Source organism: Pseudomonas sp. Leaf59, assembly GCF_920984685.1.
Lineage (GTDB): Bacteria > Pseudomonadota > Gammaproteobacteria > Pseudomonadales > Pseudomonadaceae > Aquipseudomonas.
The window spans coordinates 56,403-111,403 of sequence record NZ_CAKLBR010000012.1; the positions used below are offsets into that span (position 1 = coordinate 56,403).

A 55,001-nucleotide genomic window follows, 5' to 3' on the forward strand; every position below is an offset into this window, starting at 1 on the left:
GGCTAGTCGGTCATTAATGGGCCGGTTCTGCAAAGTTTATTCGCAGCGCGCCGGCCTGCGCAGGGTCAGGGCCTGGTCGAGCCAGTGCAGTACATCCGCGGTCACTTCATCGCGGTTGGTTTCGTTGAACACTTCATGCCGCGCCTGCGGGTAGACGGTCAATTGCAGGTGCTGGCAGCCGGCCTCACGCAGGGCTTGGGCCAGGCTGTTGAGACGCTTGCCGTCACTCACCGGATCACATTCGCCGCCCACGACCAGAATCGGCAGGCCCGGATCGATCTGCGCGAGGTTGGACGCTTTGCTGATGTGCTGCAAGCCGCCCAGCAGGTCGATCCACAGCTGGTTGGTGCAACGAAAACCACAGAGCGGGTCGTTGATGTAACGGTCGACTTCGACGGGGTCGCGGCTGAGCCAGTCAAATGCTGTACGCGTCGGTTTGAACGCCTTGTTGAATGAGCCGAACGACAGCCAGTCAATCAGCGCACTGCGCCCGCGCAAGCCCTGTCGAGCGTATTCGACACGCGCTATCACCCGTGCGGCGCGATACAGGGCCACCGGCTGGAAATTCGAACCGCTGAGAATTGCCCCATGCAGGCTGGCGCTGTGGTGCAGCAGGTAGGCCTGGGCGATGTAGCTGCCCATGCTGTGACCCAGCAGAACGATCGGCAACCCCGGCTGCTGCTGGCCGATGTGCTGGTGCAGGCTGGCGAGGTCGCCGACCACCGTGTTCCAGCCGTCCTGCTCGGCGTACAGGCCCAGGGTGCCTGACTCGGCGGTACGGCCGTGGCCACGCTGGTCCAGCGCATACACACCGTAGCCGCCGGCGCACAATGCTGCGGCCAGGCGCCCATAGCGCCCGCTGTGTTCGGCCATGCCATGGGACACCATCACCACGGCCCTGGCGGGACCCTCCGGCAGCCATTGATTGACGTACAGACGGCTTTGGTCAGTCGCGGTCAGCCAGAAGGTGCTGTGGTTCATGGCGCTTTCCTTTGCTCGGGATGGGTGCAGTGTATCGCGCACCAGGTATCTGCCCATGCCTCAGCGGCAAGATTCATACAATCAATGACACGATTTAGCGTATTTGCCTGTTTGGTTATAGCTGCTACCGTCCCCAAAGCTCCGCTTTTTATAGCAGCGGCCGGACACACTCAGGTAAGAGGACAAGAATAATGCAACCTGATTTCTGGAATGACAAACGCGCGCCCGGTGTTCCCAATACCATCGACCTCACCGCCTACACCTCGGTGATCGAAGTGTTCGAGCGCTCCTGCAAGACCTTCGCCGACCGTCCGGCATTCAGCAACATGGGGATTACCCTGACCTACGCCGAACTTGAGCGCCAGAGTGCGGCGTTCGCCGGTTACCTGCAGCAGCACACCGACCTCAAACCCGGCGAGCGCATCGCGGTGCAGATGCCCAACGTGCTGCATTACCCGATTGCCGTGTTCGGTGCCTTGCGCGCCGGGCTGATCGTGGTCAACACCAACCCGCTGTACACCCCGCGCGAGATGCGCCACCAGTTCAAGGATGCCGGCGTGCGTGCGCTGGTCTACCTCAACCTGTTCGGTTCGCGCGTGCAGGAGGTGTGCGCCGACACAGCCATCGACCACTTGATCGAAGCCCGAATGGGCGACTTCATGCCGGCCGCCAAGGGTTGGCTGGTCAACACCCTGGTCGACAAGGTGAAGAAAATGGTACCGGCCTACCACCTGCCGCGCGCAGTGCCGTTCAAGCGCGCCCTGCGTCTGGGGGCAAGCCTGGACGTGACGCGGCATCCGGTGAGCCTGGACGATATCGCCGTGCTGCAATACACCGGCGGCACCACCGGCCTGGCCAAGGGCGCGATGCTCACCCACCGCAACCTGGTGGCGAACATGCAGCAGGTGCGCGCTTGTATGTCGCAGACCGGCGACGACGGCCTGCCGCTGGTCAAGGAGGGGCAGGAGGTGATGATCGCGCCGCTGCCGCTGTACCACATCTATGCCTTCACCGCGAACTGCATGTGCATGATGGTCTCGGGCAACCACAACGTGCTGATCACCAACCCACGGGACATCGGCGGGTTTATCAAGGAGCTGAAAAAGTGGCGCTTCACCGGGCTGCTGGGGCTCAACACGCTGTTTGTCGCGCTGATGGATCATCCGGAGTTCAAGCAGCTGGATTTCTCTCACCTCAAAACCACCAACTCCGGCGGCACCGCGCTGATCAAGGCCACCGCGGAACGCTGGCAGCAGCTCACCGGCTGCGCGATCGGCGAGGGTTACGGCCTGACCGAAACCTCCCCGGTGGCCAGCGCCAACCCGTACGGCGATAAGTCGCGACTGGGCACCGTGGGCATTCCCGTGCCGGCCACTGCAATGAAGGTGATCAACGACGAAGGTGTCGAGCTGCCGTTGGGCGAGCGTGGCGAGCTGTGCATCAAGGGCCCGCAGGTGATGAAGGGCTATTGGCAGCAACCGGCGGCCACCGCCGAGGCGCTGGACGCCGAAGGCTGGTTCAAGACCGGCGATATTGCCGTGATCGATGAGGACGGCTTCATACGCATTGTCGATCGCAAGAAAGACCTGATCATCGTCTCGGGTTTCAACGTGTACCCCAACGAGATCGAAGACGTGGTGATGGCGCATCCGGCCGTGGCCAATTGCGCAGTGATCGGCGTGCCGGACGAGCGCACGGGGGAGGCGGTGAAGCTGTTCGTGGTGGCGCGTGCCCAGGGCGTGAGCGTTGAAGAGCTGAAGGCGTACTGCAAGGCCAACTTCACCGGCTACAAGGTGCCCAAGCAGATCGTGTTGCGCGACTCGTTGCCGATGACGCCGGTAGGGAAAATCCTGCGACGGGAGCTGCGCGACATCGCCTGAACCTGTAACTGAAATGGTCTAAAAGTGTGGGAGGGGGCTTGCTCCCGATAGCGGTGGGTCAGTCAACATATTCGGTGACTGATATGCCGCTATCGGCAGCAAGCCCCCTCCCGCATTTGCTTTGGAGTGCGCTGGAGGGCTTGTTCCAGAGCGGTTTGTCGGGATATTCAACGCGCGTTTAAAGTGTGACCAAATATTGTAGGACAGTCGTGATTATGACTGCGGGGCCCTCGTTTGGCTCTAGGCGGCCCTTGGCAAAGCTGCTACTCTCGGCGCGCTTTGTGACGTCTGGGCCTGCTTGAAGCGCCGGATTCACCGTACAAAAAACATACACCAATAATAATCGCATCAAATGCGATGATGAATTCGCGTCGCTGAGGAGTGGGCTTCCATGAATGAAGACTTTTGGAAGGATAAGTACCCCGCCGGGATTGCTGCACAGATCAATCCAGACGAGTATCCGAATATTCAGGCGGTATTGAAGCAGTCCTGCCAGCGCTTCGCCAACAAGCCGGCTTTCAGCAACCTGGGCAAGACCCTCACCTACGGTGAGCTGTACGAATTGTCCGGCGCTTTTGCCGCCTATCTGCAACAGCACACCGACCTGCAGCCCGGCGACCGCATCGCGGTGCAACTGCCCAACGTCCTGCAATACCCGGTCGCCGTGTTCGGTGCCATCCGTGCCGGGCTGATCGTGGTCAACACCAACCCGCTGTACACCGCGCGGGAGATGGAACACCAATTCAACGACTCCGGGGCCAAGGCCCTGGTGTGCCTGGCCAACATGGCCCATCTGGCGGAAAAGGTCTTGCCCAAAACCGCCGTCAAGCACGTGATCGTCACCGAAGTGGCCGACCTGCTGCCGCCGCTCAAGCGCCTGCTGATCAACAGTGTCATCAAGTACGTGAAGAAAATGGTCCCGGCCTACCACTTGCCGAAGGCGATCAAGTTCAATGATGTGCTCGCCAGGGGCCATGGCCAGACCGTCAACGAAGTGAGCCCGGCCAGCGATGATGTGGCGGTGCTGCAATACACCGGCGGCACCACCGGCGTGGCCAAGGGCGCGATGCTCACCCACCGCAACCTCGTCGCCAACATGCTGCAGTGCAAGGCGCTGATGGGCTCCAACCTCAATGAGGGTTGCGAGATCCTCATCACGCCGCTGCCGCTTTATCACATCTACGCGTTCACCTTTCATTGCATGGCGATGATGCTGATCGGCAACCACAACATCCTGATCAGCAACCCGCGCGACCTGCCGGCGATGGTCAAGGAATTGTCGAAGTGGAAGTTCAGCGGCTTTGTCGGTCTCAATACCCTGTTTGTGGCGCTGTGCAATAACGAAGGCTTCCGCAAGCTGGACTTCTCGGCGCTCAAGGTCACCCTGTCCGGTGGCATGGCCCTGCAACTGGCGGCTGCCGAGCGCTGGAAGGCCGTGACCGGCTGTGGCATCTGTGAAGGTTATGGCATGACCGAGACCAGCCCGGTGGCCACGGTCAACCCGATCCAGCATATCCAGATCGGCACCATCGGTATTCCGGTGCCGTCCACGGCGTGCAAGGTCATCGCCGACGACGGCACCGAACTGGCGCTGGGCGAGACCGGCGAGCTGTGCGTCAAAGGCCCGCAAGTGATGAAGGGCTACTGGCAGCGCGAAGACGCCACCGCCGAGATGCTCGACAGCGAAGGCTGGTTGAAGACCGGTGACATCGCGATCATCCAGCCCGACGGCTACCTGCGCATTGTCGACCGCAAGAAGGACATGATTCTGGTGTCCGGCTTCAACGTTTACCCCAACGAGCTGGAAGACGTGCTGGCCGGCCTGCCGGGCGTATTGCAGTGCGCCGCCATCGGCGTGCCGGACGAAAAATCCGGGGAGATCATCAAGCTGTTCATCGTGGTCAAGCCCGGTGCAACCCTGACCAAGGACCAGGTGATGGAACACATGCGCGCCAACGTCACCGCCTACAAGGTGCCCAAGGCGGTGGAGTTCCGCGATGTGTTGCCGACCACCAATGTGGGCAAGATTCTACGGCGCGAGTTGCGCGATGAAGAACTGAAGAAGCTGGGCCTGAAAAAGTAACCCAATAAAAAACCCCGCCAATGCGGGGTTTTTTATGGCCTGCACATTTTTTACAGGGCGAACTGCGCAAAGCTGATTCCTGCACCCGCCGGGCGCACATCCTTGAGGTATGAATCCTTGTCCGCGCTCAACTCCAGGGTGATCTCGGGCTTGCGCTTGCCTGCATTGCGCACCACCAGCCCTTCCAGGTTCTCGCGCAGGAACAGCGTGGGCACCTTCAGGTGCAGCAACTGGTCGGTCTCGGCGTTATGCATCAACAGGTGGATCCACTCGTACTGGCCCACGCCAATGCGCACCAGCGGCAGGTCGAACCACCAGATGTTGCGTTTGCGGTCCAGGTCGGTGAAGTGGCAGTTGTTGACGCCGAGTACGGCGCCGCCCAATGCCTGGTTTCTGCGGGCGATGGCCTGTGTCTTATCGAGTTTCATAACCTTCCTACGGGATCTGTTATTCAGCGTTTCAGCCTGAATCTGCCGGGCATTCTCGTGGGTTGGCTGCAAAACATAAAGCCAAACCTTTATGGAGCGATCAAATGCCGCCTGAAAATAATTGAAACTCTACAGAACGGCCCCGGGTCAATCTTTAGGTAGTCATTAAAAACCATTTGATTGTTATCAGGAGTAATACCATGGGCAGCACTTCCGATAAGGTAAAAGGCATGGCTAACGAAGCCGTCGGCAACGTCAAGCAAGGCGTCGGCAAAGCCACCGATAACGACAAACTGCGTGCTGAAGGCAAGGCTCAGGAACTGAAGGGCGAAGCCCAGCAAGCCGTTGGCAAGACCAAGGATGCGGTCAAGAATACCGTCGACAAAGCCTGACCCGGCACTGCGTTTGCGCAGACCTGCGGCCATCCACGGATGGCCGTTTTTGTGTCAGCTGCTGCAACTAAACTTTGGAAATTGTTTCAAAGTCGCCAAATGGGCTACTTTGATGTAGAAAACGGCCCCTGAGTCGCCCACGAATCTGACCTTTTTGCGGCGAAAGGAGACGCTATGATCTTTCCGGTACTACAAGGCCTCAAGCTGCATAAGGTGCTGATGCGCACCGTCACCGAATTCATCGATGATGAGATGCCCACCTACGCCTCGGCACTGGCCTACCAGATGCTGTTTTCGCTGTTTCCCTTCCTGCTGTTCCTCATTGCCCTGATCGGTTTCCTTCACCTGCCGGACTTCTTCAGCTGGTTGCGCCTGCAATCGGAGCTGGTGTTGCCGCCCCAGGCGCTGGAACAGGTCAACCCGGTGATCGACCAGTTGCAGCAATCCAAGGGCGGCCTGCTCTCGGTGGGTATCGTGATCGCGCTGTGGACCGCTTCGGCCGGCGTGCGCCTGATGATGAGCGCGATGAACGCCGCCTACGACGTGGTGGAAGGCCGGCCGATCTGGAAGCGTTTCCCGCTGTCGATTTTCTACACCATCGGCATCGCAGGCATGTTGTTGGCCGCCGCCGCACTGATGGTGCTGGGCCCGCAAGTGATGGAGTGGCTGGCGGGGCAGATCGGCATGCAGGAATTCGTCGTTACCCTGTGGACCATTGTGCGCTGGCCGTTGATCGTGATTCTGCTGATGTTTGCCGTGGCCCTCATGTATTACGTGATGCCGGACGTGGAGCAGAAATTTCGCTTCATCACCCCAGGCTCCGTGCTGGCCGTGGTGGTCTGGATCGTCGCGTCCCTGGGCTTTGGTTACTACGTTAAAACCTTCGCCGACTACAACGCCATGTATGGCAGTATCGGTGCGATCATCGTGCTGCTTCTGTATTTCTATATTTCCGCCGCCGTGCTGTTGCTCGGCGCGGAGATGAACGCCGTGATCGAACACATGTCGGCCGAGGGCAAGGACGCGGGCGAAAAGGAATTTGATGAGCCCGGCCACACCGATGAGAAACAGCATGTCTCAGGCTTAGGCCGAGACCACTCCAAGCCCACTCCCGTAGAGCCTGATTGATGATCCGTGACATCCTGAAAATGGGCGACGAGCGCCTGCTGCGTATCGCCGCGCCTGTACCGCCGGAAATGTTCGACAGCCCCGAGCTGTGGCAATTGATCGATGACATGTTCCAGACCATGGAACATGTCGGCGGTGTTGGCCTGGCCGCGCCGCAGATAGGCGTCGACCTGCAACTGGTGATCTTCGGTTTCGAGGCCAGCGAACGCTACCCGGACGCGCCGCCGGTGCCGCAGACTATCCTGATCAACCCGCTGATCACGCCGCTCAGCCCGGTGCTGGAAGAGGACTACGAAGGCTGCCTGTCGGTGCCCGGCCTGCGCGGGGCGGTCAACCGCTACCAGCAGATTCGCTACGAAGGTTTCGACCCCAAGGGCGAACCGATTGTGCGTTTTGCCGACGGCTTCCATGCGCGGGTGGTGCAGCACGAGTGCGACCACCTGATCGGCCGGCTGTACCCGTCGCGGATTACCGACTTCAGCAAATTCGGGTTTACCGACGTGCTGTTCCCTGAGCTGGAGCCGGCGGTAGAAGAGTAACCCTCTGACGCCACACCGCTTGAACATGTGGGAGGGTCTGCATTTCAGATTTTTAAGCCCATCGCGATCAGCGGCTTGTTGCGTTTATAGCGCACCAGCCGCTCGCTGAGCGATTGCGGCAACAGCGTTTCCTGCGTGAAGCCCATCCGGTCATACACACCCTGCAGGTCCGGGTGACAGAACAGCCACACCGTGCCCTCCACCGGTTGCACTGCGCGCAGAACCAGCCGCGCCGCCAGCCCTTGCCCGCGATACGCCGGGTCGACGAACAGCCCCGTCAGCCAGTGCCCGCCCACCACCGGCGTCAGGCATAGCCCGGCGACGATCTCGGCGTCACGCGCCACCCATAATCGACCGCCCTTGAGCGCTTTCATCGATGAACCGTGGGCGCGGTAAAACTTGTTCAGCAGCGGCCAGAGCGGTTCGCTCAGCAATTGGATGGACACTTCGGACATGGTGTTCAGGCGCGCGTGATCAGGGGGCGAGGATTATAAGCGCGTTCGGTTATGGGTTAATCCATCAAGGTTTATATTCTTTTTAATCATATATTGGTGAGTTTTAAATATTATTAAAGAATAAGCCTGCTTGTTAGGATCGCCCCAATGGATCATCAAGAGGCTACCCATGAAACCACTAAAATACCTGCTGGCGGGCTCGTTGCTGGCGCTTACGTTGCTGGCCCAAACGGCACTGGCTGACGACACTGAAACCTTGCGTGTCGGCTATCAGAAAGGCTCGGTGAGCATGGTGCTGGCCCGTGAGCACAAGCTTTTCGAAGCGGCGCTGCCGGGCACCCAGGTGCAATGGGTCGAATTTCTCGGCGGCCCGCCGCTGATGGAAGCGCTCAATGCCGGTAGCCTGGACATTGGCAATATCGGCGACATCCCGCCGATCTTCGCCCAGGCCGCCGGCATCGACCTGCAGTACATCGCCGTCGAGCCCAATGACGGCAAGACCGAAGCGATTCTGGTGCCCAAGGCCAGCACGCTGCACAGCGTGGCCGAGCTCAAGGGCAAACGTGTTGCATTGCTCAAGGGCTCCAGTGCTCACAACCTGTTCCTCAAGAGCCTGCTGCGTGCCGGGTTGCAGTGGCAGGACGTGAACGTGGTGTACCTGTCGCCGTCCGATGGCCGTGCCGCGTTTGAACAGGGCAAGGTGGACGCCTGGGTGGTGTGGGACCCTTACTACTCGGCCGCCGTGGTCGACGGTTCTGCCCGAGTGCTGGGCGACGGGCAGGGGCTCAACCCGGCGGGCAGTTTCTTTGTGGTCAGCAGCCGGTTCGCCAAACAGCACCCCCATGCCATCGCCACGATCATTCAAACCTTGGGCAAGGCGCAGCGCTTGTCCCTGGACCAGCCGCAGGAAAGTATCGCGCTGATGGCCAAGACCCTGGGCCTGCCGCCGGCCGTGGTAAAGAGTTACTTCGAGCACCGCTCACCCACGCCGATCCGCCCGCTGACAGCCGCCGACATCGCTACCCAGCAAGGTACCGCCGAGCTGTTTTTCGCCAACCGCCTGATTCCGAAAAAGGTCGATGTTCAGCAGGCAGTCTTCAAAGCGCCCTGAGCGATCGTCCCGGCACTGTCGCCTTGCATAGCGCCTGGTCGTGGCTATGCTCATTCGAATGGAATGCGCCCCTCAGCGCCGGGAATCAGGGAGATCCGCCCATGTTCAACCTCCACCACAAATCCGACCTGCTCGAGATTCAGCGTTTCTCCTGCGCCCTCACCGAGTCCAACGCCAAACTCGCCGCCATCGGCCGCTCCATGGCCATGATCGAATTCGATCCCGCGGGGGTGATCCTCGATGCCAACGACAACTTCTGCAAAGCCATGGGCTACAGCGTGGAAGACATTCGCGGCAAACATCACCGGCTGTTCTGCGAAGAGGCCTACACCCACACCGAGGCCTACGCCACGCTCTGGCGCGACCTGGCGCGGGGAGAAGCCATCAGCGGCACCTTCATGCGTCTGAATAAACGCGGCGAGGAGGTCTGGCTCGAAGCCAGCTACATGCCGGTGCTGGACGACGAGCAGCGGGTGCTCAGCGTGATCAAAGTGGCGTCGGATATTTCCGCGCGGGTCCACCGCGAACACGAAAACCAAAGCCTGATCGATGCGATCGGTCGCTCCATGGCGATGATCGAGTTCACGCCCCAGGGGCAGATCCTCAACGCCAACGATAACTTCCTGAGCACGGTGCAGTACTCGCTGGGTGAAATCGTCGGCCAGCACCACAGCTTGTTTTGTCACCGTGAGGAGGTTGAGTCACCGGCCTACAAGGCGTTCTGGGCCTCGCTCAACCGGGGCGAGTATCACTCGCACCGTTTTGAGCGCAAGAACAAATACGGCAAGACGCTGTTTCTGGAGGCTTCCTACAACCCGATCTTCGACGCCAGCGGTCGGTTGTACAAAGTGGTGAAATTCGCCAGCGACATCACCGACCAGGTCACCAGCCTGCGCACCGCTGCCGATTCGGCCCACGCCACCTCGGTGCAAAACGACGTCTGCGCGCGCAAGGGTTCGCAGGTGGTGCAGCAGACGGTGCAGATTATCGAAGACATTTCCCACGACCTGAACCAGGCCGCCGTGAGCATCGACGCGGTGAACAAGCAATCGGAGATCATCGGCACCATCGTGCAGACCATCCGCAGCATCGCCGAGCAGACCAACATGCTGGCGCTCAACGCCGCCATCGAAGCCGCCCGCGCCGGTGAGCATGGACGCGGTTTTGCGGTGGTGGCCGACGAAGTGCGCAGCCTTGCCGCGCGCACCAGCCAGGCGACGCTGGAGATTGTCGAGGTGGTGCGCAAGAACCACGACCTGTCGGCGAGCGCGGTATCGAGTATGCAGTCGAGCTTGAACCGTACGGGGCTCGGCGTGGAATTGGCCAACGAGGCCGGGCAGGTGATCCTGGAAATCCAGGAAGGCTCACGGCACGTGGTGGACGCGATCGGTCAATTCAACTCGACGTTGCAATTGCAGTAACTCACCCACACATGAAAACCCATGTGAAAGGGGATCCCATGTGAAAGGCGATACTCTGTGAAAGAGAATCCAATGTGGGAGGGGGCTTGCCCCCTCCCACATTTGAATGCTTGATTAGAGGGCCGCCAGCGCCTGTTTTACCGGCTCAGCCGGCGCGGTGGTCGACGCCACCTGCTGCTGTTCCTTCAACCGTGCAGCCACTTCCCTGGAAATCGCGTCCTGTTTTTCCTGCGGCAGCGCCTGCGCCTGCTCTTCGGTCAACCCCTGTTCCTTGAGCAACTGCTCACGAATGCGTTCGCCCGGGGATTTGCTCATGTACTCGGTGAGTTCCGCGCGCGTGCCGGAGGCGGGCGCCGAGGCCTGGAGCTGCACACGGGTCTTGGCAAACGCCTCGTCAATACGCCCGCTCGCCTTGTCCAGATCCTTCTGCGCGGCCGGCAGGGTCAAGGCAGGCTGCGTTGCTGCCAGCACGCCGCTGTACAGGGTGCTGGCGGCCGCATTGGCCGGGTCCATGTCGGGCCGATTGACCTGTTGGACGTTCGATACGGCCTGGGTGTTGTTGTTAACCAGCATGATCGGTCACCTGCGCAAGTGTTCAGTACGAACTCTGGAGCAAATAGCGTGCCGCGTGCGCCGTGCCCGTTTTATTGGGCCTCGGGCCGCCGTCGCGGCAACCGATGGCCCGTCGACGGCCAACCCTTGCCGTCAATGGGCGATGTTTTCCAGTGTCAGGTTGCGCGTACGCGGCCCGAACCAACTGATGGTGATCATTACGATGAGCATGCTGCTGGCGATAAACGCCAACACCCCCGGTGTGCCCAGGTGTTCGAGGATAAAACCGATCAACAGGCTGCTGAACACTGTCGACAAGCGGCTGAACGAGTAGCAGAAGCCGACCGCCCGCGCGCGAATATTGGTCGGGAACAGTTCGGCCTGATACGAGTGGTAGCTGTAGCTCAGCCAGGCGTTGCAGAAGGTGATCATCACGCCGCAGAAGATCAGCCCCACCGCGCTGGTCTGCAAGGCGAACAGGCTGCCGAAGATCATCGCGCCCATGGCCGAGCCGACAATCTGCCACTTGTTTTCAAAGCGGTTGGCCACCTTCACGAACAGCAGCGGCCCCAGCGGGTAGGCGAGGGTGATGATGAACGCATACAACAGACTGTGGGTCACGCTGACGCCCTGGCCCGACAGCAGCGCTGGCAGCCAATTGCCAAAGCCGAAAAAACCGATGGCCTGGAATACGTGGAACACGATCAGCATCAGCGCACGGCGGCGGTAGGGCGGTTGCCAGATATCGGCGAACCGGCCATTGCCCTGCACATTGACCGCCTCGGGTTCCGGTTCATCCAGGGGGTTACCGTGATCTTTGCGGCAGCGCGCTTCAAGGTTGTCCATGATGGCGCCGGCTTCGTCGAACCGACCTTGCTGCGCCAGCCAGCGCGGCGACTCCGGCAGGCGCTTGCGCAGTTGCCAGATAAACAGCGCAAACACCGCACTGCTCAGCACCACCCAGCGCCACCCGGCAATGCCAAACGGCGCCTGGGGCACAAGCCACCACGACATCAACGCCACGGTCGGCACCGACAGAAACTGAATGAAAAACGCAAAGGCAAACGCCGAACTGCGCATGCGCTTGGGCACCAGCTCCGAGAGGTAGGCGTCGATGGTCACCAGCTCGATCCCCAAGCCAATGCCCACCAGAAAGCGCATACAAATGATGCCCAGGGCGGAGGTCTGCAGGCCCATCAACACCGTGGCGACGGTGTACCAGACCAGCGCGAAGGTAAAGATCGCGCGGCGCCCGTAACGGTCGGCGATGGGGCTGAGCAGGCTGGCGCCGAAGAACAGGCCGAGAAACGTCGCCGCTGCGAAGGCGGCCTGGTCGGAGAAGCCGAACACGCCTTCGCTGCCGATGTGGAACAAGCCGGCGCTGATCAGGCCTGGGCTGATGTAGGCGGTCTGGAACAGGTCATACAGCTCGAAAAAACCGCCAATCGACAGCAACGCCACCAGGCGCCAAATAGTCGCAACGGGAGGAAGGCGGTCGATGCGCGCACTGATATGGGCGGCCCGGACCGGATCGATGCCGTCCGTGGAAGAGGCGGTGAGTGTCGACATGAGGGACCCTTTAGTGAGCGGTAAGGAATGGCATTCAGCGTCAAGCTAGACACGTTTACTTACAACTTAACGCGTGTCGCCCCTGTTTTTTCAGTTGTGACCGTCCAGGGCGAAGGTGTGAAAGCCCGCGTGCCGGGCCAGGCGCTGGTAGTACGCCGCGACGGCGGGATAGTGCGGGCGCTGCATTGGCGTCATCTGCCAGCGATGGACTGACAGGCCGATCAGGATGTCGGCGAGGGTGAACTCATTGCCGGCCACGTAGGCACCGGTGTTCGCCAACTGTTGTTCGAGAATGCCCATCCTGTCGTTCCACACCTGCACGGCGGCGGCGATTTGTGTCGCATCCAGACCCTCCGGGTTGTTGCGCACCAGCGCGGTAAAGGCAGCGCCCCAGGCGCGGTTGAGTTCGACGGCTTGCCAGTCGATCCATTGCTCCACCCGGGCGCGCGGCGCCGGCTCGATGGGCAACAGGTCATGGCGCTGGTAAAGGCCCACGAGATAGCGGCAGATGGTGTTGGACTCCCACAGCACGCCGTGGTCGTCGATCATCACCGGTATCTGCGCATTGGGATTGAGGGCAAGGAATTCAGCGGATTGGGTGGGCTTGAAGCCGATGCCCCAGTCCTCACGCACGTAGTCGATGCCCAGTTCCTGGCACGTCCAGAGTACTTTTCGCACATTGATGGAAGACGTGCGGCCCAAGATTTTCAGCGAATGCCCCATGGTGCGCCCCTGGCAATTGAGAATGGCCAATCTAGCAGGGGATGCGAGGCGAGCACAGTCCGTAATATGTGGCGAGCGGGCAAGCCCTAATGCCGTTCAGTTAAGCGCAGATTCCCTGTGGCGAGCAGGCTTGTCCTGCGTTGGGCTGCGCAGCAGCCCCAAAGCCAGGCGCTGAGCCGTATCAGGTGTACCGCGTTTTGCTCGATTGGGGGCGCTTCGCAGCCCAACGCGGGGCAAGCCCTAATGCCGTTTCAGTTAAGCGCAGATTCCCTGTGGCGAGCAGGCTTGTCCTGCGTTGGGCTGCGCAGCAGCCCCAAAACCAGGCGCTGAGCCGTATCAGGTACACGGCGTTTTGCTTGATTGGGGGCGCTTCGCACCCCAACGCGGGGCAAGCCCTAATGCTGTTCAGTTAAGCGCAGATTCCCTGTGGCGAGCAGGCTTGTCCTGCGTTGGGCTGCGCAGCAGGCCCAAAACCAGACGCTGAGCCGTATCAGGTACACCGCGTTTTGCTCGATTGGGGGCGCTTCGCACCCCAGCGCGGGGCAAGCCCGCTCGCCACAACAAGCCCGCTCGCCATAACAAGTCTGCTTGGCACAACACGCTCGCTTGGCGCAGCGCTGCACCGTTTATTGGGGCCGGCTTTCAAGTGCGTGGCATGTGTTGATCCATCGCTTTGCCCACCAGCAATACGCTCAGCTCACTCAGTTGATGAATGGCGAGCGCAACATCGCGGTGTTTGCCCGTGAGGTCATCGGACAGGTCGAGCAGCAGGGTGCTGACGGAGCATACGGTTTCGTAGCTGTTGGTCAGCAGGGATTCGGTGGAAATATCGGGGACGAGGGTGAAGAGCGTATGCGGGGGATTGACACTTTGCATGGCTAAGTACCTGATTTTTGCCGGCGCCCGCATCGCTACTAAACGAGAGGTGGCAGCTGTACGCAGGTTAGTAGACCGGTAATCCCGCACAAAACCCGGCGCGCCCGAGGGCGCCCTACGCACAGCCGCCATAATGGGCCTGTGCATATTGTGCAAAGGAATTCGGGCTACTAAACCCGACCACCGAGAAATTCGGCGACGGACAAACCTTAGACAGACCGACCCTGGCGCACAAGCCGGCGGATTCTGACGTAAGCGTAGGCAACGGAGCAAGGTGCTTACCGCAATGTCAGCCCATTCCTACAGGCCTCCTACGTACTCTCCCTCACCTGCAACTCAAACCCCATATCCACCACCGGTTTGGCAATCCGGTTACCCGCCATGATCGTCAACAAATGCTCCGCTGCTCGCCGGCCGATCGCTTCGCGTGGCGTGCTGATGCTGCTAAGGCGCGGCACCATGAACGAAGACGCTGGCAAGTCGTTGAACCCCAGCACCGCCACTCGCCCTGGCACCTGAATGCCGTGGCGCATGGCTTCGAGCAGCGCGCCATGGGCCAGGTCGTCGTTGCCGAAGAACACCGCATCCACGTCGGGGTGCGCCGCCAGCAACTGCAGGAACAGTTCGCCGCCCAGGCCCACGGAAGACGGGCGCGGTGTCAGTATTTCCAGCGCCGGGTCGTACAGGCCGGCCTGTTGCAGCGCCCGGCGAAAACCTTCGCCGCGCAGCAGGGTGCGCTGGTCCAGCTGCGCGCCGATATAGGCCAGGCGTTTGCGCCCCCGGGACAGCAAATGCGCGGCGGCCGTTTCGCCCGCCGCCAGTTGCGAGAACCCCACGCAATTCACCCCGGCATTGGGGTCCAGGTCCATCATGTACACGCAGGGCACGTTGCTGGATTCGACCATTCGTCGCGCGCTTTCGGTGCGATCAAAACCCGTCAGCAGCAGGCCGCGTGGCTGGTAGGCCATGTAGTTGCGCAGCAGGTTTTCTTCTTCGTCGCGCGAATAGTGGGAGTTGCCGATCAGCACTTCGAAGCCCTTGGGCCTAAGCACCTGATGGATGGCTTCGAGGGTTTCGATAAACAAAAGGTTGGACAACGACGGCACCAGCACCACCACCGAATGGCTCTGGGCCGAGGCGAGGGCGCGGGCGGCGGGGTTGACCACATAGTTGAGCTCGGCGGCGGCCTGCCGCACTTTTTCGGCCAGTTCCGTGGCCACGCTGCTGATGCCACGCAGGGCGCGCGAGGCGGTGATCGGGCTGACGCCGGCCAGACGGGCGACTTCGTTGAGGGTCGGGCGCCCCGTGGTGCGCGTATTCTTATCGTTCTTGGAGGTCATCAGGCGGCTTGCCAAACAAAAATCGAGGCACTAAGGTAGCGCTGTCTCCGAAGGGCTGCAAATGATTGAACCCTGGGTTGCCTGATCCGGTTCACTGCTAGAAGCAAGTCAGTTGGAACGGATGCACGCGTCACTCCATAAAAAAAGACAAGACGGCGCGGGAAAAGCCTGTTTTTGCACTAGCCTTACAGCGTGCAAAGGTAGCGCTATCTGCGTCCTGAGGTGTTTCATGAGTCAACCTGTTACCGCCCTGGTCATCATGGGTGTTTCCGGCTGTGGCAAGTCCAGCGTCAGCGAGGCCCTGTGCCGCCTGAACGGCGCCACCGCCATCGAAGGCGACAGCTTTCACCCTGCCGCGAACATCGAAAAGATGAGCGCCGGCCACCCCCTCAACGACGACGACCGCGCCGGCTGGCTCGACATCCTCTGCGATGAGCTGCGCCGTTCGCTCAAGGCCGGCGAGCATCCCGTGCTCACCTGTTCGGCCCTCAAGAAAAAATACCGCGACCACCTGCGCGAAGCCGCGCCGGGCCTGGGTTTCGTGTTTCTGGAGCTGACCCGTGCGGTGGCCGCCGACCGCGTGTCCCATCGCCCCGGTCATTTCATGCCGGCCAGCTTGATCGACAGCCAGTTCGCTACCCTTGAATCGCCCAAAGGCGAGCCGCTGACCCTGGCCCTCAACGCCAGCGAAGACAGCGTCGAAGCGCTGGCCGAGCAAACCAATGCCTGGTGGCTCAAGCACGGTTTTGAACCTACTCATTGATTTTTTGCCGGAAGAGATAGCGCTATCCCCGGCAGGAAATTCAACACCCGCTTTAATAACAACAACAAACAGGAGAGACCCCCCATGTTTGGCATGTCCCACGAGTCCTACCTGCTGCTTGATGCAGTGGTCACTATCATCGGGTTGATCGTACTGATCACCCAATTCAAGGTGCACCCGTTCATTGCACTGATCATCGCGGCCGGCTTTCTCGGCCTGACCTCGGGCATGCCCGTGGACAAGATCATCAAGGCCTTCCAGGACGGTTTCGGCGGAGTGCTCGGCTTTGTCGGCATCATCCTTGCGCTGGGCACCATGCTCGGCAAGATGATGGCCGAATCCGGCGGCGCCGATCAGATCGCGCAGACCCTGATCCGCGCCTTCGGCAAGGAAAAGGTGCAGTGGGCGATGATGTTCGCCGCGTTCCTGGTGGGCATCCCGCTGTTCTTCGAGATCGGCTTCGTGCTGCTGATTCCGCTGGTATTCATCGTCGCGCGGCGCACCGGCGTGTCGCTGATCAAGATCGGTATCCCGTTGCTCGCCGGCCTGTCGGCGGTGCACGGTCTGGTGCCGCCGCACCCGGGGCCCCTGCTGGCCATCGGCGTGTTCGGTGCGGACATCGGCAAGACCATCCTGTACGGCCTGATCGTTGCGCTACCGACGGCCATCATCGCCGGGCCGATCTTCGGTACGTTCATTTCCAAGTACATTCCGGGCAACCCGTCCCAGGAACTGGTGGACCAACTGGCCCGCGAGCCGGAAGCGAAAACCCTGCCGAGCTTCGGCATCACGCTGGTCACCGTGCTGCTGCCGGTGTTCCTGATGCTGCTCAAGACCTTCGCCGACATCGGCCTGCCGGACGGCCATGTGGTGCGCAACTGGATGGACATGATCGGTCACCCGATCACTGCGCTGTTGCTGGCGCTGCTGCTGTCGCTGTACACCTTTGGCCATCGCCAGGGCATCCACGCCAAACAGATCCTCAAGCTGCTCGACGCCAGCCTTGCACCGACCGCCGCGATCATCCTGATCATCGGCGCCGGCGGTGGCTTCAAACAGATGCTGGTGACCAGCGGCGTGGGCGACGTGATCGGCCATATGGCGGTGAGCGCGCAGATCAACCCGATCCTGCTGGCCTGGCTGGTGGCGGCGGTGATTCGTGTGGCCACCGGTTCTGCGACCGTGGCGACCATTACCGGCGCGGGCATTGTGGTGCCGGTGGTGGGCATGATCCCGGGGGTCAACCGTGAGCTGCTGGTGCTGGCGACGGGAGCAGGTTCGTTGATCCTGTCTCACGTCAACGATGCGGGGTTCTGGCTGGTCAAGCAGTACTTCAACATGACCGTGGTGGAGACTTTCAAGACCTGGACGGCGATGGAGACCATCCTGTCGGTGGTGGCGCTGATCTTCATCATGTTGTTGTCGCTGGTGGTGTAAGCCACACCGCAAAACAACGGTGTGAGCCCAATCCAATGTGGGAGGGGGCTTGCTCCCGATGGCAGAGTGGCAGTCACTGCATCTGGTGACTGACCCATCGCCATCGGGAGCAAGCCCCCTCCCACCGTTGTTACAGCATTGAATTCAGGCTCTGGTAACCAACCCATCCGCCCTGAACATCCCGCGAATCCCGCGCACGGCCTGGCGAATCCGGTCCTGGTTCTCGATCAGCGCAAAGCGCACATGGTCATCGCCATACTCGCCAAAGCCGATGCCCGGCGACACACACACCTTGGCCTCCAGCAGCAATTTCTTGGCAAACTCCAGCGAGCCCATGGCGGCATACGCCTCGGGGATCTTCGCCCATACGTACATCGACGCCTTGGGATTCTCGACCATCCAGCCCAGCTCATGCAGGCCCTTGACCAGCACATTGCGGCGCTGGCGGTACTGCTCGGCGATGTCCTTCACACACTGCTGGTCGCCTTCGAGCGCGGCAATCGCCGCCACTTGCAGCGGGGTGAAGGTGCCGTAGTCGTGGTAACTCTTGATCCGCGCCAGGGCGTTGACCAGTTCCGGGTTGCCCACCATGAAACCGATGCGCCAGCCGGCCATGTTGTAGCTCTTGGACAGGGTGAAAAACTCCACCGCAATGTCCTTGGCGCCGGGCACCTGCATGATCGACGGCGCTTTCCAGCCGTCGTAGACGATATCGGCGTAGGCCAGGTCATGCACCACCAGCACGTCGTACTGCTTGGCCAGGGCGATTACCCGTTCGAAGAAATCCAGCTCCACGCACTGCGCGGTCGGGTTGGACGGAAAGCCGAGGATCATCATCTTCGGCTTGGGGATCGAGCCACGGATGGCCTGCTCCAGCTCGGCGAAAAAGTCCACGCCCGGAATCAGCGGCACTGAACGCACCTGGGCGCCGGCAATCACCGCACCGTAGATGTGAATCGGGTAGCTCGGGTTGGGCACCAGCACGGTGTCGCCCTGATCCAGGGTGGCCAGCATCAGGTGCGCCAGGCCTTCCTTGGAACCGATGGTGACGATGGCCTCCGACTCGGGGTCGATGTCCACGTCATAACGGTCCTTGTACCAGCGCGAAATGGCCCGGCGCAGGCGCGGAATGCCTTTAGAGGTGGAGTAGCCGTGGGTGTCTTCACGCTGGGCGACGGTGACCATCTTTTCCACGATGTGCGGGGGGGTGGGGCCGTCAGGGTTACCCATGCTCAAGTCGATGATGTCTTCGCCGCGCCGACGCGCAGCCATCTTCAGCTCGGCAGTGATATTGAAAACATAGGGAGGGAGTCGATCTATGCGCGCAAAGCGGCGCGGCGAACCTTGGTCGGCCATTGTTGCCTCGAAGTACGTAAGCGCCCGGAACCGTCCGAGCGACGTTGGCCACTGCGGTGGCCTGCGGCAGACAATACGGTCGATGATGGCCAGTTGTCCATATGCGTGGGAAAAATTTCCGCATGGAGCAGGGCGCCGATATACCCCTATACTCGACGCGGGTTTGTTCCCTCATAAGAAGGAGACTGTTCGTATGGATCAGCAGACAAAACAACCGTTGGAGCCGCGCATGGAAGCGGGCAGGGCCATGGTGATTGCGGGCGTAAAAGGGCGTTATTCCAAGGCCACCGTCGGTGACATCCCGCGCCTGTGGGAGCTGTTCGACACCTGCATCAAGGACATCGGCAAGCGCGTCGGCGGGGTGACCTATGGCGTGTGTCATAACGCGCACCATGGCGAATTCGACTACATGGCCGGTGTTGAAGTACCCACCAAAGGCGATGTGCCCGGCAACTTCGAATCCATCGAGATCGCGCCGCTCAACTACGCCGTGTTCGCCCATCACGGGCCGGTGCAGGCACTGGCACAGACGTACGAGCGCATCATGTTCGAATGGCTGCCGCAGTCGGGCTACAAGGTCGTGGGGGCGGATTTCGAGCGCTACAGCGCGGACTTTGACGGGCGCAAGGGCACCGGCACGGTAGAGGTCTGGTTGCCGGTTGGGCAGAAGGCCTGATAACCCGAATCGGGGGCTGCTCAGCCCCCGAAGCTGTTTTGATAGGCCTGCGCAGATTGTCGTATCGCTTGTGCGACAGCTGGCACCAAGCGGCAGTACTCGTCTTCGCGCTTGAGTACCTGTTCGAGGGTTTGAAGCAGCGCCTGAATACGCGCTTCAGGTTTGTCGACTTCGCATGTCCTGGAAAATTCGAGGATGCCCAGGCGCGAAGCAAACAGAGATTTGTTGCCGTTGAGGTCCAGCGCCAGTGAGTCGTCGGGGAGGTAGGCTGTGGTGTTGACGATGTCGTACGCGGGTGCCAGCCGCGTGTCCGATTTCATCGGGTCACTGTAGAGCACACCGAAGTTTTTCAGGTGAGCATCGCCGTTGCCGACGATGCAGCTCAGCGCCACGCTGTCGAATAATTGATCGAGCGAACTGCGTTGATATTCCGGCGCGCAGAACACACGGACGGCCTTGGCCATGGCGGCGTAGCTTTTGGTGTACTTCTGCTCGGCAGACAGGCCCATCAATGAGGTCATGTCTTCGAAGCCGAGCGGGTTGAGCTGAGCGTCCCGGTCAAAGCGCCGCATGATGAACAGTTTGTGGTTCTGCGACAGATAGAACGGTGGCACCGGCAGACCCGCGTCTCGGGCAATCGACATGCACAGGTATTCATTGATGGCCAACCCTGGAAACTCGTCGCGTCCGCTCTTGATGATCAGGTCGTCGGTTTTTGAGGTAAATCTCTGTTCGGGCGTTCGGGGTTTCTCCGGCACCAGCACTTTGGGTTGAACGCCAGATATGCCGGCCCGCAGGATGTAGCGGTCCACCAGGTTCGCGAACAGATCTTCCGCGCCGTCCCAGGCCAGGATTTCGTCGAGGTTTTCTCCGGTGGCAGGTGTGCTGTTGCGCTGGATCAGTTCATTTACTTGATCACAAGACACGAAAACCCGGCCAATCGGTGCGCTGCCTCCTGAAAGCGCTAGCAGCAACATCGGGTCGACTTTTACCGTTTTGGCCAGGCGATTACGCAATTGCTCCAGCACATAACCTTCGGGCAGGTTCATCTGGAAGATGGGGTGCAGGCCTCTGCGGCGATATTCGTCCGCTCGCACGGGCATCGACAGGCTTATTGCGCTCTGCGCATGCGCGTTGTCGGCATAGCGGAACACATAGTCTTCAGTACTTGCCCGCATGCTGCCGCTGTCGCCTTGAGGGGTATGAACACGCAGTGCGAGGTTATTCACTGAATATATCCTCCAGTTCTTCAAGGGTCGGCAGGGTCACCGGCACCAGTTTGATCTCGCTGCCCAAAGCCGCCATTACGCGTGCAAAGGCATTCATGGAAACCGAGAGACTGCCTTTTTCAATTTCGATCAGTTTTTGTCGGGTTACACCGGCCAGCTTGGCCAGATCGGCCTGTGTGTAACCGCGATTGAGGCGCATGGTGCGGATTTGGTTGCCGAAGCGCTCGGCGATAACAGAAGTGTCCATGTCACGTATTCATTACTTTGAATTGGATAAGTCATGTATACGTGACATTTAGTATCAGTCAAGACTCTCGCGACCAAACGCCCGGCGCAACCTGCGCTCATACCCGATCCGCCCTTTGTACGCCTCCCCGCTGTCCACCCACCCCGCCCGCAGGTACAGGCCCATCGCCGCGACGTTGTCACTGTCCACCGACAATTCCAGTGCCTTGATCTGCGGCCAGGTTTCAATGGCCACAGCGGGTAACGCCAGCAGGCAAGCCTTGCCAAACCCGCGCCCTTGCTGGCGCCGATCCACCTGCAACGCGTGCAGCGTCGCGCTGTGTTCATCGGCCCATTGGGGCAGGCACGGGGGGCGCTTGAGCAGCAGGAAGGCAACGGGAATCTCGTCGGCCAGCAGGGCAAATCCCTTCACGCCAGGGCTGGGGTTGACCAGCAGCGTATTGAGGGCGCAGTACATGTCACCGGAAAACGGCAGTTGCTCGGGGTGAACTTCGATGTCGCGCAGTTGCTGTTGTTGCACAGCAGTCAGCGCTTCGTAGGAAACAAGGCGGGTTTGCATAGGGAAAACCGAACGGCGCAGTGAGGAAAGCAGTTTAACGCCTTCCCTGATCGCCCAGACAAAGAAGATCACTCCTGTGGCGAGCGGGCTTGCCCCGCGTTGGGGTGCGAAGCGCCCCCAATCAAGGAAAACGCGGTGTACCTGACACTACGAGGAGTATGGTTTGGGGCTGCTTCGCACCCCAACGCGGGCAAGCCCGCTCGCCACCACCACAACAAGCCTGCTGGTCACACGCAAATGCCCTTTGTCTGACAGGACTCAGTCAAGCATCTGCCCCAGCAACCAGCTCCCTGCCGGCCCCGGTGGTCGTTGCCGTGACCATAACGCGTCGATCGCCACCGAACGCGGCCAGCCGCGTACCTTGAGTTCCACCAGGCTGGCATTGCCGAAGCGCTCCACCAGCCAGCGGGGCAGGGGGGCCCAGCCGAACCCCAGTTGCGCCATTTCCATCAGCATCAGGTAACTGGCGGCCGACCACACGCGCCCGGCCGCGCGGTTGTCGTAGGGTTTGACGATGCTCGCCAGGCGCAGTTCGCGGTGCTGTTTCAAGCGCTGCGGGTCCACCTGCGCAAGGCTCGCCAGGGCATGCTGCGGTGACACGAACAATGCGGTTTCGGTGCGCTCCTGCACCGGCGAACTGGTGAGGTCGGGCGGGTAGACGTCCTGCTGCTCGATAAACGCCATGTGCGCGCGGCCGCTTTGCACCAGGTCGACCAGGTCATCGCATTCGGCGATCAGCCATTCCAGCTCCAGGTCCGGGTAACGTTCGGCAAAGGCGAGGATTGCGGTTTCGAAGCGCGGCGACTGGTAGGTGTCCGACATGGCAATCGTCACCTTCGGCTCCAGGCCCTGTGCCAGTTGACTCGCCGCCAGTTGCAGGCGGCTGCTGGCCTCCAGCACCTGTTCCGCCCGTTGCAGCAGCACATGCCCGGCCGCGGTCAGCGTGGGCTTGCGGCTGCTGCGGTCGAACAGCACCACATCCAGGTCAATCTCCAGGCTCGCCACCGCCGCGCTGATGGTCGACTGGCTCTTGCCCAGCTTGCGCGCCGCCGCTGAAAAAGAGCCCTGGGTGGCGGCCTGAACAAACGCCTGCAGCACTTCGTGAGAGGCCATGAGGTATCGCCTTGGTCGGTGGTTATTGGTTATGAAGTATCGGTGTGGCGGGTGAGCATGGCAACCGTCGTCAATCACGGAGTCGGGCCATGAACCCTACCAAATCGATCACTGAACGCGTTTGCCAGGCCCTCGGTTTCGAGGGCCTGGCCTTGTTGATCTGTACGCCGTTGCTGGTGTGGATCACCGGCAGACCGGCGCTGGAAATGGGCGCGGTGACCCTGGGCATGAGTTTGTTGGCGCTGACCTGGAACATCATCTTCAACAGCCTGTTCGACCGACTCACGTTGCGCCTGCAACTCGCCGGCGGCGCCTGGACTCGCGTGCTGCACGCGCTGATGTTCGAAGGCGGGCTGATCATCGTGGCCGTGCCGTTGATTGCCGCGTGGATGAAGATCAGCCTGTTGCAGGCCCTGATGCTCGACATTGGCGTGCTGCTGTTTTTTCTGCCGTACACCTACGTGTATCACTGGGGCTACGACGTGTTGCGCGACAGGTTCCTACAAAAACATGCCACCCGACGCCTCGATACGTTGCCCGGTGATCCATGCGCTGCCGTCGGCCAGCAGGCTGGCGATGACGCCGCCGATATCATCCGGTAAGCCGGCGCGGCCCAGGGCGGTGTTGTTGGCGACCATGGCGTTGAGGCCGGCGTTGTCGCGCACGGCGCCGCCGCCGAAGTCGGTTTCAATGGCGCCGGGGGCGAGGATGTTGACGCTGATGCCACGGGTGCCGAGTTCCTTGGCCTGGTAGCGGGTGAGCACTTCCATCGCGCCTTTCATCGCGGCATAGGCGGCGTAACCGGGCAGGCTGAAGCGCGCCAGGCCGCTGGACACGTTGAGGATGCGTCCGCCGTCGCGGATCAACGGCAACAGCTTCTGGGTCAGAAAAAATGGCCCCTTGAATTGAATCGCCAGCAACTGATCGAACTGCGCTTCGGTGGTCTCGGCAAAGCTTGCGTGAATGCCGATCCCGGCGTTGTTGACCAGAAAATCGAAGTGATCCTGTGCGAAAACATCTCTGAGTACGCGGGCAATGTCGCCAGCGAACGCGTCGAAGGTGGCGCTCTGGCCCACATCCAGTTGCAGCATCGCCGCGCGGCCGCCCAGTTGCTCGATCTGCGTCACCAGAGCCTGCGCCTCGTCGGCCTTGCTGTGATAGGTGCCGATGATGTCGACGCCCTGCGCTGCCAGGTGCAGGGCGGCGTTTTTGCCCAGACCACGGCTGGTGCCGGTGATCAATGCGATTTTACGGGTCATGGTGAGTGCCTCTGCGTGTAGGTGTAGGTGTGGAACGAGTGTATTTGTCCGACCACAACGTGATAAACAGTGCTATACCGGAATCACTGGCCGGATAAGGCGAACAATCCATGAACAAGCTTGAACTGCTGCGCACCTTCGTACGGGTCACTGAGTTGTCGAGTTTCACCCAGGCGGGCGAGCGCCTTGGCCTGCCGCGCTCTACCGTGTCCGAGCATGTGCAGGCGCTGGAGGAACTGCTCGGCGCGCACCTGTTGCAGCGCACCACGCGCAAGGTGCAGGCGACCCAGGACGGCCTTGTGCTGTATGAGCGCAGCAAGGACCTGCTGGCGCACATGGAGGAGCTCGAAGGGCTGTTTCGTCAGGATGAAGCGCAACTGGCGGGACGTATTCGGGTGGACATGCCCAATGTGATGGCGCGGGACCTGATCCTGCCGCGCCTGCCCGACTTCATGCACGCGCACCCGCTGATCGAGCTGGAAATCAGCACCACCGACCGCCAGGTCGATCTGCTCGCCGAAGGGTTCGACTGCGTGCTGCGCGTGGGTGCGCAGCCGGACCAGAGTGTGGTGGCCCGCTGGCTGTGCAGTCTGCCGATGCTCAACTGCGTGAGCGCCACCTACCTGCAACGCTTTGGCACGCCGCACACACTCGCCGACCTGGCCAACCACCATCTGGTGCATTACGTGCGACCGTTGGGCTCACGCTCGGCGGGGTTCGAATACCTGCTGGGCAACAAGGTGCAGCGCCTGCCCATGGCCGGGCGGGTCACGGTCAACAGCACCGATGCCTACAAGTCGGCATGCCTGGGCGGTTTCGGGATTATTCAGGTGCCAGCCCTGGGCCTCGGCGCGGAACTGGCCAGCGGTGAGCTGGTGGCGGTATTGCCGGACTACCCGGCACCGCCGCTGGACGTTTCATTGCTGTACGCCGGGCAGCGGCATTTGCCGTTGCGCGTGCGGGTGTTCATGGACTGGCTGGCCGGCGTGCTGCAAGCGCAGCTCTAACGCCGCGCCGACAACTGCTGCGGGGCCAGGAACGCGTCGTGGAAGTAGTCGCGAAACGCCTGCATCGCCGGGGTAAACGCGCGCTCGCGGTGCCAGGCCAGGCCCACGCTCATGGGCGTTACCGGGTCGGTGACGGTCAGGGTTTCGATGCGCTTGCCTTCCAGCGACCAGGGCCGGTGCACCAGGTCCGACAGGATCGCCACGCCGCTGCCATTGGCGACCATGCTGCGCACCGCTTCCACCGAACTGGTGCGCAGCCGCACGTTTGGCGTCTGCCCGGCCTGTTCCCAGTAGCGCATGGCGCTGTGTTCGGCCTCGTCCACGGTGAGCAGGATATAAGGCTCCTGCGCCACGTCCGCCAGGCTCACCGCGCCCCGTTCGCACAACGGATGATGGCTGGGCAGCCACAGGCGGCGTTCGGAGTTGAACAGGATTTCCGAGACGATCGCCGGGTGCGTGAGGTTGGCGGTGAGCACCACGGCCATGTCGAACCCGCCGTCGAGCAGGCCCTGTTCGATGGCCTGGCGCTCCTGTTCGAACACCTCGATGGTCACGTCCGGGTGCCAGTGCTCCATGCGCTGCAAGTGGTGCGGCAAAAAATAGCCCAGCACGGTGTAACTGGCGGCGACGCGCAGTACGCCGCTGGCGCGGTGGTCCGGCAAGGGGCTGTTCAGCGCGTCGTCGACACTGCGCACGATCACATAGGCACGGTTGAGAAAGTGCCGGCCTGCGTCGGTGAGGTTCATGCCCTGGGCCGAGCGCATGAACAACTGCACGCCGAGCAGGGCTTCCAGCTCCTTGATCGCCGTGGTGACCGCCGATTGGGAGATGTTCAAGTGAATCGCCGCCTGGGAAATCTGGCCGATTTCGGCGGTGGCGACAAAGTAACGGACCTGGCGCAGGGTGAGGGACATCTGCCTCTCCAGTACTTGGGGGTATCTGATTTTCAGAAGATGCCCCATCTGATAATAGATCTTCCCAAGGGGTCAAGGGGCAGCCTACTTTCGCTGCATCCCCTTTGACGGAGCGCACGCGATGCAGGCAGTGGATTTCAATTCAGACATGGGCGAAGGCTTCGGCCCCTGGACCATCGGCGACGGCGTCGACGCGGAGTTGATGGCCTATATCAGCTCGGCCAATATCGCCACCGGCTTTCACGCCGGCGACCCCGGCACCATGCGCCGCACCGTGGCGCGCGCCAAACAGCTGGGCGTCGCCATCGGTGCGCATCCGGGCTTTCGCGACCTGGTCGGTTTCGGCCGCCGCCATATCAACGCGCCGGCCCAGGAACTGGTGGACGACATGCTCTACCAGCTCGGCGCCCTGCGCGAAATCGCCCGGGCCCAGGGGGTGACTCTGCAGCACATCAAACCCCATGGCGCGCTCTACATGCACCTGGCCCGCGACGAGGAAGCCGCGCGCCTGCTGGTACAAAACCTGCAAATCATCGAGCCGACGCTGTTGCTGTACTGCATGCCCAACTCGGTGATCTGGCGCGTTGCCAGGGAGCTGGGGCAACCCGTGGTGCGCGAGTTCTACGCCGACCGTGAGTACGACCTCAGCGGCTCCATCGTGTTTACCCGCAACGTGCGTGCGCTGGACCCGGCCACCGTGGCGGCGCGGGCGCTGCGCGCGTGCCAGAGCGGGTGGGTGCGCACTGTGGAAGGCGAAGACCTGTTCATCGAATTCGACTCCATCTGCCTGCACAGTGACACCCCCGGCGCGCTGGAACTGGTGGAAGCCACCCGTGAAGCGCTGGACCGCGCCGGTATTGACGTCAGAACCCCCCAATAAGATCGACCCGCTCACTTTTTTGCCTGCCTTTCTACAATGATTCCAAGAGGAACAGACATGGCTGAAACGTCCCCCATCCGCTACAGCTTCGGTGCTGACGAACACCTGTTCGCCGAGGTCAGCGACAGCATGTCCCTGGAGGCCTTCTTCACAGGCATGGCGGTGACCCGCGCGGTGGAGCGTCTGGCGCTGGAAGGCGTGCTGGATATCTGCCTGGCCAACGCCTCGTTCCAGATCCGCTTCGATCCCGACCGCATCGCGCCCCACGTGTTGCTCGACGCCGTGCAAAGCGCCGAGGCCCAGGCCGTGGCCGAGCGCACCCTGCACACGCGCATCATCGAAATTCCGGTGCTCTACAACGACCCCTGGACCCATGAAACCCTGATGCGTTTTCGCGACCGTCATCAGGACCCCAGCGGCACTGACCTGGAATACGCCGCGCGCATCAACGGCCTGGCCGATGTGGACGCGTTCATCCACGCCCACAGCGGTGCGCCGTGGTTTGTGTCGATGGTCGGGTTTGTGGCGGGCTTGCCGTTCATGTTTCAGATGGTCGAGCGCGCGCGGCAGTTGCAGGTGCCCAAGTACCTGCGCCCGCGCACCGACACGCCCAAACTGACCCTGGGCCATGGCGGCTGTTTCGGCTGCATCTACTCGGTGCGCGGCGCCGGCGGTTATCAGATGTTTGGGGTGACCCCGGCACCGATCTACGACCCGGCGCAGCAGTTGGCTTACCTCAAGGAGCACATGGTGTTCTTCCGGCCTGGCGACATCGTGCAGTTCAAGCCGATTGACCGTGCTGCCTATGACCTGGCGGTGGCTGAGGTGGACGCCGGGCGCTTCGATCTGCGCATCCGCCCCGTGGAATTTTCCCTCGACGCGTTTCTCGCCGACCCCGTCGGCTACCCGAAAACCCTGCAGGAGGCGCTGGCATGATCAAGGTGCTCAAACCTGGCCTGGCCACCTCCGTGCAGGACCTGGGCCGCGAAGGTTATTACCACCTGGGCATCCCGCCTTCGGGTGCGCTGGACCAATACGCGCTGAGCGCGGCCAACCACCTGGTGGGCAACCCGCTGGGGGCGGCGGGGCTGGAATGCACCTTGATCGGCCCTGAGCTTGAGTTTACGCAGGACGCGTTGGTGGCACTCAGCGGCGCATTGATGTCACCGCGCCTGGACGGCGAGGTGGTGCACCAGGACACCGCCTTTGCGGTGCGCGCCGGCCAGGTACTGCGCTTCACGTTTCCCGTGGCCGGCGCACGCACATACCTGGCCGTGGCGGGCGGCATTGATGTGCCGCTGGTGCTCGGCAGTCGCTCCACTTATACCCTGGGCGCGCTGGGCGGTTTCCATGGCCGGCGTCTGCAGGAGGGCGATGTGTTGCCGGTCGGCGAAGCCAGCGGCGCCGGCAGTGTCGGCAACAGTCTGCCGATGGCCTTGCGCCGTTCGGTGGGCGGCGACATAACCCTGCGAGTGGTGCCGGGGCTGTATTACGAGCGCTTGACCACGGGCGCGAAAAGCAGCTTTTTTGCCGAACCCTGGACGGTGGGCTCCGAGGCCGACCGCATCGGCTATCGCTTCAAGGGCGGCAGCGCGTTGAGCTTTCAGCCACGGGAGCAGCCATTTGGCGCCGGCTCCGATCCGTCGAACATTGTCGACAGCTGCTACCCGATCGGCTCGATCCAGGTACCGGCGGGTCTGGAGCCGATCGTGCTGCACCGCGACGCGGTATCGGGCGGTGGCTACGCCATGATCGGCACCGTGATCAGTGCCGACCTGGATTTGATCGGACAGATGCAGCCGAACCAGCGGGCGGGGTTTGTGGCGGTCAGCCTGGAAGAGGCGCTGGAGGCGCGGCGCGTCTACAAGAAGCGCCTCAACATAATGGCCGGGTTATTCACGTCCTGAGAAACACAGAAAACCCCTGTGGGAGGGGGCTTGCTCCCGATAGCGGTGGGTCAGCCAATTTTCAGGTAGCTGACCTGCCGCCATCGGGAGCAAGCCCCCTCCCACATTTTGAACAGTGTCCGGTCAGAACAGTTGGGTGAACAGCCAGTACAGGCTGCCCGACAGCAGAATCGCCGCCGGCAAGGTCAGCACCCATGCCATCAGCAGGTTACGGATGGTGCGCATCTGCAACCCCCCGCCATTGGCCACCATCGTGCCCGCCACGCCCGATGACAGCACGTGGGTGGTCGACACCGGCAATCCATACATATCCGCCGCGCCGATGGTCAGCATCGCGACCATTTCCGCCGATGCGCCCTGGGCGTAAGTCAGGTGGGTCTTGCCGATCTTCTCGCCCACCGTCACCACGATGCGCTTCCAGCCAACCATGGTGCCCAGCCCCAATGCGATGGCCACGGCGATTTTCACCCACAGCGGAATAAAGCGCGTGGAGTTGTCGAGTTGCTGTTTGAACAGTTGCAGCTTGTCCTGGGTGTCGGCGTCGAAGTTGCCGACCTTGCCCTTGTCCATCAGGCGAATGGTTTCGCTGGTCAGGTACATGTCGTTACGCACGTTGCCTACCGCTTCGGCTGGGACTTTGGCGAGGGAGCCGTAGCCTTTTACTTCGTCACCGATGTGGCCGGTGAGGGCGGCCAGCGCCGGCACCAGGTCCGCCGTGGGCTCCTTGGTGCGCACGTAGGTGGAGAGGACCGGGCGCGGGTCACCGAGCAATGGCTGCGGTGCGCTTTTCACCAGCGCCACCTGGGTCACCTCGGCCACCGCCGCGAACTGCAACGACTGCTCGGCGGGCATGGCGCGGTTGAGGGCATAGGCCATCGGCAGGGTGCCGACGAGGATCAACATAATCAGGCCCATGCCTTTTTGCCCGTCGTTGGAGCCGTGGGCAAACGACACGCCGGTGCAGGTGACGATCAGCATGCCGCGGATCCACCACGGCGGCGGGGCGTCGCCCTTGGGCGCCTTGTACAGCGCGCGATTCTTGACGAAGGCGCGCAGGGCCAGCAACAGCAGCGCGGCAAAGCCGAAGCCGATCAGTGGCGAAAGCAGCAGCGCATAACCGATCTTGATCGCCTGGCCCCAATCCACGCCGCTGGTGCCGTCACGCCCGTGCATCAAGGCATTCGCCACGCCGACGCCGATGATCGAGCCAATCAGGGTGTGGGATGAGGAGGCCGGCAAACCCAGCCACCAGGTGCCGAGGTTCCACAGGATGGCCGCGATCAGCAGGGCGAAGATCATCGCAAAACCGGCCGAGGAGCCCACCTGCAGAATCAGCTCGACCGGCAGCAGGGCGATGATGCCGAATGCCACCGCGCCGCTGGAAAGCAACACGCCGAGAAAGTTGAAGAACCCCGACCACACCACCGCAAAGTGCGGCGGCAGCGAGTTGGTGTAAATCACGGTTGCGACCGCGTTGGCGGTGTCGTGGAAGCCGTTGACGAACTCGAAACCCAGCGCGATCAACAACGCCACACCCAGCAGCAGGAACGGCGTCCAGGTGGTGACAACCGCGCCCATTTCCTTCATGTCGTGCATCAGGCTGTAGGCGGTGAATAACAGGCCCATGGCAAGCACGGCGAAGAACATGATCACGGTGATCAGGCCGGGTTTCTTGTCCAGTCGGGGTTTGGGATCGCCGTGTGAGGCGGTGGTGGAGGCAGTCAGTGAAGGGGTGGCCATGCCGGAGCATCCTGTGTGAGGAAGGATGTCGCCCATGATCATTACAAAATGTTACAGAGATGCTGCAACAGGTCAGTGTTCACGCGAATGAAATGGCCACTTGTCCAGAACTCACCGCCAAGCCCATGTGGGAGGGGGGCTTGCTCCCGATAGCGGAGTGTCAGGCACTGATGTGTCACTGACCCACCGCTATCGGGAGCAAGCCCCCTCCCACAGTTGATTGCATTGCAATCAGTAGTCCTTGCGTTTGCGAAAGGCCCAGCGCCCGGCGATCAAGGTGAAGGTGGCCACCAGCGCCACCAGGATCCAGAAGCCTTCCGGGTCCTGGGAGAGCGGTACGCCGCCCACGTTCATGCCGAAAAAACCGGCGATGATGTTGATCGGCAACGCCAGCACCGTGACCACGGTCAGGGTGAACAGCGTGCGGTTGCTCTGCTCGTTGAGATTGGCGGCGATTTCTTCCTGCAACAGCTTGATACGTTCACCCAGGGCCGTGAGGTCGTTGATGATCAGCGCGAACTCCTCGGTGGATTTGCGCAACTCCTTCACGTCTTCCTTTTGCAGCCATTGCGGCGGGCGATTGAGCAGGCGCAGCAGCGAGCCCGGCTCCAGCGCCAGCAGGCGTTGCAGGCGCACCAGCACACGGCGCGCGGCACCGAGTTCGGCGCGGTTGGTGGCCAGTTGCGAGGACAGCAGCTGGTCTTCGATATGGTCGACGCTGATGCTGGTCTTGCGCACGATCTGCGTCAGCACTTCGCCCTGATCGCGCAGCAAATGCACCAGCAGCGCCAGCGGCGAGCGAAAGCCCTCACCGGCCTTCACCGAGGAACGCAACTTGTCCACCGAGTGCAACGGTTGCAGGCGCGCGCTCACCAGCAGACGGCTGCGGGCGCACACCCACAAGGTGGAAATGTCCGACGACACCAGGCTGCTGAAGTTGAACACCACGTCGTTGACCACCGCCAGCAAGGCCGAGTCCACATGTTCGATACGCGTGGAGCGCGAGCCTTCGTGCAGGGCTTCGAAGAACTCCTCGGGCAAATCCAGATGCGCCTGCATCCAGCGTTCGCACGCGGCGTGGGCCAGGTTCAGGTGCAGCCACAAAAACTCGTCGGGGTCGGCCTGTTGTTGCAGGGCCTGCAGGGCGGTGGCGGAGTCGATCTGTTCGCCCTTTTCACCGGGGCGAAAACGGAAACCGTAAAGCAGGCCAAACAGATCGGGATCCTGGTGGCTGTGGTCAATGCTGTGGTTCATGGAGTCTCGCAGGGAAAGCGCCTGTAGGACGTTTCACAGGTTCGCATGCGCGAATCATTGCAAGGCTGGATGACGATTTTGTGACGCTTTGAAAACTTGCTCAGCGCGTCGTCAGCATGAAGGTGAAGCACGTCCCCGAATGCTCGCAGGTCGATACCTCCAGATCCCCGCCGTGGGCGTCGGCAATCTGCTTGACGATATACAAACCCAGGCCCAGGCCTGCTTGCGGGGTGTCGGTGACGGGGCGCGCGTAGGGCTCGAACAGGCGAGGCAAGGCCTGCCGGCTGATCTGCCCGGAATTTTTTACCGAGAGCGTGAAGAGGCCATGCTCGATCTTCGCCGTGACGTCCACAGGTCCCTCAGGGCGCCCGTGATGGATGGCGTTGGCCACCAGGTTCGAGAGTAACTGCGCCAGGCGCTCGCGGTCGCCGTGGACGCCACGCAGGTCGCCGATATCGGCGCGAATCACCCGCGTGGGGTGCACGCTCTGCACTTCGGACACCACGTGTTGCAGGGCGCTCTGCAACCCTTCGCAATCGCTCAGGTGCAGCGGAATGCCGCTGCCCATGCGGCCACGGGCGAAATCCAGCACGTCTTCGACCAACTGCGCAGCACGCCGGCCGCTGGTGAGAATGTGCTGCACCAGCGGGTCGGTGGCCGCTGATGAATGCTTGCGCAGCAGGCGTTCGGCGCTGAAGTTGATGGCGAACAAGGGGTTGCGCAGGTCATGGCCCAGCACCGCGATAAATTGCTCGCGCAGTTCTGCGGTGCCACGTTCTTCGTGCAGTTGCGCTTCGGTATGTTGCAGGGCTTCTTCGGCTTCGATCTGCAGCGACAGCACCCGCGCGAACGACTCCATGGTGGATTGGATCGCGCTGCTGCGCAGGTTGGCGGGGTTGGGGTCGAGGGCGCAGATGGTGCCAAAAAAACGCCCGTCGGTGCGGAACACCGGCACCGAAATATAGCTTTCAAACTGGTAGATACGCGGCGTGTGGTGGTCGTGATAAAGCGGGTCTTCGCTGGCCTTGTCGATCACCACGGACACATGGGAGCCGCGGATCTCGTGGCAGATAGTGGTGGTCAGGTCCAGCTCGCCGCCGACCCCGAGGCCGAATTCCAGGTGGTCAAGCACGGCGCAGGCGGTCCAGGTGTCGTCGGTCACCCTGGCCACGGCAGCGAAGCGCAGGCCGGTCATGTCGCTGATGACCTGAAGCATCGCGGGCACGGCGCTGATCCGGCCAATGGTAGCGATGTCGGCAGCTTTTGGTTCCATGCAGCAGCCTCTGTGCGCAGCGTGAAGGGCGTGGTTCCCTGCCCGATGCGGGGGATTTTAACGACCTTGGGTGGCGTGAGGGTAATTTCCTTTAATAAAGTAGGAATTTTCCTGCGCCCATAAAAAAACCGCGCCACCCGAAGGTGGCGCGGTTTTTTGGGGATTCAACTCAAGTGTCTTGCTTGTTTTCCAGCACGGCACCGGTCTTGGCGTCGAGCTTCACTTCAAAGCGCTTGCCGGTGGTGTCGGTCAGGTCCACTTCGTAGACATACTGGTCAGCGAAGCCGTGTTTGGTGTCCAGCTCAGTGTCAGTGATCGAAGCGCCAGGGTGAGTTGCCACGGCTGCTGCGTTGAGCTTGTCGAAAGGCATCACGGCGCCCGACTTGAGCAGGCCATCAATGTGATCCGGACGAACATCCGCCTGAGCCAAACCGGCGGTCAGGGTCAGGGCGGTGGCAGCGAACAGGGCAGTCAAAGTTTTCATGGTGTGTCCTCTTGGGTGAACTGTTTAAGTGGCGCCAGATTAACCAGCGCAACTTAATTCATCCTTAATGGCGCACTGACACCAATGCCTCAGTATTTATAGTCGTTGAGCAGGTCCTGCACGCTGGACGACGGCCAGCGCTTGTAGAACTTCAGCAGTTCGGCCGCGCGGTTGGTGAAAATGCCGTCGACACCGGCGTTCATCACTTTTTCGAAATCCACCGGCTCATCGACGGTGTAGACGTGCACCAGCAGGCCCTTATCGTGGGTCAGTTTGTTCATTTGCGGTTTCACCAGGTCGGTGTAGCTCTGGTCACCGTGATGGGTCAGCTCGGCCGAAGGGCCGGTGCCGATGGCGCCAAGGTCCTTGGCCTGGTCGACCCATTTTTCGAACTCGGCGGCGTCTTTCGGCTCTTGCTTGGCGTAGTAGGCGGCCTTGGTCGGCTCGCCGGATTCGGCGAAGGTCTGTTTGGATTTCGGCTCGATGCTGCCTTCACCCACCCACAGCAGCAGAATCTTCGGCGTGTTCGGCATTTCCTTTTGCAACTCTTTGAGGCTCGACACCTCGAAGGTTTGCAGCACCACGCGGCCCTTGCCCTGGCCGACGCCGGTGTTGCTCTTGCCCAGCTTGGAGCCGGCGGAGCTCAGCCAGCCCTTGTCCAGCAGCTTGTTTTTGAGGTCGGCTTCGATGCCCGGGAATTGCTTGGGCTCCTTGGTCTCGATGTACAGGCCGGGTTTGTGCTGCGGGTTGCCTTCGGCGATCTTGATGATGTCGTCCAGGCTCTGGATTTTCAGGCCGACGAAGCCCGGGCGGGCGCGGTCCGGGTAAGCGGCGTTGAACCAGCTGCCGGCGTCGAGGGTTTGCAGTTCTTTCCAGGTGAACTCGTTGGCCGGCGCGTCTTTGCGCTCGGGGAACTTGGTGGCCACGTCGGTGGTGCGCTGCAGGTTATTGTCGTGCAGGGCAAACAGCACGCCGTCCTTGCTGCGCTGCAGGTCCATTTCCAGGTAGTCGGCGCCCAGGTCGCGCGCGACCTTGTAGGCCGCGGCGGTGGATTCGGGGGCATCGTAGGACGCACCACGGTGGGCGATGACGGCCGGGTAGGGGATGCCTTCGTTTGTCGCCAACTCGGCCGGGCTGATCGAGTCGGCTGCCTGCGCCTGGCCAAGACCGAGCATCAGTGCGAGCAGCAAAGCGCTCTTGGAAAACGTGACAGGCATAAGCGAAGTCCTTTCGTGGAGGTAACTTGAGAAGGCTTCCTTTTTAACAAGTGATTGTGAACGGCGCTATCACCAAACCGACATTAACGTGCGCGCGGGGTGTTTTAGGGGCTTTCTTGACCCGGTAAAGATCAAATTGTGGGGAGGGAGCAAGCCCCCTCCCCACAGAGGTGTGCATTTCAGACTGAAAAGGCGTAAGCCCTTTCGACCTTGCACACGCGCGTATGAAACGCCGAATACCAGCTGGCGCGCCCTTGCTCGCGTACCTGCGTGTGCTCGGCGTTTTGCTTCCACGCCAGAATCGCCGCTTCGCTACGCCAATACGAAACCGTAATCCCCAGCCCGTCCTCGCGCGCCGACTCCACGCCGAGGAACCCCGGTTGTTCGCGGGCCAGTTCCAGCATGCGCAGGGCTGCCTGGCCGTAACCCTGGTCCCCCTCGCTGCGCAGCGAGCTGAAGATCACCGCGTAGTAGGGCGGCGCGGGTGTGTTGGCGATCATGCCGAAAGCGCCTGGCAGGCCTTGAGCAGCGCCATCGCCAGTGGCGGCGTGGTGCCCTTGAGCGCCGCACGTTCGGGCTGGAACAGCGTGGCGACGAAGAACGGGTGGTTCAGCAGTTCGACGGCGCGCGGCTCGCCGGCGGCGTCGTGGCCGCTGGCAATCAAGTCGCCTTCCAGCAGAGCGCTTTCGAAGGCGGGGTTGATGCCGTAGCGGCAGCGGTAGCCTTCTTCGAGATCCAGCTGGCCGTAGGCATCGGCGATGCGGGTGTTGGGGACCAAACGTATGGTGTCGATCGCCTCCACCAACGCGCAGCCAAGCGGCGCGATCACCGCACGCTGGGCATCCGGCACCAGTTCACCGTGTTCGGCATCGGCCCAGCCCAGTACATGGCGGGCATATTCGAGCACAGCGTGCTGAAAACCGCCGCAGGTGCCGAGGAAAGGGCGCCGCTGTTCGCGGGCAAAACGCACCGCGCGCAAGGCGCCTTGCGTGTCGCGGTAGGGGCTGGCGGGCACGCACCAGAACCCGTCGAAACCCTGCAACAGCGCCGTGGAGGTGAGCGTGTCGGTGGCGAGCCACTTGACGTGCACCGTCAGGCCCAGGGTGTGCGCGGCCTGTTGCAGCGCGAGCGGGATCGCCTGGTGCGCGATCACATCCGGGTTGTAGTCGCCGATCAGGGCAATGTGCAGAGCGGTGGTTTTCATCAGAGGCATCCCATGGCTTGTTGTGTCCTGATGCGCACTATAGATTGGCGCTCACGCAATCAAAATTGGCGTTTTCCCACATGCTCAATGCAGCCACGCACTATCAAATCGACTACACCGACCTGTCCCTGATCCTGGCGCTGGTGCGCGGCGGCAGCCTGGCGCGGGCGGCGGCGTTGTTGCGGGTGGATGTGTCCACGGTGTTCCGCGCGGTGCGGCGGCTGGAGGCGGCACTGGGGCAAACGCTGTTTGAAAAAAGCCGCGCCGGTTACCTGCCCACCGGCCTGGCAAGCAACCTGGCGCAGCAGGCTGAACGTGCCGAGCAGGCCCTGGAAGCCGCGCGCATCGGTGTGGAGCAGGGCGGCGAGGTGATCAGCGGCACGGTACGCCTGACCTGCACCGACTCTGTGCTGCAAAGCCTGCTGTTGCCGGCACTGGCGCAGTTCATGCCGGCTTACCCGGCGCTGACGCTGGAGCTGAGCACGTCGAATGACTTTGCCAACCTCAGCCGCCGCGATGCCGACATTGCCCTGCGCCTGACCCGGACGCCGCCGCAGCACCTGGTCGGACGCAACCTGGGCAGCGTGGCGTATCGGGTGTGTGCCAGCGCCGATTATGCGCGCCGGCACGCGGGCCGCGCGTTGGCCGAGCTGGACTGGATCGCGCCGGATGATTTCCTGCCCGATCACCCCACCGTGGCCTGGCGCCGTGAACACCTGCCGGGTGTGCGCCTCAGCTACCGCTGCAACAGCATGCTCTCGGTGACCGAACTGGTGCGGGCCGGGCTTGGGGTGGCGGCCTTGCCGGACTTTTTACTGGACGCGCAACTGCAACCCCTGGGCCCTGCGCTGGCAGGGCACGATACCGCGCTATGGCTGCTGACACGCCCGGATTGCCGGGCGTTGCGTTCGGTGGTGACGCTGTTTGAGCAGTTGGCGCAGCACGTGCCCGGAGCGAGGCCCAACTGAGGTATGCGGACTCGGATGTGCAGCAATTCCCAATGTGAGAGCAAGCTCAAATGTGGGAGCGTGTTTGACGGGGCGCTTCCAGATCAAAAGCAAAAGCAAAAGCGTGGCGGCCTGAGAGCCGACCGAAATGGTCTGCCGAACGCTGTACAAAATGTGGGAGGGGGCTTGCTCCCGATGGCGTCGGCCCAGCAAACATTGATGTTGAAGACCCACCGCTTTCGCGGGCAAGTCGAATCGTCGCACCGCCGCTCCCACAGGGGAGCTGCGCTTAACTGACTGGCATTAGGGCAAGTCCCCTCCCACATTAGGCACCCTTTGGCATTGGCACCGTTTGGCGGATCAAGCAGGGTCAGTTGCTGACCCGCTCACCGGCAAACGCACTCACTGCCTGCACCGCCTCGCTGGTGCCCTGGCGAATCTGCAGGATCACCGTGCCGGCGCGGTTGGCGAGGTCCACGCCGAGGGCTGCGCGGTCGCGGGTGCCGTCCATGCTGTCGATGGCCTGGCGGGTCTCTTCCTGGATCATTGCGATCATGCCGGATATTTCCATGGTCGAACCGCTGGTGCGGGCCGCCAGTTGCCGTACTTCATCGGCCACTACCGCAAAACCGCGGCCCTGTTCGCCGGCCCGTGCCGCCTCGATGGCCGCGTTGAGGGCCAGCAGGTTGGTCTGATCCGCAATCCCGCGAATGGTGTTGACGATGGCGGTGATCTGTTGCGAACGCTCGCCCAGTTTGGCGATCAGTTGCGACGAGCCGTCGATGTCTGCGGCAATTTCGCGCATGCCACTGGCCGATTGCTGAATCACCTCGGCGCCTTGTTCCGCGATGTCGCGGGTGCTGACGGAGATGTGATACGCCTGCGCCGCACTCGCGGCGTCGGCGGCATGTTGTTGCACGCGGGCGGTGATGTCGGAAGCGAACTTCACCACCTTGCACAGGCGCCCGCTGGCGTCGTACACCGGGTTGTAGTTGGCCTCGAGCCACACGGTCTGGCCATTTTTGTCGATTCGCTCGAACTGTCCGCTGAACAGTTCGCCCTGGTTAAGACGCTTCCAGAAATCGGCATAGGCCGCGCTGTTGGCCGATTCCGGCGTGCAGAACAAGCGGTGATGCTTGCCCTGAATCTGCGCCAGGCTGTAGCCCATACGCGTAAGGAAATTCTCGTTGGCGGTGATGATGGTGCCGTCGAGGTTGAACTCGATCACCGCCATGGCGCGGCCGATGGCTTCGAGTTTGGCGTTGGCCTCGCTTTCGGCCTGCAGGCGTGGGGTCACGTCCAGGGCGTACTTCACCACTTTGATCACAGTGCCCGCTTCGTCACGCACCGGGTTGTAGCTGGCTTCCAACCACACTGACTGGCCATTGCTGCTCAGCCGCTCAACAGTGCCGGACTGAAACTGGCCATTGCGCAGTTGGGTCCACAGCTGGCTGTATTGCGCGCTGCGGGCAAATTCGGGCGTGCAGAACAGGCGGTGCGACTGGCCGATGACTTGCTCGGCGCGGTAGCCCATGGTTTGCAGAAAATTGTCATTGGCGCGCAACACGGTGCCTTGCAGGTCGAATTCGATCACGGCCATGGAGCGCTCAATGGCGTCGAGCAGGCTGGATTGCTGGGCAAGGGTGTGTTGCAGGGCGGTGATGGTTTTTTTGTAGGCGTTGAATAGCATGTGCAGTGCTCGGACAAGCAACGTCGTGAGTTATCCATGGATTGGCGCTTGCCCCGTTTGGCGCTTGGCCTACGGCGGACGTGCTCATTGTCGACTTCCTGATGCCGACAGAAGGTGGAACGGGCTTATGAGTGATCAGGCTGACAACTAGTTCGCCCCAGGGGCAGGACCTTTTTTGGGCAGGTGACCGATAGTGGCATTATGCTGTCGCCGGAGCGCGATGAAAGAAGATTCTGACGAGGTGTCGTACGACGACTTCAGGCGAAATGGGCAATCACCTGGTCGCTGACCTTGACCCGGTTGCGTCCGGTGTCCTTGGCGTCGTACAGCGCGCGGTCCGCCGCATTCAGCCACATCGAGGCATCGCTGAAGAAGGGCTGGAAATCCGCCAGGCCGATGCTCAGGCTGACCCTTAATTCGGGAATCTGCGGGTGACGGTAATTGCTGAAGGTCTCGCGCATGCGTTCCATGATCTGCGCGGCGTCAGCCAACGGCATTTGCGGAAGAATCACACAGAACTCATCGCCGCCGTAACGCCCGGCCAGGTCCTTTTCCCGCAGCTTGCGTCGCAGTTCCAGGCTTAGCTCGCGCAGCACTGTATCGCCAACGATGTGGCCGTGGGTGTCATTGATCTGCTTGAAGTGGTCGATATCGATCAGCGCAATGGTGGCGTGGCTGCGCTGTTGCTGGCACTCGTGGAACTTGAGGTGCAGCAGGTCTTTCCAGGAGCCGTGGTTGAGCAGGCCAGTGAGGCTGTCAGTGCGGCTCAGGGCACCGAGCGCGCGTTTGTGTTCCGACAGTTTGATTGCCAATTGGTAACAGACCATGCCGATGGCCATGGGGTAGAGCGTCAACATCGGCAGGCAGCTGTAGACCTGAAGCCGGCTGACATCGGGGTTCAAGCGCACACCGAACAGCGCCCACGCCACTGCGATGCCGACGCCCTGGGCCAGCAGGCCGCGCAGGAACAGACGCTTGCCGCCGGCCGCGACATTGTTCATGGTGATCATCGACAGGATGGTCACGGTGGTCAGCGGTGTGAATTGCACGGCGGCGACCCAGAAGCCGCCGAACACCGAGTCGTACAGGAAGTTGCGCTGTTCGGCCTGGTAGGGAAATTGCGAACGTGTCGATAACTGGTACGCCGCATGCCCCCATATGAACCCGTTGAACAGCAGAAACGCCCACACCCAACCCGGCATGGCCAGCGGGTATAACGCACCGGTGACACTGATGCTGCCGACAACCAGGCCGATGATCCTTGGCTGGTAGATACGCCTGGCAAATGAAAGTCCTTTGCCTCGTCTGTTTTCCATAAATTCCTGGCCCAGCTGATTTTTTACAGGTACGGCGGTGCGCGTTCGCTGGATCAACCGTTGATCGGATAATGACCGGGAATATTGTCAGTTATTTGTAAGGGAATAATCAGTGGCCTTGGAGGCCATTTGCACAAATCGGGTGACGAATGCGCCAAAAGCGACCGTCGATGTCGCTTATGGCACAGTGCCAGTGAGGGGCGTGGAGCGGACTTCGTAGCCCGCGAGGAACAGGTCGATGGCCGACTCGATCACGCGGGCCTGTTCGGCCGCTTCCAGGGTGGGTTGGCCGAGGGTGATCTGCGGCCAGAACGCGAAGGCCTTGAGCAGGCTTTGGATCTGGTGCGCGGCGAACGCCGGGTCGGTGCAACTGAGGCGGCCATCGTCACGCGCGGCGCGCACCCATTGGGTAAAGCCTTCTTCGCGTGAGCTCAGGCGGTTGACCATATCCTGCGCGCGCTCCGGCGAATGGATGGTGGCGGCGATCGCCACGCGCGCCAGGTCGAGGAAGTTGGCGTCCGACATCATCTGCATCTTGGCGGCGAGCAAGCCGCGCAGTTGCTCACGCAACGGGCGGTCGCCGGCGTAGCTGATGTCGAGTTGCGCGACGCTGCTGGCCCAGAGTTGATGGAGGATCTCGGCGAACAGCTCCTCTTTGCTGGGGAAGTGGTTGTACACCGTGCGCTTGGAGACGCCGGCGGTGGCGGCAATCCTGTCCATGCTGGTGACCTCGAACCCATTGGCGCGAAACTCGGCGATGGCCGCCGCCACAATGGCTTCGCGCTTGCGGTCGGTGAGGCGTTGGGGGGCAGTCATGGCGGGCGATGGGCTCCGAGAGAAATTACACTCGGCAGTTTACTTGCTCCGGGTTTTGTTGCAATCTTGAAACTACACTGTGCAGTGTAATTTTCCCGCAGTTCGCAGGAGCTTTGTTGTAATGGCCACCACCTCATCCCAAGACACCGCGCCTGCCGAGCAGGCACAGGGGCAGTTCAGCAACGGCACCCGGGTGCCCCACGGCGGGTTTGGCAAAACCCTGGGCATCTTCTGGAAGATGCTGTTCCACAAACCGCGCAACACACGGCCGGTGGGCGAGATCCCGGTGCAACCCTTGACGCGTGAGCAACTGCTGGCCGCGCCCGATCACAGCGTGTTTCGCCTGGGACACTCCACCGTGTTGCTGAAAATGCGCGGCAAGTTCTGGCTCACCGACCCGGTGTTTGCCGAGCGCGCATCGCCTTTCAGTTGGGCCGGGCCCAAGCGGTTTCATCAGCCGCCCATCAGCCTTGCAGCGCTGCCGCCGCTGGAGGCGGTGATTCTGTCTCACAACCATTACGACCATCTGGACCGCAAGGCTGTCATCCAACTGGCCGACAAGACCCGTTACTTTCTGGCACCGCTCGGCGTGGGCGACACGCTGGTTAAATGGGGAGTGGACGCCAGCAAAGTGCGGCAACTGGACTGGTGGGAAGGAACGGAGGTGGAGGGCATTCGTTTCGTGGCCACGCCCGCCCAGCACTTTTCCGGGCGCGGGCTGTTTGACAGCAACCAGACCCTGTGGTGTTCGTGGGTGATGATCGATGCTGCGCGGCGCATTTTCTTCAGTGGCGACACCGGCTATTTCGACGGCTTCAAACGTATCGGCGAGCAGTACGGCCCGTTCGACCTGACGCTGATGGAAACCGGCGCCTATAACGTCGACTGGCCCCACGTGCACATGCAACCGGAGCAAACCCTGCAGGCCCACATCGACCTCAGGGGCCGCTGGCTGCTGCCGATTCACAACGGCACATTCGATCTGGCGTTCCACGCCTGGCACGAACCCTTCGACCGCATCATGGCCCTGGCCTGGGAGCGCAACGTGTCGATTACCACGCCGCCAATGGGGCAGGCGTTCAGCCTGAATCAACCGGAACGCGGGCACGCTTGGTGGCTGGAGGTTGAGACTCAAGGTGCGCAGGCGCGCGTCTCAAGCTGAGGCGCGGACACCTTTGGAAAATGACTTTTCAAGGTGTTTCAGCGTTGCTACAAGCGGCAGGGGAGTGCGACCTGATCACGGCACGGCCATGAAGGGGGGGCTATCCGGATCACTCTGTGGCTGGGGCGATTCGATGATCTCCTGGTTTACCCAGGTGATATTCCAGAGCCTGAGCCCGCAAACCCGACTGCACCGCCTGCGCCTGCGGGAAGTGCGGCGCTACGGTGACCAGATACTGGAAGGCGGCAGCCGCCATGCTGACAGCACGGCATTCCTGGCCTGGGCCGCGCGCTACCATGGCAGCAACCACCGCCTGTGCAGTGCGTGTCGGCATGAACGCTGGTTGAAACCGCTGAAGTGTCCGGTTATTCGATTGGATACTACACACCATTCGGTTGAGGGGTTGATGAGTCAATTGATGACGCTGTTGAACCCATGAACCGCGAGAGAATGCCTGGGGCGGCCGGCTCGGGCGCGGCGGTATCAAACCGGCGCACACTCATCCCCCACCCCGGCGCAAACCCCGGGAAGAACACCAGGCCTTCAGCCTCCAACCGAAACGCCAGCGCCAGGCGCACCTCATCGTCCACCTGCGTGCGGCTTTCAAACTGTTGCACCGACGCCACCGAAACCCCGGCCTGGCGGGCCAGGTCTTCGTGGCTCCAGCCCAGCATGGCACGGGCCTGTACGCTGTGTTTGGCGGTGAATTGGTGCAGGACGATCTGCTGGTCTACGAACGAGCTCATTGCCAGAGAGGACATGGGGTTTCTCCAGGATTCGACGGGAAGGCAAACTATACTGGTTTTTTGTACAGTTGTTTGCGCCGTTCATCTATTGGGCAAATGCGCCGTGTGCACGCGCGACTGCTTAAAGCGTCTGCAGCCCCGGCGCTTCGCGAATAATCAGATGATCCAGGTTCTCGATATTCGCGCTGAACACCCCGAACGTCTGCTCGGGGTTCTTTTTGCTCGGCACCTGTTTCAGCTCCGGCGTCACGCCGTAGAAGAAGCAGTACAACGCCCGCTCACTGCTCGCCGCCGCCTTGATCTGCTCCAGGAACGCCGTGCGCTTGCGGTAGTTCTCGATGAGTTTTTTGCTCAGGTACACGTTGACCGAATACGGTTTTTTGTCGAGCCACACCTTCTTGTCGAAGTCGATGCGAAAGCTGCTGGTGTAGTCCTTGATGGCCTTGATCTTGCCCCAGTAGATCAGGCCCTTGTTGTCCTGCAGGTATTCGATCTTCTTGAAAAACGTCCAATAGGTCGCGGTGTGCTCGCCGATCTTCAGCGGCATCGCCTTGAGCCGTTCCTTGTCGTCGATGTTCGACACGTAACATTCCACCGGGTGGGCGAACACGCTGGTCTTGTCCGGGGTGGTGTCGCTTGAACTCACGGGCAGGCTGACGCGGCTGGCGGACGGGTTCGCAGGCTCAGGCAAGGCCTGCCCCTGGCTGCCGGCCGCTGGCGTTTTGCGCGGGTAGCTACGGCGGGTCAATACAAATTCCGAGGGGAAATTATCCTCGCGCGCGTCGTCGCTTTCTCCGCTCGCGGCCTTGTGCAGGCTGGCATAGCGACAGCCGTCGATATGCTGGGTGCCGGTCCTGTTCTTGAAGTGCGGCGTGCGCAGGTAGTTGACGTTTTTCGCGTTGAACGTGGCCAGCGTATTGCCCGCCTCGAACGCCGCCCGGCATGCATCGTTGGGGCACAGGAAGCTGTCCTTGTCGGAATCGTAGGCGGCGGTTTCGTCGAAATTCAGGTCTCGCACGTCGTAGATCGACAGCTTGTCATCGAGACTCAGGCTATAGGCCGTATCGAACTTCATGGGGGCTCGGGTCCGTGAGAGGGATGGCCCGATACTACGCAACTATCAGACTGACGCAGAGCAAAAATGTGGGAGGCTCCGCCAAGTCTTCGACTTAACGCTGTCGCGCAGCAAACTGGAGCCTATGTGGCGAGCGGGCTTGCCCCGCGTTGGGGGGCGCAGCGCCCCCAATCAAGGGAAACACGGTGTAACTGACGCTGCCCGGCGCACGGTTTTGGGGCTGCTGCGCAGCCCAACGCAGGACAAGCCTGCTCGCCACAGGAATGTGGCTGTCTGGAATTTCAGGTTTTAAATCAAAAAGTTATTTTGTGTTTGATAAGAGCTGTCGAGCCCCGCGAGGCAGCGATGGGATCGCCTCGGTCCACCGCCAACCCCCACCTCGCGCATCAACGCTGCAACCGCGGCCGCCGCTTCTTTTTCGCATGAAAATGCCGAAAATGCGCATCCTGCGCCGCCGCCAGCAACTCGCGATCCCCGCGCGTGTCGCCCCAGGCCCTGAGCCGATAGGCCCCCAGGTCCCCATACACGGCTTCAAGGCGCAGCACCTTGTTCTCGCAGCGGCAATTATTCCCCGTGAGCTTGCCGGTCAGCACGCCATCCACCACCTCAAGCTCGGTCCCGATCAAGCGGATCCCCAGCCGATCGGCAAACGGCTGCAACACCAACGCCGGTGACGCCGAACACAGCGTCACCACCGCCCCCGAGCCCAACTCCTGCTCCACCGACAACACACCCGCCGGGCGCATCAACCGCGCCCAATTGCGCTGGCAATACTCCTCGGCCTTGCGCTGCACCCACGTCTTCTCCACCCCGGCCATAAAGGTGCGGATCAACTGCGCCTTCAACTCGTCCCGACTGATCTGCCGCACCAGAAAGCGCAGCCCCGGCACCGCCAGCTTCACGATGCGGCCATAGAACGCACCCGTGCCGAAAGCGAACTTGAGAAAGGGCACGAAACTGTCGTGGTGGGTGAGGGTGCCGTCGAAGTCAAAGACAGAGAGTACTTTGGCGTCAGCGGGGCCGGCTTCGAGCATGTCTGGGTTCACGGGTTGGCCTCGGTCCTATCGAATATGTTGAATGGTGCATCAGGTGTGACCGCAGGAGTTTACTCCCGTGCCAATCTTCCGACTTTGGCGTAAAGCGCTTCAGTGAAAGCATCCCGGTCGCTCGACCGGTGACAACGCTGATGGCAATTGGGGCACAAGGCTACAGCATTGGAGATGCGATCCGAACCCTTCTGGGCGAGGTGCTTGACGTGATGTACTTCAAGAAATGGCTGGCCGTCGACCTCGAAAGGCGCATTTGAACCGCAGCCTTCGCAGATTCCGTTGGCTTGCTTCAGTACCCAAGCGCGAACCTTTGGGTCACGCACAAAGGCTGCGCTGACGGTGGACACTTTCTGCGGTTGGACGATGCCGTCCGGCAGCGTCGGGAAGGGTTGTTGCTGAAGTTTGGCTGCGCGGCGGATGAGCGTTTGCTCATCGGCGGTTTGGGCAGCGTCTTCGGACTCAAAGATACCCTGTGCAGCGAGGGCATGACGGATGCGCTGCTCTACGCCTGAGCCTACGTTTTTGGCTGGCTTATAGCCTTCGATACGGTCCCAACCCATTTGGACGAGTACGGTGGAGATATTTTGCATACGGAATTCGATGGAGCCTTTTGCGCGACCGGCAACCGGGCCCTCGCGCAGAAGACGGTTCTCGAAGGCTTTGTTGAAGGGTTGCCCGGTCTTTTCCCAGGTCCACATCTTTAGATAAGCCTCGACCGCCGCTGCCAGCTCCGCGTCGCTCCAATCCGTTTTGTCTTTCGTACTATCCATACAGCCGCCGAGTGTAGAAAACCCTCGGACGATACTAAGTAGCCATTAGTGCGTCTAGGAAATTTCCTACAAGCTGGACGGGATCGGTGGTCGTCGTCGTTAGTAAATTCGCTGCTTCGTTCGGAAAGGTTGAATGAGCTTTCGCCACCATGACGTGTTTGCGGGAGAATTCATCGGGCATAAAAAAGCCCTGAGTTGATCAGGGCTCATAGTGTTGCTTGGCTAAGGAATCAATCCCAGCTCAACGCCCCACCCGTCTGATACTCAATCACGCGGGTTTCGAAGAAGTTTTTCTCTTTCTTCAAATCCATGATTTCGCTCATCCACGGAAACGGGTTAGTAGTCCCTGGATACTCTTCCTTCAAGCCGATCTGCGACAGACGGCGGTTAGCGATGAACTTGAGGTAATCCTCCATCATCGCCGCATTCATCCCCAGCACCCCACGCGGCATGGTATCCCGCGCGTATTCAATCTCCAGCTGCGTCCCCTGCAGAATCATCTGGGTCGCTTCTTCCTTCATCTCGGCGTCCCACAAATGCGGGTTTTCGATTTTGATCTGGTTGATCACGTCGATACCGAAGTTCAGGTGCATCGACTCGTCACGCAGGATGTACTGGAACTGTTCCGCCACGCCGGTCATCTTGTTGCGGCGGCCCATGGACAGGATCTGGGTGAAGCCGCAGTAGAAGAAGATGCCTTCCAATACGCAGTAATAGGCGACCAGGTTGCGCAGCAGCTCTTTGTCGGTGTCGACGGTGCCGGTTTCGAACTTCGGATCGGAGATCGAGCGGGTGTACTTGAGGCCCCAGGCAGCCTTTTTGGCAACCGACGGAATCTCGTGGTACATGTTGAAGATCTCGCCTTCATCCATGGCCAGGGATTCGATGCAGTATTGGTAGGCGTGGGTGTGGATCGCTTCTTCGAAGGCCTGGCGCAGGATGTACTGGCGGCATTCCGGGTTGGTGATCAGGCGGTACACGGCCAGCACCAGGTTGTTGGCGACCAGCGAGTCGGCGGTGGAGAAGAAGCCGAGGTTGCGCATGACGATGCGGCGTTCGTCGTCGGTAAGGCCTTCGGGGGTTTTCCACAGGGCGATGTCGGCGGTCATGTTGACCTCTTGCGGCATCCAGTGGTTGGCGCAGCCGTCGAGGTACTTTTGCCAGGCCCAGTCGTATTTGAAAGGCACGAGCTGGTTGAGGTCGGCGCGGCAGTTGATCATGCGCTTTTCGTCGACGGCGACGCGGGCGGCGGAGCCTTCGAGTTCGGCGAGGCCTTCGGCGACGTCGAGTTTGTCCAGCGCTGCCTTGGCGCGCACGATGGCGGCGGAGTCACTGGCGGTAACGGCGCGGGCTTCGATGGCGGCTGCGGCGCCGGCACCGTCGAGGCGGTCCATGTTGGCTTCGGTGGCGTGGCCGGCATTGGCGCCTTTGGTGGCGACTTCGCCGTCTTCTTCTTTGTCGAATTCGTCCCAGCTCAGCATGACGTGTCGTCTCCTGCGTGAGGGCGCAAAGGTGCCCGTGTGAAACCGGATGGTTGGGTGTTCACACGGCCCTCGGGCCGCGGTGGATCTTAAGGAATCGTTTGTTGCAACAGCTCGCGCAGGCAAAAAAACGGAATGGGCTAACGGGTGCTGCGTGAGGCTTGAGGGGCGCAGGTGCAGGTGCTTGCCCTGGCGATGCCTCAGGTCTGGCTCTTCGTCCCTGTGTAAGGGGATATTGCAGGCCCGATTTACCCGCGCATTATAGGGAAAAAATCGGCTTTGTGTTGTGGCGGATGGTCACGGTGGGGGCGCAGGCAGGCGGGTATTTGGGCTAAGGCGAGGATTTACAGGGGGTTAGCGAGGCTGGAAATTTTTGAGGGGCGGTGGGGGGGGGTGTTGATGCCGGGGGGAGGGTATTTGGCGAGGATTGTGGTGGTGTGGCGGCTATCGCCTTCGCGAGCAAGCCCGCTCCCACAATGGGATTGGGGGCAGCGCCTGAATCGCATTCCAGTCAGCAGATGGCTCTTGGCCGCAAGAACGCTGTCCTGCGGCGAGCAAGAATCCGCTTATCCGTTGGAGCAACCGCCGCCCATCACGTGGTACTTGAGAATATGCCGCTGACCCTGGGAATCGTCATATTCCATTTGCACCGGTACCACGCGGCATACATCGGGAACGTTGCTCATGTGCACCACCTTGGCGACATCGAGGTGGGTGCTGTAGCTGTAATCTTCAACAATCGGCGCGTCGCGGCCGGCCAGTTCGGTGGGGGCCTCGTCGGCCAGGGCGGCGGTGGCGCACAGGCTGCTGAGGGTCATTATCAATAAAGCTTTCATCGGGTCTGTCTACCTTTTTCAGGGCGAGAGGGGTCACGAGGCCCTTGTGAGGCCACGCGTGTCACTTGAGAGTTGGGACGTTCGGATTAACGTGGCCTGGGTGGGGGCTGTTGCGTTGTTAATCGCGGTGCCTTGTTGGCGGAGTTGATTTTAGGCGTGCGGGCGTTGTTCATATACCCGTGCTTTTGATAAACACTTTTGGTGGTTTTTGTAACAATCGGCCGATCAGGGTTTTTTCAGTACGTCGCAAAGCGCCACGGGGCGCGGGCCAGAGCAGCAAGGGCTATGGCGGGGCAATTTGTAGGGTCTTGTTACTACCATCGTCGAATGGTTCTATAGGTCTGGCCCGGCTACAACGGGGCCATACAACAACAACTATGTCACCGAGGTAAGAAAGATGAGTGCGGCTTCCCTGTACCCCGTTCGTCCCGAAGTAGCAGCCAACACGCTGACCGACGAGGCGACCTACAAGGCGATGTACCAGCAGTCGGTGGTCAATCCCGATGGCTTCTGGCGCGAGCAAGCCCAGCGTCTGGACTGGATCAAGCCTTTCACCACGGTGAAGCAGACTTCGTTCGACGATCACCATGTCGACATCAAGTGGTTCGCCGATGGCACCTTGAACGTTTCCTACAATTGCCTGGACCGTCACCTCGCCGAGCGTGGCGACCAGATCGCGATCATCTGGGAGGGCGATGACCCTGCCGAGAGCCGCAACATCACTTACCGCGAGCTGCATGAGCAGGTCTGCAAGTTCGCCAACGCCCTGCGTGGCCAGGACGTGCACCGTGGCGACGTGGTGACCATCTACATGCCGATGATCCCCGAAGCCGTGGTCGCCATGCTGGCCTGTACCCGCATCGGCGCGATCCACTCGGTGGTGTTCGGTGGTTTTTCCCCGGAAGCCCTGGCCGGTCGCATCATCGACTGTAAGTCGAAAGTGGTGATCACCGCCGACGAAGGCATCCGAGCCGGTAAGAAGATTCCGCTCAAGGCCAACGTCGACGACGCGCTGACCAACCCGGAAACCAGCAGCATCCAGAAGGTCATCGTGTGCAAGCGCACCAATGGCGCGATCAAGTGGAACCAGCATCGCGACATCTGGTACGAAGACCTGATGAAAGTGGCCGGCACCGTGTGTGCGCCCAAAGAGATGGGCGCTGAAGAAGCGCTGTTCATCCTTTATACCTCCGGCTCCACCGGCAAGCCCAAGGGCGTGCAGCACACCACCGGCGGCTACCTGTTGTACGCGGCGCTCACCCATGAGCGCGTGTTCGACTACCGTCCGGGCGAAATCTACTGGTGCACCGCCGACGTTGGCTGGGTCACCGGCCACACCTACATCGTCTACGGCCCGCTGGCCAATGGCGCGACCACTTTGCTGTTCGAGGGCGTGCCGAACTACCCGGACATCACCCGGGTGGCGAAGATCGTCGACAAGCACAAGGTCAATATCCTCTACACCGCACCGACCGCAATCCGCGCAATGATGGCCTCGGGCACCGCTGCCTGCGAAGGCGCCGACGGCAGCAGCCTGCGTCTGCTCGGTTCGGTGGGTGAGCCGATCAACCCGGAAGCGTGGGACTGGTACTACAAGAACGTCGGCCAATCCCGTTGCCCGATTGTCGACACCTGGTGGCAGACCGAAACCGGCGGCAACATGATGAGCCCGCTGCCGGGCGCCCATGCGCTCAAGCCGGGTTCGGCGGCGCGGCCGTTCTTTGGCGTGGTGCCGGCGTTGGTGGATAACCTGGGCAACCTGATTGAAGGCGCCGCCGAAGGCAATCTGGTGATCCTCGATTCCTGGCCGGGCCAGGCGCGTACGCTGTTTGGTGACCATGACCGGTTTGTAGACACCTACTTCAAGACCTTCCGTGGCATGTACTTCACCGGTGACGGTGCGCGGCGTGACGAGGACGGCTACTACTGGATCACCGGGCGGGTGGACGACGTGCTGAACGTGTCCGGCCACCGCATGGGCACGGCGGAGATTGAAAGTGCCATGGTGGCGCACCCGAAAGTCGCGGAAGCGGCGGTGGTGGGCGTGCCGCACGACATCAAGGGGCAGGGCATCTATGTGTACGTCACCCTTAAAAATGGCGAAGAGCCGAACGAAGCGCTGCGCCTGGAGCTGAAGAACTGGGTGCGCAAGGAGATCGGCCCGATTGCCTCGCCGGACGTGATCCAGTGGGCGCCGGGCTTGCCGAAGACGCGTTCGGGGAAAATCATGCGGCGCATCCTGCGCAAGATTGCCACGGCTGAGTACGACGGGCTGGGCGACATCTCCACCCTGGCTGATCCGGGTGTGGTGGCGCAATTGATCGAAACGCACAAGACCATGAACGCCGCGTAAGGCTCGGCCAACACAGAAACTCCAATGTGGGAGGGGGCTTGCTCCCGATGGCGGCGTATCAGTCAAACCTCTGTGGCTGACACACCGCCCTCGGCAGCAACTCCCTCCCACATTTTTTGAGTCACATTTGCAGGGCCAATCTCTATTACCAATAAATATCCACTTCTGCAGTGACCGACTTCCTGGCGTTACCGCCCGGCGCAAATGTGTAACCCGCCGACCAAACATGAGGCATCCCCCTACACCCTCGCTCCAAAAAGCCGCACCCCCATCCCCCTTTGAAATAAGATTTAACACCACACTTGCCGTGCCAGAAGGGTTTGCGAATAATAGGCCCGCAATTTGCAGCATCAACAGGTTTAATATCTTTTGTCTCTGCATAAAAATCAGAGGCTGTCAATGTGCTGGAACCGCTTTCTCAGTGCTTCTGTAAATTGTTGTCGCATTGAAGAAATATCGGCTTCCGGCCTGTCGTTAGAATGCCGATCACTCGCTCGTCGTCGCAGGCTGTGCCTGAGCACGGACGCAGCGCCGCTATTCGCCGCATCGTGGGCCATGGCTCATACTGCTGTTTTGCCCTATACCGATGGAGTCCCATGATGAAGAAACTCGTGCTGTTGGGCGCCCTGGCGCTGTCCGTGTTGTCGATGCAGGCTTTCGCTGAAGGCAAGCCTCTGAAGATTGGTATCGAAGCGGCTTACCCTCCGTTTGCCTCCAAGGCGCCGGATGGCAGCATCGTCGGCTTTGACTACGACATCGGCAACGCCCTGTGCGAAGAGATGCAGGTCAGGTGCACCTGGGTCGAGCAGGAATTCGACGGCCTGATCCCTGCGCTGAAAGTGCGCAAGATCGACGCGATTCTGTCGTCCATGTCCATCACTGACGACCGCAAGAAGTCCGTGGACTTCACCAACCGCTACTACCTGACCCCGGCGCGCCTGGTATTGAAGGAAGGCACCACCGTCAGTGACAGCCTGGACGAACTCAAGGGCAAGAAGATCGGCGTACAGCGTGGCTCGATCCACGACCGTTTCGCCCGTGAAGTGCTGGCGCCAAAAGGTGCCGACATCAAGGGTTACAGCACCCAGAACGAAATCTACCTGGACGTGGCCGCCGGTCGCCTCGACGGCACCGTCGCCGACGCCACCCTGCTCGAAGACGGTTTCCTCAAGACCGACGCCGGCAAAGGCTACGCGTTCGTGGGCCCGGCCTTCACCGACGTCAAATACTTCGGCGACGGCGTAGGCATCGCGGTACGTAAAGGCGACAAGGAAAACCTGGACCGCATCAACGCAGCCATTGCCGCGATCCGTGCCAACGGCAAGTACCAGGCCATCGAGAAAAAGTACTTCAACTTCGACATTTACGGTCCTGAAACCAAGTAAACCGTCGTAGCTGTCCGTCCCCAATGGCGCAAGCAACAGAGCATTCTGAAGTTTGCGCCATTTTTTCATCCCCCTTTTCGAGGACCTGAATCATGTTGAAAGGCTACGGGGCCGTTATCCTCGATGGCGCATGGTTGACGCTTCAGCTCGCCTTGTCGTCGATGGCCTTGGCCATTGTTCTGGGTCTGATCGGGGTCGCGCTGCGCCTGTCGCCGGTGCGCTGGCTGGCCTGGCTGGGTGACTTGTACTCCACGGTGATCCGCGGGATCCCCGACCTGGTGTTGATCCTGCTGATTTTCTACGGCGGTCAGGACCTGCTCAACCGCGTCGCGCCGATGCTCGGCTTTGACGACTATATCGACTTGAACCCCATGGCCGCCGGCATCGGCACCCTGGGTTTCATCTTTGGCGCCTACCTGTCGGAAACTTTCCGCGGCGCCTTCATGGCCATTCCCAAGGGGCAGGCCGAGGCCGGCCTGGCGTATGGCATGAGCGCTTTCCAGGTGTTTTTCCGGGTGATGGTGCCGCAGATGATTCGGCTGGCGATCCCCGGGTTTACCAACAACTGGCTGGTGCTCACCAAGGCCACCGCGCTGATTTCAGTGGTGGGCCTGCAAGACATGATGTTCAAGGCCAAACAGGCGGCCGACGCCACCCGTGAGCCTTTTACCTTCTTCCTCGCAGTGGCGGCGATGTACCTGGTGATCACCAGTGTGTCGTTGCTGGCCTTGCGTTACCTCGAGAAGCGCTACTCGGTAGGCGTAAGGGCGGCCGATCTATGATCTTCGACTACAACGTCATCTGGGAGGCCATGCCGCTGTACCTCGGCGGCCTGCTGACCACCCTCAAACTGCTCGCCATTTCGCTGTTCTTCGGCCTGCTCGCTGCCTTGCCCCTGGGCCTGATGCGCGTGTCCAAACAGCCGATCGTCAACGGCATCGCCTGGCTCTATACCTACGTGATTCGCGGCACGCCGATGCTGGTGCAGCTGTTTTTGATCTACTACGGCCTGGCCCAGTTCGAAGCGGTACGCGAAAGCGTTCTCTGGCCGTGGCTGTCGAGCGCCACGTTCTGCGCGTGCCTGGCCTTTGCGATCAACACCAGCGCCTACACCGCCGAGATCATCGCCGGCAGTCTCAAGGCCACGCCCAATGGCGAGATCGAAGCGGCCAAGGCCATGGGCATGTCGCGCTATAAGCTGTACCGCCGCATCCTGTTGCCGTCGGCCTTGCGCCGTGCGCTGCCGCAATACAGCAACGAAGTGATCATGATGCTGCAGACCACGAGCCTGGCCTCCATCGTCACGCTGATCGACATCACCGGTGCCGCACGCACGGTGAACGCGCAGTATTACCTGCCGTTCGAAGCCTACATCACCGCCGGCGTGTTCTACCTGTGCCTGACCTTCATCCTGGTGCGCCTGTTCAAGTTGGCCGAGCGCCGCTGGCTGAGCTACCTGGCTCCACGGAAGCACTGATATGGAACGTATCGATCACCTGTTGCCCTGGGGCCACCTGGGCTGCGAGCGCCAACTGAGCGTGTTTCGCTTTGGCAGCGGCGAGCGCAAGGCCTATATCCAGGCCAGCCTGCACGCCGATGAACTGCCCGGCATGCGCGCCGCCTGGGAGCTGAAAAAACGCCTCACCGAACTGGAACAGCAAGGCGCCCTGAACGGGGTGATCGAGCTGGTGCCGGTGGCCAACCCGATGGGCCTGGGCCAGCTGTTGCAAGGCAGCCACCAGGGCCGTTTCGAAGTCGGCAGCGGCAAGAATTTCAACCGTGATTTCGTCGAACTCAGCGAGCCGGTGACGCAGTTGCTGCACGGCAAGCTTGGCGATGATCCCCATGCCAATGTGCGTCTGATTCGCCAGGCCATGAGCGACGCGCTCAACGCCTTGCCCGAACCCGGCAGCCAGTTGCAGGGCATGCAGCGCGTACTGCTGAGCCATGCCTGCACTGCCGACATCGTCCTCGACCTGCATTGCGACGCCGAAGCCGCGCTGCACATGTACGCATTGCCCCAGCACTGGCCGCAGTGGCGTTCGCTGGCGGCGCATTTGAATGTGAAGGTCGGTCTGCTGGCGGAAGATTCCGGCGGCAGCTCGTTCGACGAGGCCTGTTCGTTGCCGTGGCTGCGGTTGTCGCGGGCGTTCCCCGAGGCGCAGATCCCGCTGGCGTGCCTGGCGACCACCCTGGAGCTGGGCGGCCAGGCCGATACCGGGCGTGACGAAGCCATCTTCCACGCCGAAGGCATCCTCGCGTTTCTCGCCGAGCAGGGGCTGATCAGGGGCGAATGGCCCGCGCCGCAGTACGAGGCCTGTGAGGGCGTGCCCTTCGAAGGCACCGAGTTGCTGTTCGCGCCCCACGCCGGGGTGATCAGTTACCTGCGTAAAGCCGGTGAGCGGGTAGACGCCGGCGATGAAATTTTTGAAGTGATCGACCCCGTCAACGACCGCGTCAGCACCATTTGTGCGGGCACCTCGGGGGTGTTGTTCGCCGTTGAACGGCTGCGTTATGCCCAAGCGGGTTTCTGGCTGGCCAAGGTGGCGGGGCGCGAAGCGCTGCGTCACGGGCGCTTGCTCAACGACTGACCACCTGTTTTTGTGAGAACCGACCGCATGTACAAGCTTGAAGTCCAAGACCTGCATAAACGCTATGGCAGTCATGAAGTGCTCAAGGGCGTGTCCCTGGCCGCCGCGGCCGGTGATGTGATCAGCATCATCGGCTCCAGCGGTTCAGGCAAAAGCACCTTTTTGCGCTGCATCAACCTGCTGGAGCAGCCCCACGCCGGCAAGATTCTGCTCAACAACGAAGAGCTGAACCTGGTGGCCACCAAGGACGGCGCCCTGCGCGCCGCCGACCCCAAACAGTTGCAGCGCATGCGTTCACGGCTGTCCATGGTGTTCCAGCATTTCAACCTGTGGTCGCACATGACCGCGCTGGAAAACGTGATGGAAGCCCCGGTGCATGTGCTCGGCGTGTCGAAAAAAGACGCCCGCGAAAAGGCCGAGCACTACCTGGCCAAGGTCGGCGTAGGCCATCGCAAGGATGCCTTCCCCGGCCACATGTCCGGTGGCGAGCAGCAGCGCGTGGCGATTGCCCGCGCCCTGGCGATGGAACCGGAGGTGATGCTGTTCGACGAACCCACCTCGGCGCTCGACCCGGAGCTGGTGGGCGATGTGCTCAAGGTGATGCAGGACCTGGCCCAGGAAGGCCGCACCATGGTGGTGGTGACCCACGAAATGGGCTTTGCCCGTGAGGTGTCGAACCAGCTGGTGTTCCTGCACAAAGGCATCGTCGAGGAGCGCGGCAACCCGCGCGAAGTGCTGGTGAACCCGCAGTCCGAGCGCTTGCAGCAGTTCCTGTCCGGCAGCCTGAA

General features: G+C 61.4%; 54 protein-coding genes and 2 pseudogenes (1 of these 56 only partly in view). 25 read left to right on the forward strand and 31 right to left on the reverse strand.

Features of this window, described 5'->3' with window-relative positions; all coding sequences use genetic code 11:
• Nucleotides 1-36: 36 nt before the first annotated feature.
• Nucleotides 37-981 (reverse strand): alpha/beta hydrolase, encoded by a 945-nt coding sequence (locus LUB09_RS14535; protein WP_231422893.1) that lies wholly within the window; start codon nt 979-981, stop codon nt 37-39.
• Nucleotides 982-1,172: 191 nt separating this feature from the next.
• On the opposite strand from LUB09_RS14535, the gene fadD2 reads away from it, so the two are divergent.
• Nucleotides 1,173-2,861 (forward strand): long-chain-fatty-acid--CoA ligase FadD2, encoded by a 1,689-nt coding sequence (gene fadD2, locus LUB09_RS14540; RefSeq protein WP_231422894.1) that lies wholly within the window; start codon nt 1,173-1,175, stop codon nt 2,859-2,861.
• 391 nt (nt 2,862-3,252) lie between these two features.
• Nucleotides 3,253-4,944, forward strand: a complete 1,692-nt coding sequence (gene fadD1, locus LUB09_RS14545) for a long-chain-fatty-acid--CoA ligase FadD1 (RefSeq protein WP_231422895.1) — start codon at nt 3,253-3,255, stop codon at nt 4,942-4,944.
• A gap of 50 nt (nt 4,945-4,994) precedes the next feature.
• On the opposite strand, the gene LUB09_RS14550 is transcribed toward fadD1, so the two are convergent.
• Nucleotides 4,995-5,372 carry a hypothetical protein gene (locus LUB09_RS14550; RefSeq protein ID WP_057007112.1) on the reverse strand — a complete coding sequence of 126 codons (378 nt, stop codon included), beginning with the start codon at nt 5,370-5,372 and terminating at the stop codon, nt 4,995-4,997.
• A 200-nt stretch (nt 5,373-5,572) separates the two neighbouring features.
• Here LUB09_RS14550 and LUB09_RS14555 point away from each other — a divergent pair, with 200 nt between their 5' ends.
• The 3 genes from LUB09_RS14555 to def all read left to right on the forward strand — a co-directional run bounded on the left by LUB09_RS14555 (nt 5,573) and on the right by def (nt 7,431).
• On the forward strand, nt 5,573-5,764 hold the full coding sequence (locus LUB09_RS14555) for a CsbD family protein (RefSeq protein WP_003237824.1): 192 nt from the start codon (nt 5,573-5,575) through the stop codon (nt 5,762-5,764).
• 174 nt (nt 5,765-5,938) lie between these two features.
• A complete protein-coding gene (locus LUB09_RS14560) occupies nt 5,939-6,892 on the forward strand; it encodes a YihY/virulence factor BrkB family protein (protein WP_209984102.1) in 954 nt (317 codons plus the stop codon).
• Complete coding sequence (gene def / locus LUB09_RS14565) at nt 6,892-7,431, forward strand: peptide deformylase (RefSeq protein WP_057007110.1); 540 nt, start codon at nt 6,892-6,894, stop codon at nt 7,429-7,431. Before LUB09_RS14560 ends, def begins: the two co-directional genes overlap by 1 nt.
• Before the next feature lie 44 nt (nt 7,432-7,475).
• On the opposite strand, the gene LUB09_RS14570 is transcribed toward def, so the two are convergent.
• Entirely contained in the window at nt 7,476-7,886 is a 411-nt protein-coding gene (locus tag LUB09_RS14570; protein WP_231422896.1) for a GNAT family N-acetyltransferase, read from the reverse strand.
• Between the two features lie 169 nt (nt 7,887-8,055).
• Between LUB09_RS14570 and LUB09_RS14575 the strand changes: the two genes are divergently transcribed.
• From LUB09_RS14575 to LUB09_RS24080, 3 genes and pseudogenes are all read left to right on the forward strand, one after another.
• Complete coding sequence (locus LUB09_RS14575) at nt 8,056-8,997, forward strand: aliphatic sulfonate ABC transporter substrate-binding protein (protein WP_231422897.1); 942 nt, start codon at nt 8,056-8,058, stop codon at nt 8,995-8,997.
• Between the two features lie 206 nt (nt 8,998-9,203).
• A pseudogene (locus LUB09_RS24075) lies at nt 9,204-9,824 on the forward strand (PAS domain-containing protein); the annotation flags it as partial.
• Nucleotides 9,825-9,995: 171 nt separating this feature from the next.
• Nucleotides 9,996-10,418, forward strand: a pseudogene (locus LUB09_RS24080) (methyl-accepting chemotaxis protein); the annotation flags it as partial.
• Nucleotides 10,419-10,532: 114 nt separating this feature from the next.
• Here the strand turns inward: LUB09_RS24080 and LUB09_RS14585 are convergent.
• The 5 genes from LUB09_RS14585 to LUB09_RS14605 all read right to left on the reverse strand — a co-directional run bounded on the left by LUB09_RS14585 (nt 10,533) and on the right by LUB09_RS14605 (nt 15,481).
• On the reverse strand, nt 10,533-10,991 hold the full coding sequence (locus tag LUB09_RS14585) for a hypothetical protein (RefSeq protein WP_209984095.1): 459 nt from the start codon (nt 10,989-10,991) through the stop codon (nt 10,533-10,535).
• Between the two features lie 132 nt (nt 10,992-11,123).
• Nucleotides 11,124-12,539: an MFS transporter gene (locus tag LUB09_RS14590; protein WP_209984093.1), complete on the reverse strand. Its 1,416-nt coding sequence runs from the start codon at nt 12,537-12,539 to the stop codon at nt 11,124-11,126.
• A 90-nt stretch (nt 12,540-12,629) separates the two neighbouring features.
• Complete coding sequence (locus LUB09_RS14595; protein WP_209984091.1) at nt 12,630-13,262, reverse strand: glutathione S-transferase family protein; 633 nt, start codon at nt 13,260-13,262, stop codon at nt 12,630-12,632.
• Nucleotides 13,263-13,904: 642 nt separating this feature from the next.
• Complete coding sequence (locus LUB09_RS14600; RefSeq protein ID WP_209984089.1) at nt 13,905-14,138, reverse strand: DUF6124 family protein; 234 nt, start codon at nt 14,136-14,138, stop codon at nt 13,905-13,907.
• Between the two features lie 311 nt (nt 14,139-14,449).
• A complete protein-coding gene (locus LUB09_RS14605; protein ID WP_209990484.1) occupies nt 14,450-15,481 on the reverse strand; it encodes a LacI family DNA-binding transcriptional regulator in 1,032 nt (343 codons plus the stop codon).
• A gap of 226 nt (nt 15,482-15,707) precedes the next feature.
• On the opposite strand from LUB09_RS14605, the gene LUB09_RS14610 reads away from it, so the two are divergent.
• Together LUB09_RS14610 and LUB09_RS14615 are read left to right on the forward strand one after the other, a co-directional pair.
• Nucleotides 15,708-16,241, forward strand: coding sequence for a gluconokinase (locus LUB09_RS14610; RefSeq protein WP_209984087.1), 534 nt, complete (start codon nt 15,708-15,710; stop codon nt 16,239-16,241).
• An 84-nt stretch (nt 16,242-16,325) separates the two neighbouring features.
• Complete coding sequence (locus LUB09_RS14615) at nt 16,326-17,678, forward strand: GntP family permease (protein ID WP_186751752.1); 1,353 nt, start codon at nt 16,326-16,328, stop codon at nt 17,676-17,678.
• 144 nt (nt 17,679-17,822) lie between these two features.
• Here the strand turns inward: LUB09_RS14615 and alaC are convergent, their stop codons facing one another.
• Nucleotides 17,823-19,034 carry an alanine transaminase gene (gene alaC / locus LUB09_RS14620; protein WP_231422898.1) on the reverse strand — a complete coding sequence of 404 codons (1,212 nt, stop codon included), beginning with the start codon at nt 19,032-19,034 and terminating at the stop codon, nt 17,823-17,825.
• A gap of 193 nt (nt 19,035-19,227) precedes the next feature.
• Here alaC and LUB09_RS14625 point away from each other — a divergent pair, with 193 nt between their 5' ends.
• On the forward strand, nt 19,228-19,710 hold the full coding sequence (locus tag LUB09_RS14625; RefSeq protein ID WP_209984083.1) for a GyrI-like domain-containing protein: 483 nt from the start codon (nt 19,228-19,230) through the stop codon (nt 19,708-19,710).
• A 20-nt stretch (nt 19,711-19,730) separates the two neighbouring features.
• Here the strand turns inward: LUB09_RS14625 and LUB09_RS14630 are convergent, their stop codons facing one another.
• The 4 genes from LUB09_RS14630 to LUB09_RS14645 form a co-directional block, all read right to left on the reverse strand.
• Nucleotides 19,731-20,939: a type II toxin-antitoxin system HipA family toxin gene (locus tag LUB09_RS14630; protein ID WP_231422899.1), complete on the reverse strand. Its 1,209-nt coding sequence runs from the start codon at nt 20,937-20,939 to the stop codon at nt 19,731-19,733.
• Nucleotides 20,932-21,186 carry a helix-turn-helix domain-containing protein gene (locus LUB09_RS14635; protein WP_209984080.1) on the reverse strand — a complete coding sequence of 85 codons (255 nt, stop codon included), beginning with the start codon at nt 21,184-21,186 and terminating at the stop codon, nt 20,932-20,934. Before LUB09_RS14635 ends, LUB09_RS14630 begins: the two co-directional genes overlap by 8 nt.
• 54 nt (nt 21,187-21,240) lie before the next feature.
• The gene (locus LUB09_RS14640) at nt 21,241-21,744 is read right to left on the reverse strand and encodes a GNAT family N-acetyltransferase (protein WP_209984078.1); all 504 of its coding nucleotides are present in this window, start codon (nt 21,742-21,744) and stop codon (nt 21,241-21,243) included.
• Nucleotides 21,745-22,002: 258 nt separating this feature from the next.
• Nucleotides 22,003-22,857, reverse strand: coding sequence for a LysR family transcriptional regulator (locus LUB09_RS14645; RefSeq protein WP_209984076.1), 855 nt, complete (start codon nt 22,855-22,857; stop codon nt 22,003-22,005).
• 89 nt (nt 22,858-22,946) lie between these two features.
• Between LUB09_RS14645 and LUB09_RS14650 the strand changes: the two genes are divergently transcribed.
• Complete coding sequence (locus LUB09_RS14650; protein WP_209984074.1) at nt 22,947-23,459, forward strand: multidrug/biocide efflux PACE transporter; 513 nt, start codon at nt 22,947-22,949, stop codon at nt 23,457-23,459.
• On the opposite strand, the gene LUB09_RS14655 is transcribed toward LUB09_RS14650, so the two are convergent.
• A complete protein-coding gene (locus tag LUB09_RS14655; RefSeq protein ID WP_209984072.1) occupies nt 23,358-24,116 on the reverse strand; it encodes an SDR family NAD(P)-dependent oxidoreductase in 759 nt (252 codons plus the stop codon). The two genes, LUB09_RS14650 and LUB09_RS14655, sit on opposite strands and share 102 nt — an antisense overlap.
• 110 nt (nt 24,117-24,226) lie before the next feature.
• Between LUB09_RS14655 and LUB09_RS14660 the strand changes: the two genes are divergently transcribed.
• Nucleotides 24,227-25,123: a LysR family transcriptional regulator gene (locus LUB09_RS14660; RefSeq protein ID WP_231422900.1), complete on the forward strand. Its 897-nt coding sequence runs from the start codon at nt 24,227-24,229 to the stop codon at nt 25,121-25,123.
• Here LUB09_RS14660 and LUB09_RS14665 read toward each other — a convergent pair.
• A complete protein-coding gene (locus tag LUB09_RS14665; RefSeq protein WP_209984070.1) occupies nt 25,120-26,037 on the reverse strand; it encodes a LysR family transcriptional regulator in 918 nt (305 codons plus the stop codon). The genes LUB09_RS14660 and LUB09_RS14665 overlap by 4 nt on opposite strands.
• Before the next feature lie 121 nt (nt 26,038-26,158).
• On the opposite strand from LUB09_RS14665, the gene LUB09_RS14670 reads away from it, so the two are divergent.
• The 3 genes from LUB09_RS14670 to LUB09_RS14680 are packed head-to-tail and all read left to right on the forward strand — an operon-like array spanning nt 26,159 to nt 28,824.
• The gene (locus LUB09_RS14670; protein WP_231422901.1) at nt 26,159-26,917 is read left to right on the forward strand and encodes a 5-oxoprolinase subunit PxpA; all 759 of its coding nucleotides are present in this window, start codon (nt 26,159-26,161) and stop codon (nt 26,915-26,917) included.
• A 57-nt stretch (nt 26,918-26,974) separates the two neighbouring features.
• Complete coding sequence (locus tag LUB09_RS14675; RefSeq protein ID WP_209984066.1) at nt 26,975-27,853, forward strand: 5-oxoprolinase subunit B family protein; 879 nt, start codon at nt 26,975-26,977, stop codon at nt 27,851-27,853.
• Nucleotides 27,850-28,824 carry a biotin-dependent carboxyltransferase family protein gene (locus LUB09_RS14680; protein WP_231422902.1) on the forward strand — a complete coding sequence of 325 codons (975 nt, stop codon included), beginning with the start codon at nt 27,850-27,852 and terminating at the stop codon, nt 28,822-28,824. Before LUB09_RS14675 ends, LUB09_RS14680 begins: the two co-directional genes overlap by 4 nt.
• Before the next feature lie 123 nt (nt 28,825-28,947).
• Here the strand turns inward: LUB09_RS14680 and LUB09_RS14685 are convergent, their stop codons facing one another.
• The 7 genes from LUB09_RS14685 to LUB09_RS14715 form a co-directional block, all read right to left on the reverse strand.
• Nucleotides 28,948-30,564, reverse strand: coding sequence for an inorganic phosphate transporter (locus tag LUB09_RS14685; RefSeq protein ID WP_209984062.1), 1,617 nt, complete (start codon nt 30,562-30,564; stop codon nt 28,948-28,950).
• Nucleotides 30,565-30,795: 231 nt separating this feature from the next.
• Nucleotides 30,796-31,818, reverse strand: a complete 1,023-nt coding sequence (locus LUB09_RS14690; protein ID WP_231422903.1) for a transporter — start codon at nt 31,816-31,818, stop codon at nt 30,796-30,798.
• Nucleotides 31,819-31,918: 100 nt separating this feature from the next.
• Nucleotides 31,919-33,091 (reverse strand): GAF domain-containing sensor histidine kinase, encoded by a 1,173-nt coding sequence (locus tag LUB09_RS14695; RefSeq protein WP_231422904.1) that lies wholly within the window; start codon nt 33,089-33,091, stop codon nt 31,919-31,921.
• A gap of 169 nt (nt 33,092-33,260) precedes the next feature.
• Nucleotides 33,261-33,575 carry a PepSY domain-containing protein gene (locus tag LUB09_RS14700; protein WP_209984059.1) on the reverse strand — a complete coding sequence of 105 codons (315 nt, stop codon included), beginning with the start codon at nt 33,573-33,575 and terminating at the stop codon, nt 33,261-33,263.
• An 89-nt stretch (nt 33,576-33,664) separates the two neighbouring features.
• Nucleotides 33,665-34,792: a glycerophosphodiester phosphodiesterase family protein gene (locus LUB09_RS14705; RefSeq protein ID WP_209984056.1), complete on the reverse strand. Its 1,128-nt coding sequence runs from the start codon at nt 34,790-34,792 to the stop codon at nt 33,665-33,667.
• A 179-nt stretch (nt 34,793-34,971) separates the two neighbouring features.
• Nucleotides 34,972-35,292: an antibiotic biosynthesis monooxygenase family protein gene (locus tag LUB09_RS14710; RefSeq protein WP_209984054.1), complete on the reverse strand. Its 321-nt coding sequence runs from the start codon at nt 35,290-35,292 to the stop codon at nt 34,972-34,974.
• A complete protein-coding gene (locus LUB09_RS14715) occupies nt 35,289-35,996 on the reverse strand; it encodes a CTP synthase C-terminal region-related (seleno)protein (RefSeq protein ID WP_231422905.1) in 708 nt (235 codons plus the stop codon). Before LUB09_RS14715 ends, LUB09_RS14710 begins: the two co-directional genes overlap by 4 nt.
• Nucleotides 35,997-36,076: 80 nt before the next feature.
• On the opposite strand from LUB09_RS14715, the gene LUB09_RS14720 reads away from it, so the two are divergent.
• Nucleotides 36,077-36,964: a LysR family transcriptional regulator gene (locus LUB09_RS14720; RefSeq protein WP_231422906.1), complete on the forward strand. Its 888-nt coding sequence runs from the start codon at nt 36,077-36,079 to the stop codon at nt 36,962-36,964.
• 349 nt (nt 36,965-37,313) lie between these two features.
• Here the strand turns inward: LUB09_RS14720 and LUB09_RS14725 are convergent, their stop codons facing one another.
• The 3 genes from LUB09_RS14725 to LUB09_RS14735 all read right to left on the reverse strand — a co-directional run bounded on the left by LUB09_RS14725 (nt 37,314) and on the right by LUB09_RS14735 (nt 40,765).
• Nucleotides 37,314-38,633: a methyl-accepting chemotaxis protein gene (locus LUB09_RS14725; RefSeq protein ID WP_231422907.1), complete on the reverse strand. Its 1,320-nt coding sequence runs from the start codon at nt 38,631-38,633 to the stop codon at nt 37,314-37,316.
• A 257-nt stretch (nt 38,634-38,890) separates the two neighbouring features.
• Nucleotides 38,891-39,949 carry a diguanylate cyclase gene (locus tag LUB09_RS14730; RefSeq protein WP_231422908.1) on the reverse strand — a complete coding sequence of 353 codons (1,059 nt, stop codon included), beginning with the start codon at nt 39,947-39,949 and terminating at the stop codon, nt 38,891-38,893.
• 177 nt (nt 39,950-40,126) lie between these two features.
• Nucleotides 40,127-40,765 carry a TetR/AcrR family transcriptional regulator gene (locus tag LUB09_RS14735; RefSeq protein WP_231422909.1) on the reverse strand — a complete coding sequence of 213 codons (639 nt, stop codon included), beginning with the start codon at nt 40,763-40,765 and terminating at the stop codon, nt 40,127-40,129.
• A gap of 121 nt (nt 40,766-40,886) precedes the next feature.
• On the opposite strand from LUB09_RS14735, the gene LUB09_RS14740 reads away from it, so the two are divergent.
• Nucleotides 40,887-41,927 (forward strand): MBL fold metallo-hydrolase, encoded by a 1,041-nt coding sequence (locus tag LUB09_RS14740; RefSeq protein WP_231422910.1) that lies wholly within the window; start codon nt 40,887-40,889, stop codon nt 41,925-41,927.
• Nucleotides 41,928-42,060: 133 nt separating this feature from the next.
• Nucleotides 42,061-42,366, forward strand: coding sequence for a hypothetical protein (locus LUB09_RS14745; protein WP_231422911.1), 306 nt, complete (start codon nt 42,061-42,063; stop codon nt 42,364-42,366).
• On the opposite strand, the gene LUB09_RS14750 is transcribed toward LUB09_RS14745, so the two are convergent.
• From LUB09_RS14750 to LUB09_RS14775, 6 genes are all read right to left on the reverse strand, one after another.
• Nucleotides 42,308-42,688 (reverse strand): helix-turn-helix domain-containing protein, encoded by a 381-nt coding sequence (locus tag LUB09_RS14750; RefSeq protein ID WP_231422912.1) that lies wholly within the window; start codon nt 42,686-42,688, stop codon nt 42,308-42,310. The genes LUB09_RS14745 and LUB09_RS14750 overlap by 59 nt on opposite strands.
• 106 nt (nt 42,689-42,794) lie before the next feature.
• On the reverse strand, nt 42,795-43,748 hold the full coding sequence (locus LUB09_RS14755; RefSeq protein ID WP_231422913.1) for a hypothetical protein: 954 nt from the start codon (nt 43,746-43,748) through the stop codon (nt 42,795-42,797).
• 386 nt (nt 43,749-44,134) lie between these two features.
• Nucleotides 44,135-44,782, reverse strand: coding sequence for an HAD-IB family hydrolase (locus tag LUB09_RS14760; RefSeq protein ID WP_003237904.1), 648 nt, complete (start codon nt 44,780-44,782; stop codon nt 44,135-44,137).
• 71 nt (nt 44,783-44,853) lie between these two features.
• Nucleotides 44,854-45,567 carry an HNH endonuclease gene (locus LUB09_RS14765; protein ID WP_231422914.1) on the reverse strand — a complete coding sequence of 238 codons (714 nt, stop codon included), beginning with the start codon at nt 45,565-45,567 and terminating at the stop codon, nt 44,854-44,856.
• 230 nt (nt 45,568-45,797) lie between these two features.
• Nucleotides 45,798-47,048 (reverse strand): ribonucleotide-diphosphate reductase subunit beta, encoded by a 1,251-nt coding sequence (locus LUB09_RS14770; protein WP_209984029.1) that lies wholly within the window; start codon nt 47,046-47,048, stop codon nt 45,798-45,800.
• Between the two features lie 566 nt (nt 47,049-47,614).
• Complete coding sequence (locus LUB09_RS14775; protein ID WP_231422915.1) at nt 47,615-47,884, reverse strand: DUF2790 domain-containing protein; 270 nt, start codon at nt 47,882-47,884, stop codon at nt 47,615-47,617.
• Nucleotides 47,885-48,281: 397 nt separating this feature from the next.
• Between LUB09_RS14775 and acs the strand changes: the two genes are divergently transcribed.
• The 6 genes from acs to LUB09_RS14805 all read left to right on the forward strand — a co-directional run.
• Nucleotides 48,282-50,237, forward strand: coding sequence for an acetate--CoA ligase (gene acs / locus LUB09_RS14780; RefSeq protein ID WP_209984025.1), 1,956 nt, complete (start codon nt 48,282-48,284; stop codon nt 50,235-50,237).
• Nucleotides 50,238-50,836: 599 nt separating this feature from the next.
• Nucleotides 50,837-51,622 (forward strand): ABC transporter substrate-binding protein, encoded by a 786-nt coding sequence (locus LUB09_RS14785; RefSeq protein WP_231422927.1) that lies wholly within the window; start codon nt 50,837-50,839, stop codon nt 51,620-51,622.
• A 92-nt stretch (nt 51,623-51,714) separates the two neighbouring features.
• A complete protein-coding gene (locus LUB09_RS14790; RefSeq protein ID WP_057010047.1) occupies nt 51,715-52,404 on the forward strand; it encodes an ABC transporter permease in 690 nt (229 codons plus the stop codon).
• Complete coding sequence (locus LUB09_RS14795; RefSeq protein WP_209984023.1) at nt 52,401-53,099, forward strand: ABC transporter permease; 699 nt, start codon at nt 52,401-52,403, stop codon at nt 53,097-53,099. The genes LUB09_RS14790 and LUB09_RS14795 overlap by 4 nt, the downstream gene beginning before the upstream one ends.
• Nucleotide 53,100: 1 nt before the next feature.
• Entirely contained in the window at nt 53,101-54,213 is a 1,113-nt protein-coding gene (locus LUB09_RS14800) for a succinylglutamate desuccinylase/aspartoacylase family protein (protein ID WP_231422916.1), read from the forward strand.
• 27 nt (nt 54,214-54,240) lie between these two features.
• On the forward strand, nt 54,241-55,001 hold the 5' portion of the coding sequence (locus tag LUB09_RS14805) for an ABC transporter ATP-binding protein (RefSeq protein WP_231422917.1). 4 nt of this gene lie beyond the right edge of the window; only the first 761 of its 765 coding nucleotides appear in the window; its start codon is at nt 54,241-54,243; its stop codon lies beyond the right edge, outside the window.

What these genes read in the sequence shown, in the direction of transcription:
- LUB09_RS14550 (WP_057007112.1), bottom strand. Translation starts at nt 5,372, where the DNA reads ATGAAACTCGATAAGACACAGGCCATCGCCCGCAGAAACCAGGCATTG.
- LUB09_RS14595 (WP_209984091.1), bottom strand. Translation starts at nt 13,262, where the DNA reads ATGGGGCATTCGCTGAAAATCTTGGGCCGCACGTCTTCCATCAATGTG.
- LUB09_RS14800 (WP_231422916.1), top strand. Translation starts at nt 53,101, where the DNA reads ATGGAACGTATCGATCACCTGTTGCCCTGGGGCCACCTGGGCTGCGAG.
- LUB09_RS14770 (WP_209984029.1), bottom strand. Translation starts at nt 47,048, where the DNA reads ATGCTGAGCTGGGACGAATTCGACAAAGAAGAAGACGGCGAAGTCGCC.
- def (WP_057007110.1), top strand. Translation starts at nt 6,892, where the DNA reads ATGATCCGTGACATCCTGAAAATGGGCGACGAGCGCCTGCTGCGTATC.
- LUB09_RS14675 (WP_209984066.1), top strand. Translation starts at nt 26,975, where the DNA reads ATGGCTGAAACGTCCCCCATCCGCTACAGCTTCGGTGCTGACGAACAC.
- LUB09_RS14715 (WP_231422905.1), bottom strand. Translation starts at nt 35,996, where the DNA reads ATGAAAACCACCGCTCTGCACATTGCCCTGATCGGCGACTACAACCCG.
- LUB09_RS14690 (WP_231422903.1), bottom strand. Translation starts at nt 31,818, where the DNA reads ATGAACCACAGCATTGACCACAGCCACCAGGATCCCGATCTGTTTGGC.
- LUB09_RS14710 (WP_209984054.1), bottom strand. Translation starts at nt 35,292, where the DNA reads ATGATCGCCAACACACCCGCGCCGCCCTACTACGCGGTGATCTTCAGC.
- LUB09_RS14725 (WP_231422907.1), bottom strand. Translation starts at nt 38,633, where the DNA reads ATGCTATTCAACGCCTACAAAAAAACCATCACCGCCCTGCAACACACC.
- LUB09_RS14760 (WP_003237904.1), bottom strand. Translation starts at nt 44,782, where the DNA reads ATGCTCGAAGCCGGCCCCGCTGACGCCAAAGTACTCTCTGTCTTTGAC.
- LUB09_RS14635 (WP_209984080.1), bottom strand. Translation starts at nt 21,186, where the DNA reads ATGGACACTTCTGTTATCGCCGAGCGCTTCGGCAACCAAATCCGCACC.
- LUB09_RS14650 (WP_209984074.1), top strand. Translation starts at nt 22,947, where the DNA reads ATGAACCCTACCAAATCGATCACTGAACGCGTTTGCCAGGCCCTCGGT.
- LUB09_RS14625 (WP_209984083.1), top strand. Translation starts at nt 19,228, where the DNA reads ATGGATCAGCAGACAAAACAACCGTTGGAGCCGCGCATGGAAGCGGGC.
- LUB09_RS14730 (WP_231422908.1), bottom strand. Translation starts at nt 39,949, where the DNA reads ATGGAAAACAGACGAGGCAAAGGACTTTCATTTGCCAGGCGTATCTAC.
- LUB09_RS14610 (WP_209984087.1), top strand. Translation starts at nt 15,708, where the DNA reads ATGAGTCAACCTGTTACCGCCCTGGTCATCATGGGTGTTTCCGGCTGT.
- fadD1 (WP_231422895.1), top strand. Translation starts at nt 3,253, where the DNA reads ATGAATGAAGACTTTTGGAAGGATAAGTACCCCGCCGGGATTGCTGCA.
- LUB09_RS14695 (WP_231422904.1), bottom strand. Translation starts at nt 33,091, where the DNA reads ATGGAACCAAAAGCTGCCGACATCGCTACCATTGGCCGGATCAGCGCC.
- LUB09_RS14670 (WP_231422901.1), top strand. Translation starts at nt 26,159, where the DNA reads ATGCAGGCAGTGGATTTCAATTCAGACATGGGCGAAGGCTTCGGCCCC.
- LUB09_RS14700 (WP_209984059.1), bottom strand. Translation starts at nt 33,575, where the DNA reads ATGAAAACTTTGACTGCCCTGTTCGCTGCCACCGCCCTGACCCTGACC.
- LUB09_RS14775 (WP_231422915.1), bottom strand. Translation starts at nt 47,884, where the DNA reads ATGAAAGCTTTATTGATAATGACCCTCAGCAGCCTGTGCGCCACCGCC.
- LUB09_RS14655 (WP_209984072.1), bottom strand. Translation starts at nt 24,116, where the DNA reads ATGACCCGTAAAATCGCATTGATCACCGGCACCAGCCGTGGTCTGGGC.
- LUB09_RS14765 (WP_231422914.1), bottom strand. Translation starts at nt 45,567, where the DNA reads ATGGATAGTACGAAAGACAAAACGGATTGGAGCGACGCGGAGCTGGCA.
- LUB09_RS14560 (WP_209984102.1), top strand. Translation starts at nt 5,939, where the DNA reads ATGATCTTTCCGGTACTACAAGGCCTCAAGCTGCATAAGGTGCTGATG.
- LUB09_RS14740 (WP_231422910.1), top strand. Translation starts at nt 40,887, where the DNA reads ATGGCCACCACCTCATCCCAAGACACCGCGCCTGCCGAGCAGGCACAG.
- LUB09_RS14555 (WP_003237824.1), top strand. Translation starts at nt 5,573, where the DNA reads ATGGGCAGCACTTCCGATAAGGTAAAAGGCATGGCTAACGAAGCCGTC.
- LUB09_RS14750 (WP_231422912.1), bottom strand. Translation starts at nt 42,688, where the DNA reads ATGTCCTCTCTGGCAATGAGCTCGTTCGTAGACCAGCAGATCGTCCTG.
- LUB09_RS14720 (WP_231422906.1), top strand. Translation starts at nt 36,077, where the DNA reads ATGCTCAATGCAGCCACGCACTATCAAATCGACTACACCGACCTGTCC.
- LUB09_RS14745 (WP_231422911.1), top strand. Translation starts at nt 42,061, where the DNA reads ATGATCTCCTGGTTTACCCAGGTGATATTCCAGAGCCTGAGCCCGCAA.
- acs (WP_209984025.1), top strand. Translation starts at nt 48,282, where the DNA reads ATGAGTGCGGCTTCCCTGTACCCCGTTCGTCCCGAAGTAGCAGCCAAC.
- LUB09_RS14640 (WP_209984078.1), bottom strand. Translation starts at nt 21,744, where the DNA reads ATGCAAACCCGCCTTGTTTCCTACGAAGCGCTGACTGCTGTGCAACAA.
- fadD2 (WP_231422894.1), top strand. Translation starts at nt 1,173, where the DNA reads ATGCAACCTGATTTCTGGAATGACAAACGCGCGCCCGGTGTTCCCAAT.
- LUB09_RS14615 (WP_186751752.1), top strand. Translation starts at nt 16,326, where the DNA reads ATGTTTGGCATGTCCCACGAGTCCTACCTGCTGCTTGATGCAGTGGTC.
- LUB09_RS14685 (WP_209984062.1), bottom strand. Translation starts at nt 30,564, where the DNA reads ATGGCCACCCCTTCACTGACTGCCTCCACCACCGCCTCACACGGCGAT.
- LUB09_RS14795 (WP_209984023.1), top strand. Translation starts at nt 52,401, where the DNA reads ATGATCTTCGACTACAACGTCATCTGGGAGGCCATGCCGCTGTACCTC.
- LUB09_RS14680 (WP_231422902.1), top strand. Translation starts at nt 27,850, where the DNA reads ATGATCAAGGTGCTCAAACCTGGCCTGGCCACCTCCGTGCAGGACCTG.
- LUB09_RS14535 (WP_231422893.1), bottom strand. Translation starts at nt 981, where the DNA reads ATGAACCACAGCACCTTCTGGCTGACCGCGACTGACCAAAGCCGTCTG.
- LUB09_RS14600 (WP_209984089.1), bottom strand. Translation starts at nt 14,138, where the DNA reads ATGCAAAGTGTCAATCCCCCGCATACGCTCTTCACCCTCGTCCCCGAT.
- LUB09_RS14570 (WP_231422896.1), bottom strand. Translation starts at nt 7,886, where the DNA reads ATGTCCGAAGTGTCCATCCAATTGCTGAGCGAACCGCTCTGGCCGCTG.
- LUB09_RS14645 (WP_209984076.1), bottom strand. Translation starts at nt 22,857, where the DNA reads ATGGCCTCTCACGAAGTGCTGCAGGCGTTTGTTCAGGCCGCCACCCAG.
- LUB09_RS14590 (WP_209984093.1), bottom strand. Translation starts at nt 12,539, where the DNA reads ATGTCGACACTCACCGCCTCTTCCACGGACGGCATCGATCCGGTCCGG.
- LUB09_RS14785 (WP_231422927.1), top strand. Translation starts at nt 50,837, where the DNA reads ATGAAGAAACTCGTGCTGTTGGGCGCCCTGGCGCTGTCCGTGTTGTCG.
- LUB09_RS14735 (WP_231422909.1), bottom strand. Translation starts at nt 40,765, where the DNA reads ATGACTGCCCCCCAACGCCTCACCGACCGCAAGCGCGAAGCCATTGTG.
- LUB09_RS14660 (WP_231422900.1), top strand. Translation starts at nt 24,227, where the DNA reads ATGAACAAGCTTGAACTGCTGCGCACCTTCGTACGGGTCACTGAGTTG.
- LUB09_RS14705 (WP_209984056.1), bottom strand. Translation starts at nt 34,792, where the DNA reads ATGCCTGTCACGTTTTCCAAGAGCGCTTTGCTGCTCGCACTGATGCTC.
- alaC (WP_231422898.1), bottom strand. Translation starts at nt 19,034, where the DNA reads ATGGCCGACCAAGGTTCGCCGCGCCGCTTTGCGCGCATAGATCGACTC.
- LUB09_RS14790 (WP_057010047.1), top strand. Translation starts at nt 51,715, where the DNA reads ATGTTGAAAGGCTACGGGGCCGTTATCCTCGATGGCGCATGGTTGACG.
- LUB09_RS14575 (WP_231422897.1), top strand. Translation starts at nt 8,056, where the DNA reads ATGAAACCACTAAAATACCTGCTGGCGGGCTCGTTGCTGGCGCTTACG.
- LUB09_RS14585 (WP_209984095.1), bottom strand. Translation starts at nt 10,991, where the DNA reads ATGCTGGTTAACAACAACACCCAGGCCGTATCGAACGTCCAACAGGTC.
- LUB09_RS14665 (WP_209984070.1), bottom strand. Translation starts at nt 26,037, where the DNA reads ATGTCCCTCACCCTGCGCCAGGTCCGTTACTTTGTCGCCACCGCCGAA.
- LUB09_RS14755 (WP_231422913.1), bottom strand. Translation starts at nt 43,748, where the DNA reads ATGAAGTTCGATACGGCCTATAGCCTGAGTCTCGATGACAAGCTGTCG.